This window comes from Pseudomonas sp. CFII64, from assembly GCF_000416235.1.
Lineage (GTDB): Bacteria > Pseudomonadota > Gammaproteobacteria > Pseudomonadales > Pseudomonadaceae > Aquipseudomonas.
The window spans coordinates 1-54748 of sequence record NZ_ATLO01000031.1 but is presented as its reverse complement, the minus strand read 5'-3'; the positions used below and the strand labels follow the sequence as shown (position 1 = coordinate 54748).

Below are 54748 nucleotides of genomic sequence, written 5' to 3'. Positions count from 1 at the left end.
AGGGGCGGCAGTCTAAGGCCGGCTTGGGCAGTCGGCAACATAATTGACGCGAATTGGTGTAACAAGTCCCGCAACAACTTGTTAAACGCGGGCTGTAACGCCTGTCCGCTGGTCGCCGGGATCGACTTGACCAGCCCATGACAGAAAATAATCGCGGACAAAGCCACTTATGTAGCCAGGTTCAAGGACCTGGAAAAGTGGTGGTGTCCGCGACCGGGTGATTCATATTCCGCGACTCTCGCCAGCGACCCCATTCTGACTGCCTGCAAGCACATCGGTTCCGAATCGCTCATTACAACAGGAGCCTTGGCCCGGCAGTTCTTTTTACGTCCATTAAAGTGGCATCTGGCCTTCAGGCCGAATATACGCAGCATCAGCAGCAAAGGTAAAGCCACTCACCGTCCCGACGTTACAAAATCACCACTCGCCGCTCTTCAGCGCTCCGGCGCGCAGCATCCAGTACCCGCGCCCCGGCTACCGCGTCATGCGGGTCAACCGGGTTGGGCCCGTTGCCTGCAATGGCGTCCTGCAATTGTCGATAGAATTCCAGCCAGCAACCACGCTCGGACGCCACGTGCTGACGGGTTTCGCCCTGCTCCAGCCAACCCCAACGCCGGGTTGCTTCCACTCCCCAACGCTCGCCTTCGGAGGCAGGCGTCAACCCCGCGAGCGAGGCAGCCTCCTGACCGTCAAGGCCGTCGACGCTGTAGCAGCCTGATGCACCGCTGACCCGAAAGCGTGGGCCAGGATGATTCTGCAGGCAACTGCCCCATAAATGTGAAATCACCCCGTTGCGATGGGTCAGCGAAACGAAAAACTGATGGTCGACATCCGCGCTCGGCGTGGCGAAACCCAGCTCTGCGTACACCCTGGCCACAGGTCCGAACAACAGCAATGCCTGATCCACCAGATGGCTGCCGAGATCGCGCAACATGCCGCCGCCACTGGCTTTGCCGACAGATTTAGGGGAATAACGCTCGACGCGGGATTCAAAACGGCTGATTTCACCCAGAACGCCGTCATCAATCAATTTACGCAAGGTGAGAAAGTCAGAGTCCCAGCGACGATTCTGGTAAACACTGAGCAGCACGCCCTTGCGCCCGGCCGCATCCACCAACGCCTGCGCCTGCTCGGCATTGGCGGCGAACGGCTTGTCGCTGACCACCGCGACTCCGAGGTCGATGGCCTCCAGAATCAGCGCCTGGCGAGTCGCCAGCGGCGTGGAAATCGCTACGGCATCGATCCCGGCGTCGACCAGATCAGCCAGGCTGTCAAACGCCTGGGCCTGAGGATAATCCTGCGCCAGCTCTTGTCGACGCTGCGCTGAACGGGTCACAACGCCGACGAACGTGGCGCCCGGCAAGCTGGTAATCAATGGCGCATGAAAATAACGACCGCCTTTGCCGTAACCCACCAATCCGATTCGCATGGTCCTTTCCTTCTCTACCTGTCCGGTTGGTCGAGAGCTTACCCGCTTCAACTCCACTGCATGGCCTGCGTCTGACGTGTTTCACGGCGGGAAGACACTCAAATGGGTTATTTTCTTGTACAGGAATATATATTTGTACAATTAATTGCGCATTTTTGTACAAGAATACTATGATGGCCTTATGCACCGGATTGCATCAGGGTCACTTCAAGACCCAGCCTGCCAGGGACCTGGGCGTCACGCTGTGCACCCAGTCGAGCTATCCATCATGCTATTTAACTCCTACAAGAAAGAAGTACACGACCTCCAGGAAATCATCGCCCGCCAAGCGAGCTTGTTGCAGGCTATCGACCGATCCATGGCCTCGGTCGAATTCGATCTGGATGGCATGCTTATCAGTGCCAACGACAACTTCCTCAAGACCATGCGCTACCGCCGCGAGGACGTGATCGGTAAACCACACAAGCTGTTTTGCAGCTTCGAATATGCCCGTAGCGCCGAATATCAGCAGTTATGGTCGCGTCTGCGCGCTGGCGAGTTCGTGTCGGCCACCTTTTGCAGACTGGCTGGCGATGGGCAGAATGTCTGGTTGGAAGCCAGCTACAACCCGATCAAGGACAGTTCCGGCAATGTGGTCAAGATCGTCAAGCACGCGCTGGACGTGACTGAACGGATCCAGACCGAAAGCGAGGCCAACAGCAAGCTCGCCGGTCTGGACCGCGCCATGGCGGTGATCGAGTTTGATATGGAGGGGCGCATTCTGTGCGCCAACGATAATCTGATGCGACTGCTGGGCTACAAAGAAGCTGAGCTGGTTGGCCAGAATCACCGCATGCTGTGCCCGCCCGAGCTTATTAACAGCAATGAATACCGGGACTTCTGGCAGCGCCTGAACAAGGGTGAATTTTTCAGCGGCCAGTTCAAACGCTTGAGCCGCCGCGGCGACACATTGTGGCTGGAAGCCAGCTATAACCCGGTGTACGACGCCAATGGCGATCTGCTCAAAGTAGTCAAGTTTGCCACCGACATCACGGCACGCATCGAACAACATAGCCGTGATACCGAAAGCGCCGCTCAGGCTTATCACATATCAGTCCAGACACAGAAGGTTGCCGAGCAAGGCACGCAGGTGATTCAACAGGCCGCCAGCGAGATGCGCCAGATTTCGGCGAACATCGATTCGTCGTCACGAATGATTGCCCAACTCGGCGAGCGTTCGGAGCAGATCACCACCATCGTCAATACCATTCGCAGCATTGCCGACCAGACCAACCTGCTGGCCCTCAACGCTGCCATTGAAGCGGCTCGCGCTGGCGATCAAGGCCGGGGGTTTGCGGTGGTCGCTGACGAAGTGCGCCAACTGGCTGGACGCACCAGTCGCTCGACAGCAGAAATTTCGGAAATGATCGGGGTGATCCAATCGGAAACCCACCAAGCGATTTCCAGCATGGACAACACCCGCACCAATGCCAGCAAAGGCGTAGAGCTGGCTGACCAGGCGGGGGCGGTGATCGTGCAAATCACCGAGGGCACCAATAATGCAGTGGATGCGGTGCGGATGTTTGCCCAGACTTCGAAGCGGTAAGGCCACACGCGGTGCGGCGTCGCAGGTGACGCCTTCCCGGACAAGTCCGGTCCTACCGATCTGTGCACGCCCGGTAGGAGGGGACTTGTCCCCGAAGTGGCCAGCCCGGCCGACCGCAGCCTGCCGCCAACGAGCTAGCGCCCGTCCTGATTCCTCTCCCCCATCTTTTTGCTGCGTTTTTCCAGGATCAGATACACGACCAAGGCGATCAGCAGCGGCATGAGGAAGTAGATGGCCCGATAGCCGATCAGCGCCGCGAGCAAGGTGCCCTTGGAAAACTCATGCTGCATCAAAGTGATGAACACGGTTTCCAGGACGCCGAGCCCCGCCGGGATGTGGGTAATCACGCCCGCGATGCTGCTGATCAGCAACACCCCAAGAATCGCCGGGTAAAACGCCTTTTCCGGCAGCAGGGTATAAATCACCAAGGCCATCAGCGACCAGTTCAACGCGCCGAGACTGGCCTGGGTCAACGCCTGTTTCAGGGAAGGCAGCGTGACTTCCTGCTCACGGATCGTCCAGGAACGACGCCTGGAAAAACGGCACGCCAATAGATAGCCACTCGCGACCAGCAACAAGGCAACGCCGATCAGGCGCAGTGACGTCGTGCCTACCGCCCAGTCCTTGGGCAATTCAAGAAAGCCCATGGAGAACACCACGCCCGCCACGAACATGTAACCCAGCCAGTTGGTAATCAGGCTGAGGCTCAGGATGCGCGTAATCGTCGGCACGTCCAGCCCGAGTCGCGAATAAAGCCGATAACGCAAGGCAATGCCGCCCACCCACGAACTGAGGTTAAGGTTGAACGCGTAACAGACGAATGCGACGGGCACGACCTGTTGGATCGACAGCTTGTGCCCGGTATAAAACCGCGCCAGCACATCGAAACAGCAATAAGTGAGGTAACTGCACAGCGCAATGCCGAAAGCCAGCGCCAAGGTGCTGATCTTGTAAGACAGCAAGGCCTGTTTGACTTCCTGCCAGTCAAGATTCTTCACCAACAAAAACAGCAACACCGGCACTGCGACGAAGAAAAACACGTTGAACGCGCGCTTGGCCCATTTCCATTTGCTGCTCTGCTGCTTGCCGCCCTGTTTTGCGCTGGTGCGCTCAGAAGGTGCATCGGATGCCTGAATCATGCGGATTTCTCCTGATCGGACTGCAGATTGACCCGCATGTCATGGGTGACGCCGTCTTTTTGCTCCTGCTCGATGACACTTGCCTCGGGGATGACATCCGCCGCGCGCAGCGGTTTGAGCCGCAGGCCATGGGCGGGAAACAGGCCGGCAATGGCTGGAAAATGCCGCAGGAAGTGAAAGCTGAGGACAATCATCGGCGCGCGCCACCATTGCCCGCGGGCGGCGCCTTTCAAGCTGATCTGCTGACTGTGTGCAGCGGCCAGGTCGCGCAGATGTTCGTGCAAGTGCTGATTGAGCCCAGGATCGCGAATGAACAGATTCACTTCCAGGTTCAGCGCCAGGCTCAACGGGTCGAGGTTGCTGGAACCCACGGTGGACCATTCGCGATCGATCAGCGCCACTTTGCCATGCAGCGCTCGCTGCTTATATTCGTGGATGACCACACCTTCACGCAGCAGGAAGGTGTAAGTCAGCCGCGAGCAGACCCGTACAAAGGGCATATCAGGCTGGCCCTGAAGGATCAGGGTCACCTTGACGCCACGCCGTGCCGCATTGCGTAACTCGCGCAGAAAACGATAACTGGGGAAGAAATACGCATTGGCAATGGTGATGCGATGGCTCGCGTTGCGCATCGCCAGCAAGTATTGCTCTTCGATATCGGTGGTGTGTTCCTTGTTATCGCGCTCGCACAGCAACATCCGCGCGCTGCCGGCGTGATGCGGCTCGATGCGCAGCGGCTTGAATTTGGACCGCACGGCTTCGCCCAGCATGCCCATGGCCGAGGCGTGAATATCCGCCACGATGGGACCACGCACCATTACCGCGTAATCCTGCTTGGCCGTCACGCCGGTGTCGCTCATGTGGTCGACGCTGTAATTGATGCCGCCGATGAACCCGATCTCGCCGTCCACCACCACGACCTTGCGATGCAGGCGCCGGAACAGGTTGGTGCGCATACCCATAAACCGCGGCCGGGGATCGAACAACTGGATATGGACTCCGGCGGCAATCATCCGCCCGACAAAGGAGTTACTCAGGTCCGAAGTGCCATAGTCATCGACGGTGACCACCACCCGCGCGCCATTGGCCGCGGCCTGCAGCAAGGCCTGTTGCAGCGCTTCGCCGACCCGGTCTTCGAAAATGATGAAGGTTTCCAGCAACACTTCCTTGCGCGCCGCGCGGATGCAGTCGAAAACCCGGGTGAAATAATCTTCGCCGTTGATCAGCAGCTCTACCGAGTTGCCATCGCGCCACTGTCCGTGGTGTTTCATGTGATCGTTCATAAGGTCACCTCCACTGCGAGTGGCGCATGATCGGAGAGATGCGACCATGGCCGATTGGACAATACTTTGGGCTTGTGCGTGGTTGCATTGCGTACATAAATCCGGTCCAGCGCGAGCAACGGCCAACGCGCCGGGAAGCTCTTGGCCGGCGCGCCGAATTTATCGACAAACGCCTCATGCAGACCGGTTCCGGCCAGTTGTCCATCGGCCCGTTGTCGCCAGTCGTTGAAATCCCCGGCGACGATGACCGGCGCTGACTCCGGCAAGCGCGCCAACAGCTCGGCGAGCAGCTTCAATTGCTGGCGGCGATGCCCTTCACGCAGGCCCAGATGCACGCAAATGGCATGCACCTGACCAAAATGCGGGACTTCCAGAACGCAATGGAGCAGACCGCGTTCCTCGGTGCCATGAATGGACACGTCCAGATTCTCATGGTGGCTGATGGGGTATTTGGACAGCAGCGCATTACCATGATCGCCATCGGGATACACCGCATTGCGACCATAGGCGAAGTCGCTCCACATGCTGTCCGCCAGAAACTCATACTGCGAGGTGGTCGGCCAACCCTTCACGCGTTGGGCGTGGCTTTGATGTTCGCCATGCACCTCCTGCAGAAACACCACATCGGCGGAAACGCTGCGCACGGCATCCCGCAGCTCCGGCAAAATAAAGCGCCGATTGAAGATCCCGAAACCCATGTGCATGTTCATCGTCAGCACGTTCAGCGACACACCGGTCGCGGTGGGGGTACGTACGCCAGTCGGCGTAATGGCACTGCTCAAAACTTCACTCCTTGCAGGTCGCCCGGCGCCACTTCCAGTCCTTGAGTCAAGTCGAAGCGTTCCAGCAGTTGGCGAGCGTCATAAGGCGCCCTGACTTTGATGTCGTTGTCGAAGTAGCAATATATGTCCCGGGACTTACGCTTTGGACCGGCCTTGGCGACGATCAGGTGCGCGTCAGCGGGTTGCGACCCCTCGCGCCAGGCCTGAATCCGGTCGCCCCAGCGCTTGAGTGCCTTGTCGGTATAACCACTGGCGTAGAGCTTTTCATCGCCATGCAGTCGCAGGTAAACGAAGTCGCTGGTCAGGTCTTCGATATACGGCCACTTGCCGGCGGTATCCGCCACCACCAACGCGACCTCGTACTTGCGCAACAGCGCGACGAATTCCGGAACCAGGAAGCTCTTGTTGCGGATCTCCACGGCATGCCGCACACGACCGGTTTTCGGCATGTCCAGGTAGCCGGGCTGTTCCATGCGCTCATCGCAGCCTTTGGCGCAGGCCCTGGCTTGCTTCATGTCTTTTGGCAGCAGTTGCAGAAAGTGCTCGAATTGCTGCGCATCGAATTTGAAGCTCGGCGGAAATTGCCAGAGAATCGGCCCCAACTTGTGCTTGAGCTGAAAAAGGCCCGAGGCAAAGAAATTCGCGACGGGCTTTTCAATGTCGTTGAGACGTTTTACATGGGTGATGAAACGCGGCGCCTTGACGCTGAACACGAAGTCGTCAGGCACTTCGGCAAACCAGCCAGCGTACAGCTTTGGTGTTTTCAGGGAGTAAAACGAGCCATTGATCTCGATGCTGTTCACAGCACGCGAGGCAAATTTCAGCTCGTTTTTCTGGGTCAATTCCTCCGGATAGAAATCGCCCCGCCATGGAACATAGCGCCACCCGGAAATGCCAATGCGGATATCACTCATGGAAGTGGTCTCGGTTTCGTGTGCGATGTGAGGCGACAGTCACGTCATATGAAGCCTGTCGCTCGCACAGGTTCCCTAACCCGCATGGCTAACCCTTACAGCGTCGCGCCTAGAGCGGGCGATCCAGCACCGCATCGTCGTCTTCATCAATGACACCCAGGCTGCCCGGCAGGGTTTCCGGATCCGGCGGATCCACATCATTGCCAATGCCTGGCTCGGCTTCCGAAAAACCTGGATCAATCACATCGCCGTCGTCCAGATCGGCATCTTCATCGTCAAGTAAATCAGGATCCGGCGGGATTGATTGCTGGGTTGTTAAAGTATCCATAACCACCTCTTTGGCATGACCTCCGACGGAGGTCTTAACGATTCGAATACGCCCGTGTTGCGCCGTTCAATGCATTTACTGACCTTCTATCGGGTCTATTTCCTTATTGTTCAACTCTCGACTTAGCCGACCGCTCATCTGCAATCCTGAACTAATCAGCACCCTTCACTACCGAAACTCAACTGCCTGTTTGAGGAGAGTCATCAATGAAATTCAGGGTTTTATTGATCGTCGCCGGCTGCTTGTCCAGTAACGTCACCTGGGGCGAAGCCTGCCAGGTATTAACGCGAGCCGCAGGCCAGGGAATTGCGGTAGTGCAGCCGCAGACCTGTTACGAATACAAAGGTGTTGCGCCAGGTACTATCGACTGGTCGTGCAGTAACGAAGACAAAGATGCTTCGCCCGCTGATAAACGCAAGATAGACGCCTGCCCCAGTGGCGCGCAGGCCTCCTGTACGGCAACCCTGACCCAGGAAGCCTTGGCCAACGAGCGTTCAACCAGCAAGGAAGCCGACAAGGACTCGACCAACCTTCCTCCCGATGCGCAAGTTGTAACCCTGTATTACGAACTTACACCGCAGGCACGGATTGATTGCGAAAGAGGTGGCGGCCAATGGAAAACGTTGTCGCCCTGAATACTTTGCGCGCCGAGAGAGCGGAATGACCGCTCGTCGGGCCACTACAAATGTTCAATAAACTATTTCGGGAAAACCTGTTTCTCAAGAACACGAGGCAACTGTCTCGCCAGTGCCAACTCCAACAATACTCACAGGTGAAATGATCATGCCCAATACATCGAAACAGAAAGACGATGACAAATCGAAAACCACCGGAAAAGGCTCGGGCAACTTTGCCGACAATCCTGCAAAGGCTTCTGAAGCGGGCAAAAAAGGCGGCAAGGCCAGTTCCGGAAGTTCAAGTAAAAGTGCAAGCAAATAAAACAATACCTTCCAACGGGACGGGAACTACGGTTCCCGTCCTTCGGCATCAACGTTCTGGAGATCTGCCAATGAAGCAACTCACCGCATTCCTGCGTCCTACCGTGATCACCCTTGCCCTTGGGCTGACAACGATGAGCGCCTTTGCTGCCACTCCGGCCGGATTCGTCGATGACGCGTCGGCCAAAGGCCTGGCCGAGGTTCAGACCAGTGAGCTGGCATTACAAAAAAGCCAATCAGCCGATGTCAAAAAATTCGCCGAGATGATGATCGACGACCACACCGCTGCCAATGAAGAGCTGGCACAGGTGGCGTCGGGTCTGAAACTTAAAGTGGCAGACGAAGCGGAACTGATGGCCCGTGCGAAAAAAATGGTCCTTCAGGTTCGTGAAGAGTCGTTCGACAAGGCCTACGCCAACAACCAGGTCGTAGCCCACGAGCAAACCATCGAACTGTTTGAAGAAGAGATCAAATCGTCCAAGACGCCTGAGTTGACAGCCTTCGCCCAGAAAACGCTGCCAAAACTGCAGCATCACCTGGAACAGGCAAAAGCGCTTCAGGCCAAGTACAACAAGTAGTTCAAAGTGCACAGCCGTTTGCGTCTTCGGCGTCAGTCGCCGGGACGCAAATTCGGCATCCTAGATCGGCCACCCCGCGCTACTGCGTTTGCGCGCTTTTTCACGACTGCCACAGATATTCATCTGGCACCAGCGTCGACCGCCATTTTTTGAATTGTCGATAAACAGCCAGTCGCAATCAGGTGTCGCGCAGACTTTCAGGCGCAGCTGATCCGGACCGGTCAGCAGGCTTGCCGCCTGGGTTGCCAGTCGAGCCATGACATTGTCTGTGATGTCATCCAGGCTATTGCCGAGTTCCCACTGCCAGATCACGTGCGACTCTTGCATGACGAGCCGGCGCTTCGCGGCTGTGTTCGCCAGCACCTGATTCAGGTAATTCAAAGCACAGTCATCCAGTGGTCGTCCTTCGGCCACTGGCAGCAGCAGTTGGTAAAGCTGTTCACGGAACGCAATCAGGCGCTGGAAGGAGAATGCAGCTGCCGGTTGCTCGACCAGCCTCAGGCAATGCTCAAACTCCTGGTCGTTGATCAGGCGTGCGCGCTGGCACCAGCGCACCACATCTTCCAGGTTCGCCAGCTTGTCTACGACCTCCGTCAGCGAACTGCCCGGCCGACGTCCATTGCAGGTATTCAGGTAATCGAGTACTGCCAAGCCGCCCACCAGCCGCAGTGAGCTGATTTTGAGTTGACTGATAAACATGATCAGCCCCTTGTCTTGATCCGACCCGTGAAGCATGGCAGATATCAGCAAAGAACCAAGTTCTATCAGACGGCCTGTGACTATTCAAAATACGTCATAAAGGCTGCAGCCGCTTCGATCCAGCCAGGCACATATATCCTCTACCGACTCACCAATGCTCAGTACATCGCTGCGCAAATGCACTTCCGGAAACACCGGCGTTTCGTAAGGCGCATCAATGCCGGTGAAGTTGTGTAGCGCGCCACTTCTGGCCTTGCGATATAAGCCTTTGGGATCGCGTTGTTCGGCAACAGCGAGCGGCACGTCGACGAAAATTTCAGCAAAGCGTTCGCTGCCAACAATCGAACGCGCGTGATGCCGCGCCGTGCGAGTGGGTGAAATAAGCGCAACCATTACCGTCAGCCCCGCATCGGCCATCAATGCCGCGACTTCGGCCACCCGCCGAACATTTTCTTCCCGGTCGACGGCGCTGAAACCGAGATCCCGACACAGTCCGTTGCGCAACACGTCCCCATCAAGCATGCAGGTCTTCAGGCCTTGAGCGCGCAATGCAAAATCCAGCGCATTGGCGATGGTCGATTTGCCGGACGCGGACAGCCCGGTAAACCACAACACCGTACCCTGGTCATGCACAGCCGTAGCCGATCGATGGGACGCACAGGCACTGTGGTCATTGGGTTGTTGATAGTCATCAATGACGCCTTCCATAGCGAACTTTCTCCTGTTGAGGCTGTGTTGGTAAGTATTCAGTCGTCGGGGGGCTTGTCGGGCAACAGGGCGACCACTATCAGCTGCACCAGCAATAACCCGGCGATGCACAGATACAGCGGCGCAAAGGAACCCAGCAGTTCCTTGCAGGTGCCGCCGAGAAAATTACCCAGCACGCCGCCCACACCGATCAAGACATTGGCGATACCGAATGCGCGCGTCAGACAATCAAGCGGCACGATCTGTCCCAGATAAGTCGGGACCAGACCAAATACCGGGTAAAACGCCAGCGCAAATAAAAAGCCGGCCAGATAAAACCCGCTTTCACTGCCCAGGTAATAGACGCAAAGACTTGCCAGACCAGCGCTGACGAAACACAGCATCAAGGCTCGGCGCGAGCCCAGCCGATCAGCCACCCAGCCCACCAGAAAGCCCGCAGCCATTCCAACCGCGCCGATTGTCGACCACACCATCCCCGTGGTCGTCACGGACATGGCCAGCTCTTCACGCATGAATGGGGCCAGGTACGTCTGAAACGGCAGCAGCGTCAGGCCGTTGAGAAAAGCCACCAACCAGGTGAGATACAGCGGCACGGACAACCAGCTTTGCGTACCGCTCTGGGGGGACGCGACCGCATGAGATTGCAATGCGCCCGGCGATTGACGCAGCAAATACCACGCCGCGAGACACACCGTAATCGACAACAATCCGGCGATCAGCCAGATGGCACGCCATCCACCGTGAAGGGTCAACAGGCTGACCAGCACGCCATTGATGAAGACGCCGTAACTGGTGCCGCTGGAGATCAGCCCCATCACCCGCGCCCGGGTTGTCGCCGAAAAGTGGGTGGCGACGATTTCAGCCAGCGGGATGTAGGCCGATGCCGAGCAGCCGCCGAGCACAATCAGCAACCCGCCGGATATCCAGATTGAATCGCTGACACTCAGCCCCAGCAGCGCCAGTGAGGTAGCCACAGTCGAATACAGGCTGATTTTCCAGCCTGCAACGAAACCACTGAGGTAGCCGGCGAGCACCGAAAACCCCAGAAACCCGATCTGGGCGCCACCGGTAATCAGCCCGACGGTGGTGTAGTCAAAGCCGATGTCGCGACGCATGTCCACCAGCAAATTGGCGAACAGATAAACACCGAAACCATAGGTACAGGCAACGAAACCGGTCAGGACGATCGCCAGCACCACGCCGTTTCCGGCACGCGTGGCGCCCTCGACGGCGGCCATCGGCACAGGCTGGATTTGACTGCCGGCGGGCGACCTGTTCATTTGGCGATTGCCGTATGAATGATGAAGTCACAGTCCAGCGGGTCATAAATGTGCCGGAAATCACCAAACGACTGTGGCCTGAAAAAGCCGGCGTCACTGATCTCGTCCTTGAGTTCTTCCGGCAAAATCGGATAGACCTGCAACCGGTAGCAAGCGCCGTCGCTAAACGTATAGATGAACTCGCACAGTTGATCGCTGACCTGCCCCAGACTGACTTCGGCGTTGCGTCCGCAATAGTAGTAACGGCCCGATGACTTGAAGCGACCGGCCCGTATGGCGTGGAAGTTGCGCTGATCCACCACCAGCAGTCCGCACGGTTTGAGCAGCTGCCTGAACCGGCGCAAGACCCAATACCGATCATGCTTGTCGAACACATGACACAAGGAACTTCCCAGGCACAGTACGGCATCGAACGTGCCCAATCGGCGGGGCTCGAGTTCCAGCCAGTCGCGCTGCAAAATCGGGATATCCAGCCCTCTTGATTTAGCGTTGATGCGCGCCCGCTCCACCATCGTCGGACTGCCGTCGCACGCCAGAACGTTGAACCCCGCCTTCTGCAGTTGCACCGCATGAAAGCCGCTGCCGGTGGAAACATCGATAACCGTTTTGACGCCCAGCTTGCTCAGCAAATCGGCAAAAAAACTGCCTTCGCCGGCCGCACGCTTGTCCCAGTCGATCAGTTCGTCCCAGCGACTGACAAAGTCGCGGGTGTATTGGGTCGCGTAATCAGCAGCGCCAAAGCGGTTGCCGACCGGAACATGCCCCTTGCGCCCCTCACGCCGGATGTAGCTCATGTCTGGCACTCCCTGCCTGTTCGACCCGGTGGGCGTAGCCCTGATATTTGCGTCCCAGTTCCGCGGCCCATTGATGCACGTCTTGCAGGGGCATACGCGACACGGAATAGTCCAGCAGCGTTTCCATGACCGCCATCTGCTCAGGCTCGAATGAAACGCTGCCATCGGCGTTGATCGCGCGAATGCCATCCTGTTGCTGGCCGCGCTGGTTGATCGCAATGGCCTCGGTGCGTGCCACGCCGTAGGGCAAACTCAGCATTACCCGGCCCAGACCGACGCTGACCGGATAACCGCCCGGCAAACCACCCGGTGCCGGTGCATGGGCCTGCACCTCGTAGTCGGCAAACAGGTTTCCGATAACTTTGGTTGCTGAGGTTGCCGTCAGGAACTGCCCATCGACGCCGCCCAGACGGCGAAACTGGGTACGCACACTTTCGAAGATCAGGGCATCGTCAAATGCCCCCGTACAATCCTTGCCGTTGACGCGATAGTGCAGCGAATAGTTGGCGTTCGCCGGAAGTCCGGCGCGAGGCACGTAGTGGCTGAAGAAATGCGAAGCGATCAGCCTGACCTGCACCGCTTCGGGAGAACACATGGCCAGTCGTGCGATGGCCATGCGGGTGGCAGGAACCAGATTGGCGACATTGCCAATGCCGGTATCCGGCGCCATGCCCGCCTTGTCCAGCACCACATTCACAGCGTCAGGAAAAGCGCAGTTGACCACAATGGCCCGGCTCGCCGAATGTTTGACAGCGCGCATCAATTCGTAGGCCGGCGCCAGGTGCATCGGCAACCATGGACCGAGCTGCGCCTGATCCAGAGCCTGAAAAGCAGCAGCTGGCAATTGGGTAATCACTCGCCAGGATTGCAGTGAGGCGCAGTTGAGGATGATGTCTGGATGAATGCGGCTGATGATCGCGGAGTTCTCTTCGACGTTGCCTTCGCCAAGATTCATTTCCAAGGGGTGAATCGTACACAGCGTATTCATCTGCAGGCAGCTCAGTCGTACGAGATTGCAACTGCGGGTAGCTTTTTCCAGGTCGCGACTGGCAACGTAGAACATAAAATCGTTGCGTGGCGCCATGATCTGGAGAATCTGCAGGCAAAGGTTCCCGCCACCCACAATCAGTATTTTTTTCTTTTCCATGAATATCTCCCTATCGACAGACTGAAGCTCACGAAGGCTCAAGGCATCCTGGCCGCTAACGCGGATAAGCGCCGTTATCTACAGCGATAACTTGACCGGTCAGATGCCGGCTTTTTTCTCCCAGCAGGAAGACGATCACATCCGCAACGCCGGATGGCTGGATCGGTTCCCTGAGGATCTCCTGACGTTCGTACTCCCGGCGTCGATGCTCAGGAATACGGTCGAAAATCGAGGTATCGCGCACCAGCGCGGGCGACACCGCGTTGACGCGAATCGAGGGTGCGAAATTCCAGGCGTTGGCTTTGGTCAGGCCGATGACGCCCGCCTTGCTTGCCCCATACACTGCGTCGAAACTGCCCACCTCCCCGGCCACTGAAGTGACATTGACAATGCAGCGAGGGCCACCGATGGACATTTCTCGCCGGGCGAAATCCCGAGACAGGTAGATCAGCGACTTCAGATTCAGCGTATACATCTCATCAACCTGGGCATCGCTGTAATCAAAGACACTTAGCCCCTGATAAAGACCGGCGTTATTGACCAGCCCATAGAGCGACTCGTGGCGGGAATAAAGTTGCGGAACAAACGCCTTTATTGTCGAAAAATCCGCGAAGTCGGCACAGACGACTTCGAGCCGATCACGGCCGGCTTCGGCAAGCAAAGATGCCAACCCTGCCATGTCCTTGTCAGCGGCAATCACATAAAAATCTTCCGCCAGGCAGGCCATTGCCGCAGCCCTGCCAATACCATTGGCCGCGCCAGTGATAACCACTTTCTTTTTCATATTGCCCCTGACGTGCTCGCGAACTGATTCATGCGCTCGAAATAAGGTCGGTGAAAACGGTAGTAGCCACTCAGTCGTAAGTTTTCAGTAAGTTGACTGCCATCGAAATCCGAAGAAACCCCGGAATTAATCTGCGTACTGTTCTCTGCGGCCTTATGCCAATTACGCCAGGGCAGCCATTGCCGTGGGCACTCCTTGTTCCAATCGAGTGCGCCTGGCAAAAACGGCAGCTGCAAATAATCACACAACGTTTGAATGGTTATTAACGGATTCCGTGCAAGTTCATCGGCATTGATCACATAGGGAATACGCCCCGTCAGCCGAGTTACTTCGCAGAAAATTTCGTACTGCGCCTTGTATCCAATGGATTGGAGCGGCATCTGCGGATAAATCGCAAAATGGGAAAGAATAGAACTCGCGGGCTCGCGGATGATAAAGATATTCTCCTGCTCCAGGAGGAACTGCGCATCCGCTTTCAATTCAGGCAGGCAGTGGTAACACATATCCTTATGAAACACGGCGCGCTGTTGCCGCGCCTCACGCAACAGCGCCTTGACCCCCTCATAAGACGTCGGCAAACCGCAGTCCAGATTCTCCGACGGGATCGGCGAATCCTGACCAAAGGCCACATGGGAAAAGGGTTCGTGGAAGACCTCGAAATCCTGACGCTCGATGAACACCCGCTCCAACACGGTTGATCGCGAGCGAGGGTGAGCCCATAACGCTATCATCCGGTTCATGTCCGCCCACCGGCACAAGCTCGCAGGGCGTTGACCGGCCTCTGCGGCAGATCCATTCCCAGCGACTCGATGAAGCCGTCCAGTTCCGCCCGTGCACCACAGGCATACTGCAGAGCAGTGACAAACGCCGGGTGTTGCGCAAACCTTTCAGGTTCGAGGCCACCCAATTGATAGGCCTGCTTGAAGTAGTCGATGCGCAGCAGCTTGTCCAGAACCTGAACCGGGATCGCCAGACGCGCGGCAGGCAGTACCGGGCGGCCTGCGCGCTCGCGGCGCAACAAAAACTCAATGATTGGCGCCGGCAAGGTATAGAGCGTGGTGCGTTCCCCGGTGCGTTCCAGGTGCCAGCAATGCTCACCGTCCTGCCCCTCGCCATCAATCTTGATGCTGGCGATCAGCAGGCGAACCGGACTTGGCGTGGCAGTCAGCAATGTCTGGATCGCATCGTAAACCGCCAGTTCAGCCCATCGTTTATCTTCAGTGGACAAGCCGATCCCAAGCGCCCGGGCCTGACGATCAAACGCTTCGTCGGCACCGAAACGGCCAATCATGAAGGAGATGACATACCGCGCCTGGGCAATATCCACGCCGAGACGACGCGCTTTCGCCCGCCCGCGCTCCACAGCCGCAAGCCCTGCGGCAAATTGCGATACGGTAAAGCAGAACGTGTTATTGATCGAGCACCCCTGGGCGACAAGTTGTTCTATCGCCAGATACCCGGCTTGACTACCGGGAATCTTGATCATGATGTTGGGTGCCAGCCTGGACAGTTCCAGGCCGTGTTTGACAATTGCCGAAGTGTCTTCGCCAAGAAACGGATCAACTTGAGCGGACAACCAGCCGAAACGCTTACTGGAAGCGTGCCACATGGCCACTAGTTGCCGGGCTGCATCCCGAACAAGCTGGCTGTAGATAGTACGGCGATGTTGCGCAGCATCCGGCCAATTAGTCCGACTATAAATAGTGCGTCGAACCGAGTACTGGTGAGTGTGTAAGAAAGCCGTGTTGATTAACCGGGGATTAGTCGTAACGCCCGTTATCCCGGAAAAATTTGCCGCTAACGGCTCCGGCATTAGAGAATCGATAACAGTTCTCAATTCATGATAGCGTTCCAACATTGTCGACTTGAAAACTCCATAGCAGGAAGGTGAACCATCCCACCAAACTTCAGACTCCGGATTAGCATCTTTCAGCATGCGAACATATCTCAAACCAGCCATTAGCGGCTCCAATGAGCAGTCAACTTAGAGTTCTCGGTGCCGGTGCGCAGAGCACCGAGAAAATGCATTATTAGTATCGGACGCGAAGCTGCCTTAGTATTGCCCTAAAGATGGATCCCATATTTAAACCTGTCAAACGGCCAGCGGCGGTTTACTGAGCACGATTTGAAATAAGAACCTCAGGTTTAATTGCGAGCACGGGGTAATTGGCGCTGTCGCCGCCACAAGCATCCCAATCCGGTATGCCAGGCTCGCTATGTTCAACCCAGGGATATAAGCGTCCGCGCAAGCCAGGTGCGTCTGCCGGTAAAGACTCGCTACGTTGCCCCCGTCCCGGGAAGTCTCCTATGCTAGAGCGGTTAAGACCCGCGACGTGAGCTAGCCGCATGCTTGCGTTAGCCAATCGCCATTGTGCGAGGCTCAATGAATAACAACGGCCGCAGAGCTGAAGCCCCGCCAGGAACCCGAGAAAAACACCGTGAATACAGCCTCCGACCGCTACACCTACAAAGCCCGCTGGTTTCACTGGGCTATGGCCCTCCTGATCGTACTGGCCTATGCGCTGATCTTGAGTCGCACGCAGTTCGAACGCGGCTCGCCGTTGCGAATCTTCGTGGTGCAAAGCCACTTCTGGGTCGGCATTGTGGTGCTGATCATGGCGTTCTTTCGTATCGCCGAGCGTCACCGACATACACCGCCAGGCATCACGCCGCCCCTCGAAGGCATTCTGCGCACTGCCGCCACACTTTCTCACTACCTGTTGTATGCGTTCCTGTTCGTCCAGCCGGTGCTTGGGCTGCTCACCGTATTGATCGAAAAGGGATCCCTGCCGATTCCCCTGACTCAGTTGCTGATTCCGTCACCCTTCCCGGTATCCGAGGAATTGGCCGAATCCCTGGAAGACATCCACAAGCTGCTCGGAACCATCTTCTATTACGTGATTGGCCTGCATGTGGTCGCTGCGATCTGGCATCACGTTGTGCGCAAAGACAACACGGTCAAACGCATGGTCTGACGTGAAGCCCGATTAATCGTCGCTCCAACAGAAACAAATATTTTGTTACGCCTCCCGCGTCCTGTCGGAGGCGGCGAGGTATGATCCCGGCGCTCGCCTATGGGTCTCTGGATTAAGGATTTTCCATGCATAACCGCTTGCTGACGTCCCTGGCACTTGTCGTGGGTTCCACCGTTTGTGTCCAGGCTCAGGCCAGCAGCGACGATTCCTGCTACCCGAACTGGTCAATTCTCAATAACGATCTGGATGTCTGCAGTAACCTGCCCTTTCTCAGCCCCGGCAACGACAGCTCGGTCAACCTGCGACTGTTGCTGGCCAATGCCGGGCGCCTGGAGCTGACGCCAGCGGCGCTTAACAAAGAGGATCTGGCTGAAGGCTATGGCGAGGTGCCATTCGCCTTTTACCGTCTGGCGCCAGTCGCAGGCGGCACCGAGGAAGAGCTGCCGGAGGGCGCTGCGGAGAATGCAGACAATGGCGTGGTCGGCTTGCAGGCGATGCTCGACACGCTGGGCGTCAAGCGCGAAACCACGGACGTGGCCGGCGATTCGCTGGTCGATGGTGAAGGCAGCCGTTGCCGCAGCAACAACGAAGCCAGCGCCGGCGACTTCATTCGCCAGGTGGTCAACACCCCTGAACTCAACCCGGCCGAACGCGCATCCCTGGCCAGCAGCCGCGTTCAAATGCTTTCCGCCTGTGCCTGGGAACCGGATCAACTGAACAACCTGCTGCCGGGTGACATCAAGTCGCCCATGGGCAAGGCTTTTCTCGGCTACCTCACTGCAGCGGGTGATTTTTACAGCGGGCGCTTCATTGACGCGACCAAGGCTTTCACCCTGCTCGCTGATAACCCGCAGCAATGGCTCAAAGACACGGCGCTGTACATGATCGGCCGTAGCGAGTTGAGCCTGGCTCAGGACAAGGCGTTCGAGTACGGCGAGTTGAAGGTCGAACGTGTCGATCAGGCCGCTGCACTGCGTGCCGAGAGCGCCTTCCTCAACTACGTCGATGCCAATCCGTTCGGCCGCTACTCGACGAGCGCAACAGGCTTGTTGCGCCGGGTTCACTGGCTGATGAACGACAACGCCAGGCTCGCGGCCGACTACAACACGCTGTTTTTCTCAGACAGCGAGGATTTCAAACTCGACGCCGCCGGCTATGAGCCGCTGATTCGCGAGTCCGACCTGAAAATGATCACAGTGAATACCAAGGCTCTCAAGACGCCCTTGTTCGCGGCGGTCAACGATTTGATGTGGATGCGCGGCCAGTCGAAAAACAAACTGACCAAAGCCGCCCTGCTTGCACAAAAAGACACCTTCGCCCAGCAGCCCGAACTGTTTACCTATTTGCAGGCCGCCTTCGCGTTGTATGTGGAGAACGACGCGGTTAGTGCGCTGCAATTGCTGCCCAGCTCCATACCGGACGAACTGAATTACCTCGCGTTCAGCCAGCAGATGCTGCGCGGCCTGGCTTTGCAAGCCGATCAGGAATGGAAAGAAGCACAAACCCTGTGGCTGCAATTGATCCCGCTGGCGAAGCTGCCACTGCAACGCGAGCAGCTCGAACTGGCACTGGCGATGAGCTACGAACGAGACCAGCAGCTGGCCAAAGTCTTTGCTGCGGACTCGCCGATCACGTCGGAAAAGGTCCGTTATATCCTGCTCAGCCACACCGCCGACGCCGATCTGCTGCGCCAGCAAATTACCCAGGGCCGGAACGACACCGAACGTAATACCGCGCTGTTCGTGTTGCTCTACAAAGAACTGCTGCGCAGCCAGTTTGCGGCGTTTGCCGAGGACATCAAGCAGCTGCCGCAAGCGCCTTCGCCAGACAAACTGAGTTACAGCCTCAGCTACACCTACAATCAGGGTCAGCCGCTGACCCTGTTCCGCTGGACAGGCGACAAGGCCGAGTCCGGTTACCTGTGCCCAAGCATCGTCGAAACGGCGGCCGCCCTGCAAAGCGATGGCAAAAACCCGCAAGCTCTGAACTGCCTGGGTGAGTTCATCCTGCGCAACAATCTGGACAGCATGCCGCTGGATCAGGCACGGCATGCCGACCTGCTCGGCGGCACAGCGCCAGGCTTTGCTGGCGAAGTTTTCTCCCGCCAGACCGGCTATCAAACCGTTATCGCCAATCCGAAAGCGGGCCATGAAGACAAGGCTTATGCGCTGTTTCGCGCCATCAACTGCTATGCGCCTTCCGGCAATAACGGTTGCGGTGGCAAGGAGGTGACTCCGGCCGCCCGCAAAGCCTGGTTCAAGCAACTCAAAAGCGGTTTCGCCGACACGCGCTGGGGTAAATCCCTGCAGTATTACTGGTAAGTCGCAATGCGATTCTGGCTGGCAATATTCTGCTTGCTGCAGATTACTGCGGCCAATGCTGCGGTGAACGCCGACGACTATGAAGCGTTCTGGTTGTGGGGCGGCGTGTCTTCCCAGCCGGTGCTGAACAAAGCCAGGACGTTGTATGTGCTGCAAGGGCAGATCAGCAGCGCCCGAAGCGAGCAGCATCGGCGAGTCAACTTCGTCGCCCAGGGCATGCCGGTTGCGAAGCTGCCTCAGGCTGAGGTCTGGGTGGTGTATCGCGCCCACACCCTGCGCTGGCCCGAGCCGGTCTATCGACAGTTGTTGGGACAGGTAGACCGCTGGCGGCGGGCCGGCAACAACGTGATCGGTATCCAGATCGACTTCGACGCGCGCACCCGCTATCTCAACGAATACGTCGATTTCCTGCGCGACCTGCGCCAACGCCTGCCGCAGAACTATCGCCTGAGCATCACCGGCCTGCTGGACTGGAGCAGCAACGCCGACGTCGAGGTCATCGGCCAGCTCAAAGGGGTCATCGATGAAGTGGTGGTGCAAACCTATCAGGGCCGTCAAAGCATCGCCGATTACGCCGCTTATCTGCCGCGCATGAATCGTCTCGGGCTGCCGTTCAGGATCGGCCTGATCCAGGGCGGCGAATGGCAGGCAGCGGAATATTTGCAGGACAGCCCTTGGTTCAGAGGTTATGTGGTGTTTCTGCAGAACCCGTGAGGATTTCGTCTGTGGCCAGCACCGTGGCGTATTCGCCATGCAGATTACCCAAGGACATGGCGTGGACCTCTTCGGCGCTGTGAGGCGTGCCGAAAAAATCCGCCTGATCGAAGGTAAAGCAGGCGTCATGGACCACGACTACGTCGAAACCGAGGTTGCCGCCGCTGCGAGCAGTGGACTCCACCGAGTTATTGGTGGCGACCCCAACGATCACCAGTTGATTGATTGAGCCGGTTCGCAGCCACTCTTCCAGCGACGTCCCGCAAAAGGCGTCGGGCACCTGTTTCTGGATTTCCGCTTCACCGTTGAGCGGCAGAAACTCCGGCTGATATTCCACGCCCGACTGTTCGGGCCAGAACACTGAAGTGGGCGTGCGGGAAAAATGCCGCACATGAATCACCGGCCGCTGACTGCTGCGCCAGCCTTGCAACAACCGGAGCATGTTGGCATCGGCCTCGGGGTTGTTGCGACGGCCGAGTTTCGGGTGCTGAATGCCTTGTTGCATGTCGATGATGAGCAATGCGGCATTGGCGAGAATATCCATAAAAGCCCTGGCTCCGTTTGAAAAGGGTTAGATCGCGCTGAACAACTGAGCCAGATTCTGCCGGGCAAACTGTTCGATGACAAAATCGACAAAGGCCCGGGTCTTGCCTGGTAACAACTTGTGCTCGCTGTAATACAACGAAATGTTGCCGTCATCCACATACCAGTCCGGCAACACGCGCTGCAATGCGCCGCTGCGCAGGTAAGGCACAGCGAACGGCATGCTGACGAGCGCGATCCCCAGGCCTTGCTCAGCCGCCGCACAGGCGGCTTCCGAGTCACTCATGGTCATGCGGGCCTTGAGGCTTAGCGGGCTGTGTTCCTGATTGCGATGGGTCAGCGGCCAACTGCGGATCCGGCCGGTCTGCGGCGAGCGAATCAAAATCCCCGGATGGTCGTGCAGGTCTTCGGGATGCCGGATATCCCGGTGCTCGGCGAGATAATCCGGCGACGCCACCAGCACGCGATGTGCCGGGGCCAGCTTGCGCGCGACAACCCCTTGGGGCAGATCGAAACCGCCACCAATCGCTGCATCGAAGCCCTGCCCGATCAGATCCACCTGACGATTATCAAAATGCCAGTCTGGCGTTATGGCCGGATAGCGCTGCAGAAATTCGCCCAACAACGGCAGGATATACAGGCGACCGAACACCGTGCCCATGCTGACCTTGAGCGTGCCGGTCGGTTGCCCTTCGGCGCTGGCCAGGTTGGCGACGGCATTCTGGATGGTGTTGAGGCTGGCGCTGACCTCGCCGAGAAATCGCCGGCCGGCTTCCGTCAATGTCAGGCTGCGCGTACTACGCTGGAACAACCGCACGCCCAGGCGCGCTTCGAGCTTGGCGACGCTCTTGCCTACGGCTGCGGGCGTCAGGCTCAGACGCCGCGCAGCCTCGGCAAAGCTGCCGACTTCGGCGCTGCGCACAAAGCATTCGATACTGCTGAAATTTTCCATGACCGGCGATTCTAAACTTTTGGTTTACACAGACTATCGCAATTACCCGCTACTCACGATGCAATCGACACCGGATACTGGCCCCATCAAATCAACTCCCCAACGATCTGGAGAACCTCATGACTCAGCAAACCATCCTCAGCGGTAAAGTTGCACTCGTTCAAGGCGGCTCACGCGGTATCGGCGCGGCCATCGTCAAACGCCTGGCCGAACAAGGCGCAGCCGTTGCCTTCACCTTTGTCAGCTCCGAAGCCAAGGCCCGCGAACTGCAAGACAGCATCACCGCCAACGGCGGCAAGGCCTTGGCCATACACGCGGACAGCGCCGACGCCGAAGCCATCCGTGCGGCTGTGGACAACACCGTAAAAACCTTCGGCCGCCTGGACATCCTGGTCAACAACGCCGGCGTGCTGGCGATCGGCCCTCTGGAAGAGTTCAGCCTGGAAGACTTCGACCGGACCCTGAGCATCAACGTGCGCAGCGTGTTCATCGCGACTCAGGAAGCCGCGCGGCACATGGGCGACGGTGGCCGGATCATCAACATCGGCAGCACCAACGCCGACCGCATGCCCTTCGCTGGCGGCGGCGTGTACGCCATGAGCAAATCGGCACTGGTCGGCCTGACCAAAGGCCTGGCTCGCGACCTCGGTCCACGGGGCATCACCATCAACAACGTGCAGCCCGGCCCGGTTGATACTGACATGAACCCCGCCAGCGGCGACTTCGCCGAATCGCTGATCCCGCTGATGGCCGTTGGACGCTACGGACACGTAGAAGAAATCGCCAGCTTCGTCGCTTACCTGGCAGGCCCGGAAGCCGGCTACATCACCGGCGCCAGCCTGACCATCGACGGCGGCTTCGGCGCCTGATCCGAGCGGTCTGCTACTTCAGGAGTCGGCCGCACACCACCCGCACCCGCGGCCAACTCCCGGTATTTGCTTAAGCACATGAAAATTCTGAAAAAACCTTTGCGTTCGGCTAAGCCTTCGACTACATTAGCGCGCCTCGACAGACCAACGGTGTGACGAGATTCGGTGAGGTGTCCGAGAGGCTTAAGGAGCACGCCTGGAAAGTGTGTATACAAGAAATTGTATCGAGGGTTCGAATCCCTCCCTCACCGCCATATTTGAAATAACGCAAACCCTTGATATTCCTAGCGAATGTCAGGGGTTTTGTGGTTTCTGGGGTTTGAAAAAAGGCCCATGGGACGCTCCATGGGACAGATATGGGACAGTGAGCTGTTGTCTCGCCGGTTCTGGCGCTCCATTAGCGTGCGAACCGTGCTTGCTGATTCGCCAGTCGCGATGCTTCACGCTCGATTCCTAGCAACTCAGAAGGCGCCATCACTCGACTGAGTGGAGATGCCGATGTGATCATTTCGATTGAACGCGTGTTACTTGCCGCTAGTCAGAAAACGATATAGAGGTCAGGAATATTCGGACTAAGCCTCTAATCTTAATAAATCAGATAATGGTTAGAGCGCGACATGCACAAAGTAAGGACGCCTCAAGAGGCTAGGGAATGGTTGGTGGCACAGGGAATTAGCGTGGCAGACTTTGCTCGGGATCACGATCTCGATCCTGCCACGACGTATCAGATTCTGTCGGGAAATAAAAAGGGACTTAGAGGGATGGCCCATAAGGCGGCAGTCGCACTAGGTGTCAAAGCCGCCTTTGATGCATCAACCGAGCCCTAGCGAAACCTTCAGGCACGAACTAGCGGTGCATGTCGAGCTGAGATTCAGTCAACCACCTGATAGTCAGGCTAGCCTTAGAGCGTGCTCCAGGATACTGATGACATCAGGACCGCCCTCATTGATCCAGGTCCCGTAATGTTTACGAATCATGTTTCCGTTAGTGTGCCCCATCTGTTCTGCGATCCAGTCAATCGAAGCGACTCCACTGCTAAGCAGTTGGCTCGCGTACGTATGCCGGCATTGGCCAGGGCCACGGTAACGCACACCCGCATGCGCCAAATGGGTTTTAAAGAACCGGTCACGGATGGTGAAATCGCTGACATGAGGTGCGCCGCTCGACGTATTAAGGAACACACTCACCGCCATATTAGAAACACGCTAAGGCCCCGACTTTTCTTGTGAAAGTCGGGGCTTTTTCGTTTCTGAAGGTTCCGTCGGGGCCGGTGTGAGTTCATGCCGCGCTCTGGCCCCACGCATAAAAAAAACCGCTCAAGGCGGCCCGGATATTCTGGCTGGGTAGTTCGACTACGTTTTGCCCTGAACCTGCCAGGGCATACGAGTTATTGGGTGATCATGATCCGGGTCGTTTTGTCGTTGTCGACTTTAATACGGTGGGCAATGACGCCACCCTGTTTTTCCAGACCGCCACCGTATCCTGTTGGGGCAAACCAGGTCACCTCGGCATCAATGAAATAGGGGCCAGGCGGTATATCGGTGAACTTGAATGTACCGGTGCCGTCAGCCTGAGTAGTCCGGATATACTTGTCGTGCTTCGGGTCGGGAGCGGCGATAGGTTTCATTTCAATCTGAGTTAAACGCCACCATTGTTCGCTGTAGCTGGTTACCGGGAACAAGTAAACCGTAGAGCCTGCGCCGTATTTAACCTCCCCTCCCAGTGTTTTCAGAAATGCCTGGCCCTCAATCACGCCCGTACCCACCTGAGGAAGACGCTGATATTCCGAATCATTGAGTGGCACTCGGGGCACTGGGGGCGAAGTCATGCAGCCACCCAGCATCGATACCACAACCACAGCAAATGCAAACTTCCCTAACTTCATGACACGACTCCAAAAATGAGCGGTAACTTTACCACTGTAAATAATGTGCCACCACACGACTTCCAACGTATCCAATCAAACATTCACCTTATTACGCGAGTTTTAATGGGCGATAGGCTGCTGGCAATGTAGAATCACCGTATCACTCACGAAATGGAATTTGCAGATGCGCTTGATTCGAACACTTTTAACCTTGGCTGCAATTGCCAGCCTGACCGGCTGCGCGCTGACGTCGGAAACAATCGATCTGCACTACACACAGCAACAGGGGGTTGCCCAAGTACCTGGCGCGGGAAGCTCGGTAGTCTCGGTTGTGGTAACCGACGCTAGGATCGACAAAACCAAAGTAAGCAGTAAGAAGAATGGCTACGGGATGGAAATGGCACCGATAACCTCCAACGAGGATGTGACAGTTACCGTGAGCCGTGCCATCGAGCAAGAGGTACGAGCCAGAGGCTTCAAGGCAGGTACGGGTGCCGCTGACATCAAGCTGGCCGCCGAGATAAATCGATTCTACAACGACCATAAGACCGGTTTTTTCTCAGGCGATGCGGTCGCCGATCTGAGCTTGTCTGTGCGTGTTTCGAATGCTGCGAACAAGCTCTTGTATTCCCGCACGATCATGTCTCAAGGCAAGGAAGAGAACACTCAGTTGGCAACCGGTAACAACGCGGGCCTTGCGCTTGATAAGGCTTTGGCTGCTGGCATGAAGGATCTGTTCAATGATCCGTCGTTTATTTCGGCACTGAAGAAAGGCGCCGAATAAGAAGATTGAAGCATCAAGACCCAATAAGGGCTTCTCTATCCGGTTACGGCCGCTGAGCGCAAAGCGGTCGCTGCCGGGCACCAGGCCCGGGCTAAAAGTTAGAAGCCCTCGCCTCTTCTTAGAAACGCGTGAAAGCGCTGATACTTCTTTCAAAAAAAGTCGGAACTTTTACGCTTGTTAAAGTTCAATCAGCGTCAAGCTCGATATACCAACCCGCCGTCGACTAAGCCAGACGAGATTCGGCCAGGCGTGGCTCTGTAAATTTGACGGTCGGCTTTCTGTTGATGTAGCGATGCCACTTCTCGAACGCATGTTCCTGACGTGACCGAGCGATTTGCCACTCACTGCTTCCGACATCACCGATAGTGAAAGACATCATCTCGGCGGTGGCGGTGTTCAAGTCATTCAGGAGATCACCGCTTCCTTCTGAAACGATTTTGAGACAGGACATGTTCAGGGTCTTCTTGAATTGATACATCTCAGACCACGATTTTGCGGTTTTAGCACCTTCTATTTTTTCCGGTCCTGACGACTGGTCAGTCACAAAATGTCCCATTGGATCGATAACACTGGCGCACAAAGCCTTGCTGATCCAGCATTAAAAATATCCCCAGCCACTTTGGCTCAAGCCACTGCAAGTGGTGTCGACACCAATGACGATTGGTTCAATGTCCAACGTCCAGTGCCAGTTAACTATCCGTATCTTCGTGACAAGAGTTGTTTTATCCTCCAATGAAACTGTCAATTCAATGAGACTGGCTGACAATAATAATCGGACAGGAAACAGTAATGGGGACGTCTGCTGTGCAGGAAAACTTCGCTTATTGGTGGGGAACGCAGGGACCATGGGTGGAAGAACCCAACATACGACGCAGCGGCACCAGCGGGGTTCAGCGAGTCGTTCATAACGGGACCGTCGTCTACGTAAAACGTCAGACCGGCCACCTTTATCGCAGCCCCCGCTATCCGTTCGGCAGGCCGACGGTCCTGCGCGAAGGACGTGCGCTGACCAAACTTGACCAGCTCGATGTGGCAGCGCCCAAGCCGATTTTTTATGGTGCCCGCAAAGTTGATGGCGTTTGGCAGGGCGTGCTGGTTACGCAGGACCTCAACGGGTTTCAGGACCTGGATTCCTGGTATGCGGATGGCGCTCGCGAACGGTATACGCCCGACGAACATCTGCGCTTGTTCGAGCGACTGGCGTTTCTGTTGTCGCGTCTGCACCTCGGTTACTGGCAACACAGCTGCATGCGATCCAAACATATTTTCGTCAAAGTCGTTACCTCCATCGACGGCCCGCAATTTGAGCTGGCGCTGCTCGATCTGGAAAAATCCCACCGCCGGATTACATCCCTGGGAGCTGCACGCCACGACCTGCGTCAATTGCGCCGTCATTCGTCCTGGACGGATACCGAGTGGGCGTATTTCCTCAAGGTGTATCACGCCGAGTTTGGCAGGGCTGTGTAGCGGGAGCAGGTTGACCCACTTCGAACGGCATTTAAACGCCGACTCTGTTGGAGGGAGGCGGCGTTGCGGTCCGAAGCTTTGTAGCCGCCAGCCACGCGGCGCAATCTCCTACAAACCTTTCCGTAATTTCGGATTTATCCGTAAAGCCAATTGCGTTGCACTGGAAGCCAGCCGGGGTATCGCGCACAATCGCGCCTTGCCGTCGACTCTGCAACTGCGCAGTTCGACCTTCTTCGACTCGATCCAAACCTGCAGGAGTACCGCATGAACCTACTTGAATGGAACGACGTCGCCCTGGCGAAATACCTTACGACCAACCCGGACCTCAAGACCGAGATCCAGGATCTGAGCGCCGAAGAACAGAAGCAGCAGACCCAATGGGCATTCGAAGATGAAGCCGAAGCCCTCGACATCGAACCCTGGGAACTGGCGTTGCAACTGGTTGCGGAATCCCCTGAGCATCTCCAGTCCATGCGCCTGGAAGCCCATCAGCAGGTAGCCGAGACGCTGGGCATGGATTGGGATGAATATCGCAAGCTCAATGACATCGAGGAATGAACCCCATGACCCAGTCGTCTCAAGCCGGTGCTGCTGTCTATTCGCCCCTGACCTTGAAGCTCTATGACGGCTGGGTATTGGGAGTTTCCAATCGATTTGCCTGGCAGTGTCCAACCAGGAAAGTGCTCCAGCCTTTTTTCAATCGGCACGTTGGCGCGCGCCATCTGGATGTTGGCGTTGGCACAGGTTATTACCTGGCCAACGCCAACCTGCCTGCCACTACCCAAGTGACCTTGCTCGACCTGAACCCCAGCAGCCTTGAAGCCGCACGTCAACGTCTCGGCCGTCCAGACACCCGAGTCGTGCAGCACGACGTATTCCAGCCGTTGAATGAAGAACAAGTCGCGGTCTGTGATTCGATATCGCTGTTCTACCTGCTGCATTGCCTGCCTGGCACCATGGCCGACAAGGCGGTGGTTTTTGGCAATCTCAAATCCCGGCTGGCTGACAACGGCGTCCTGTTCGGTGCAACGATTCTGGGCGACGAAGCCAACCATAATGGCTTTGGCAGCAAACTGATGGCGGTCTACAACAAGAAGGGTATTTTTGGTAATCGCCACGACACGCTTGCCGGACTGCGTAGCGCGCTGGCTCAGCACTTCGCGGATGTCAGCGTTGAATTGGTCGGCAAAGTGGCGTTGTTCAGCGCACGTTCGGCGCTTCGATAATCCGCAATCACAGCGCCGCGCAGTTTCTTCGAGCGATTGCGAACTGACCCGGTAGTCAGCGCTTTACCTCACCGTTGCGGGTGAGTAACTTCTGCTGACTTCAATAAAAAGGAATCGCGACATGAGTGATTTGATCTCGTACCACCTGGAAGACGGCGTCGCCACGCTGACCTTGAGCAACGGCAAGGTCAACGCCATTTCTCCTGACGTGGTCGCGGCATTCAACGCTGCGCTGGATCAAGCCGAGAAAGATCGCGCCGTGGTGATCATCACCGGCCAGCCGGGGATTCTGTCCGGCGGCTATGACCTTAAGGTCATGACGTCCAGCGCCGAAGCGGCCATCAACCTGGTCAAGCACGGCTCGACCCTGGCGCGGCGCATGCTTGCACACCCCTTCCCTATCGTCATTGCCTGCCCGGGGCACGCGGTCGCCAAAGGTGCGTTCCTGCTGCTGTCGGCCGATTACCGGATTGGCGTCGAAGGGCCATTCAGCATCGGCCTGAACGAAGTCCAGATCGGCATGACCATGCACCATGCCGGCATTGCGCTCGCGCGGGATCGTCTGCGTAAATCAGCCTTTCATCGCTCGGTTATCAACGGTGAGATGTTCGATCCCAAAGGCGCGCTGGAAGCCGGTTTTCTCGACAAGCTGGTCAGCGTCGAAGAGTTGCAGGACGCCGCCCGCACTGCCGCGCTGCAATTGAAAAAAATCAACATGAACGCGCACAAGAATACCAAGCTCAAAGTGCGCAAGGCGCTGCTGGATACCCTGGACGCGGCCATCGTTGCCGATCAGCAGCATTCGCTGTAAGCCAGACCCAGGACGTGAAGCCCGCCGCAGCGGGCTTTTCCCGGTCGGCGAACTCGTGCCGGGTTGCCTGATCTGATGCAGTAGAGCGCCCAATCGCGCCAATAACAGCACACTATAAAGAAGCGAAACCAACATGGGCCGAGTCGTCGCTGCCGCGGTTTACAGTGCAGGCAAAAAAGTCACCAATATCACCCTCGATGAAGGTGCTGCCTGGGCGGCCAAGCCGGGCCACTTCGTCTGGATCGGCCTGGAGCAGCCTGACGCCAGCGAACTGGCCAGCCTGAAAAAGCAGTTCAACCTGCATGAACTGGCCATCGAAGACGCCATGGAGGTACACAGCCGTCCCAAGCTGGAAACCTTTGGTGACGCGCTGTTTATCGTGACTTACGCGCCGGTGCGCGAGAACGGCAAGCTCGAATTCATCGAAACCCATATCTTCGCCGGCAAGGGCTACATCATCACCTCACGCAACGGCCATTCGAAGTCTTACGGGCTGGTGCGGCAACGCTGTGAGGCAAGGCCGCTGCTGCTCGAACATGGCGAGGACTTCGTGCTGTATGCACTGCTGGATTTCGTCACCGAGAACTACCAGCCGGTGACCGAAGCGATCCACTGCGAACTCGAAGATCTGGAACACAATGTGCTGAATGGCTCCCTGAACGAATCCGACATTCAGCGCATCCACAGCCTGCGCCGCGATCTGCTGCGTTTGCGGCGCTATGTATCGCCAATGGTGGAAGTGGGCGAAGAGTTGCAGCGGCTGGATTTCCCGTTCATCGACAAGAACATGCGGCCGTACTTTCGCGACGTGGAAATTCACGTCAAACGCCAGATGGAAGACCTGGGCAATCTGCGCGATATCGCCAGTCAGACCATTGAAATCGGCTTGCTGCTGGAGTCATCCCGGCAAAGCATCGTGCAGCGCAAGTTCGCCGCATGGGCTGCGATCCTGGCTTTCCCCACGGCGATTGCCGGGATCTACGGCATGAACTTCGAGAACATGCCTGAGCTGACCTGGCATTACGGTTATTTCACCGTGCTGGGCGTCATTGTCGGCGGCTGCACAGCGCTGTTCGCCAGCTTCAAGCGGTCGGGGTGGCTTTGAGGCAGCGTCAAGCTGCGAGCCTCAAGCTGCAAGCAGAGTTGATCCACTTGTAGCTTGCAGCTTGCAACTAGACCGCTGCTTTGTGTGCCACAAACCGCATCATCCACTCGGCCACCGTTGCGCCGTTGTGCTCGTAGTCCAGGCTGGCAATGCCCTGCTGATAGATGTGTTCACCCAAACATTGCTGACGGATGTCCAGCAAGGTACGGGAGTAATCGTGGATGAATTCCGGATGGCCCTGGAAGCACAGCACCTGATCGTTGATGTGATACGCGGCGAACGGACAGAACTCACTTGAGGCAATGACCGTGGCGTTGGCCGGCAGCGCGGTGACCTGATCCTGGTGACTGATCAACAAGGTCAGCTTGTCCATCGCCGGGCTCATCCATGGCGTTGCAGGCGCCAGGGTGTAGTTGTGAATACCCACGCCCCAACCTTGCGTCGCCCGTTCGCTCTTGCCGCCCAGCAGCAAGGCCAGCAATTGATGGCCGAAACAGATGCCCAACAACTTGTCGCCGCGATTGTAGAGCTCGAGCAGGTAAGTTCTGAGGGTTTCGATCCACGGGTCGGTACCGAACGAGTCAGCCTTGCTGCCCGTCACCAGATAGGCATCGAAACGCTGGTCTTCAGGCGGATAAGTGCCCTGCATCACGTTGTAGACGCTGAACTCGGCGGCAATCGGTTGCTGCGCAAAAAGCAGTTCGAACATCCGCCCGTAACCGTGAAATTGCTCGACCAGTTCTGGGCGAAGGACGTCGGTTTCCAGAATGCAGATGCGTAACGGCATAAGAAAAAGTACCTGAAGCGTTAAAGGCGATAATGCACCGACAAAGCCTGCCTTGAACCAGCCCTGCAAGGCAAGGGGCGATTCGTCCATCGGTGCTTTATTACCTGAACCTTTGCTGTACTGATTCGCAGTCGCGCCGCCGCTCGCAGCCTTTAGAACAACTCGCCCTTGAGTGCCTTGTCGAGCAACAGTGCAGGTGGTTCGAAGCGCTCACCGTAGCGTTCGGCCAGATAGCGCGCCCGGTCAATAAACGCCTGGATGCCGTACTGGTTGATGAACTGCAACGCGCCGCCGGTCCAGCCCGCAAAACCGATACCGAAGATCGAGCCGATGTCGGCGTCGGCCACCGACAGCAGAACGCCCTCCTCCAGGCAGCGTACGGTTTCGATGGCCTGAATGAACAACAGGCGATCACGCACGTCTTGCCCGCAGATCTGCACCTGCGCTTGCTCGAAGCGACTTTTCAGTTCCGGCCACAACCGCTTGGGCTCGCCCTCGGGATAATCGTAGAACCCGGCACCCGCCGCTTTGCCGACGCGTTTGTATTCGTTGACCAGCAGATCAACGACAGCAAAGGCCGGATGCTGCGGAACAGATTTGCCTTCAGCGGACAAATCCTTGATCGCTTGCTGGCGGATATGGCTCATCAGACTCAACGACACCTCATCAGAGATCGCCAGCGGCCCGACCGGCATTCCGGCCTTGCGCGCTTCGGTCTCGATCATCGCCGCCGAAATACCCTCGCCCAGCATGGCGATGCCTTCGTGGGTGAAGGTCGCGAACACCCGGGAAGTGAAAAAGCCCCGGCTGTCTGCCACGACAATGGGGATTTTCTTGATTTGCAGCACGAAATCAAAAGCCCGAGCCAGCGTCGCAGCACTGGTACGCTGCCCCTTGATGATTTCCACCAGTTGCATCTTTTCAACCGGGCTGAAGAAATGCAGCCCGATAAAACGCTCAGGCCGGGACACCGCCTGTGCCAGCCCGGTAATCGGCAGCGTCGAAGTGTTCGACGCAATCACTGCATTGTGCAGCGCGAACTGCTCCGCGGCGGCGCTGACCTTGGCCTTGAGTTCCCGGTCTTCGTACACCGCTTCAATGATCAGGTCACAGCCTTCCAGATCAGAATCGCGCCCGGTGGGATGAATACGCGCAAGGGTCGCGTCACGCTTCTGGGCATCCATGCGTCCAGCTGCAAACTGCTTGTCCAGCAGCTTGCCAGAGTGCTCCTTGCCCTTTTGCGCGGCGGCGAAATTCACGTCTTTAAGGACTACCGCAATACCCGCGCAGGCACAGACATAAGCAATGCCCGCGCCCATCATGCCGGCGCCCAGAATCCCGACTTTACGGGCGGTGAAAGGCGGTGGGCCTTGAGGGCGCGATCGACCGGCGTTGATTTCGTTAAGCTGAAACCAGAAGGTGCCAATCATGTTCTTGGCGATCTGGCCGGTGACCAGCTCGGTGAAGTATCGCGTCTCGATCACCAGCGCGGTGTCGAAATTCACCTGCGCGCCTTCCACCGCCGCGCAGAGAATTTTCTCCGGTGCCGGGTAGCAACCCTGGGTTTTGTTGCGCAGGATCGAGGGTGCGATAGCCAGCATTTGCGCAGCGTTCGGCTGCCCCGGCGTACCGCCGGGAAGCTGATAGCCCGGCGTATCCCAAGGCTGGCGGGCGCCGGGATTGGCCATGATCCATTGCCTGGCCAATGCCAGCATTTCATCGCTGTTGGCGGCAAGCTGATCGATCAGTCCGGCCTGCAGGGCTTGCTGCGCCCCAAGTTTCTTGCCTTCGAGCAGATACGGCAGCGCCTTTTCCAGCCCTAACATGCGCACCATGCGCACCACGCCGCCGCCACCCGGCAACAAGCCCAGGGTGACTTCCGGCAGGCCAATAGCAATACGGCCGGTATTCAATGCAATGCGATGATGGCAAGCCAGGCAGATTTCCCAGCCGCCACCCAACGCTGCGCCATTGATTGCCGCGACCACCGGTTTGCCCAGCGTTTCCAGGCTGCGCAATTGCGCCTTGAGCTCAGTGACCATCGCCTGGAACCACTGCGCGCGGTCCTTGCCGACCTGGATCAATTCATTCAAGTCACCGCCGGCAAAGAACGTCGGCTTTGCCGAGGTGATGATCACCCCGGCAATCGACCCGTGTTCGTCCTGCAGACGGGCAACGGTGACGGCCATGGCATCGCGATAGACCGCGTTCATGGTATTGGCACTTTGTCCCGGCATGTCGATGGTCAGAACAACAATCTGGTCCTGGCCTTTTTCATAGCGAATGGCATCGGTCATAACAGGTGATCTCAACGAACCCACAAGAAGGAAAGCATCAGCAGCTCAGTAACACTCGATGATGGTCGCAATGCCCATGCCGCCGCCGACACACAACGTGGCCAGGCCATAGCGCAACTGTCGCGCCTCAAGCTCGTCGAGCAAGGTGCCGAGTATCATGCAGCCGGTCGCCCCAAGAGGATGTCCCATGGCGATGGAACCGCCGTTGACATTGACCTTGTCGGGATCAACCGCCATGTCCTTGATGAACTTGAGCACCACCGAAGCGAAGGCCTCGTTGACTTCGAACAGGTCGATGTCATCAACCGTCAAACCTGCCTTGGCCAGTGCCTTGCGGGTTGCCGGGGCCGGCCCGGTGAGCATGATCGTCGGGTCGGTGCTGGTGACCGCCGTCGCCACGATCCGCCCTCGTGCCTGCAACCCCAGGGCCTTGCCCTTGGCAGCCGAGCCGATGAGCATGACCGCCGCGCCGTCGACGATGCCGGAACTGTTGCCCGGCGTGTGCACGTGGTTGATACGCTCTACGTGGCTGTAGACCCGCAGAGCGGTGGCGTCAAAGCCCATCCGGCCGATCATTTCAAAGCTCGGCTTGAGATTGCCCAGCCCCTCGAGCGTCGACTCGGCGCGAATGAATTCATCGTGGTCCAGCAACAAGGTGCCGTTCTGGTCCCGCACCGGCACCAGCGATCTGGCAAACGCCCCCGCCTGTCGCGCCCGAGCGGCTTTTTGCTGCGAATGCAGCGCATAGGCGTCCACATCCTGGCGGGTGAAACCTTCCAGCGTGGCGATCAGGTCTGCGCCAATGCCCTGGGGCGTGAAGTGACACTGCAGGTTGGTCTGCGGATCCAGCACCCAGGCACCGCCATCGCTGCCCATGGGCACCCGCGACATGGACTCCACACCACCGACCACTACGAGGTCTTCAAAGCCGGAGCGAATCTTCATCGCCCCGAGGTTCACCGCTTCAAGACCCGACGCGCAAAACCGATTGATCTGTACCCCCGCCACGCTCACATCCCAACCCGCTACCAGCGCAGCTGTCTTGGCAATGTCCGCGCCCTGCTCTCCCACCGGAGTGACACAGCCGAGGACGATGTCGTCGACCTGAGCGGTATCCAGATGGTTGCGCAACTGCAAGGCCCCCAACAACCCGGCGATCAGGTTCACGGGCTTGACACTGTAAAGCGCTCCATCGGATTTGCCCTTGCCGCGCGGGGTGCGTACCGCATCGAAAATCAGCGCTTCAGTCATGTGTCTTCCGGGCCTTAATTATTGTTGGAATAAATACTGTGCTGACACCTTAGCTTCACTCCAGCGGTATTCAATGAGCAAATCAATGAACTGTTTTGCGCAAATGTAGGAATTATCCGAGCCAGACGAACGGTAACGCATAAAACGAATCGTCTCAGGTAGTCCGAAAGCGTCTAGCTGGCTAGCGTCCGCTGGATATACGAAGTTCATAGACGTTTTTAAGATGAAAGTCCTAGCCGGTTATACGTAATAGTTCTAAATGGCATAGCACCTGGACTCTAAGGTTAAGTCTGTAGCAATGGGCGCCACAACAATCAAGACCAGCGCCTCGGTTGACGGCAAGCTTGCCGCACCAGTTGCTCAACGCAATCACCTTTGCCAGCTGCCCGAACATTCAATAACGAATTCGGTGAGCTTTTGTAGCTCTGGAATAACAAAAAAGGCAGACAGCCATGTTCAAGCATTCAAAATTCCGTCAGGCCGGACTTATCGTCTTCGCCACTACACTGCTTCTCATCCTGCCGAATATGACCCGTCTATTCGGCTGATGGTCGCGTATTGCATCGCAAGCCGCGCCTTTTGAGCGGGTTTTCGAACCGAGCACACCCGTGCCAGCCTTTCTATTCGAATGAATGGAGGCTAGCGTGTGTGCAAAGGGTTGAGGTTGACGCTGAGTGCGGCTGCGGGAAGTGTCCCGTTGTGGGAGAGTCTGGATTGTTCTGCCACATGGCACAGCGGATGATTTCAAGCCTCCAACGGTGATTCAGTGACCAGCCGTTGGAGTAAGTGGCTCTACTGATGCTGCGCCTGCATCATGATTTTCGGCGCGTCGACCATTGGTGACACCAGGACTTTGGCGTGCATCTGCTCGCTGCCGCCACCACGGCGCATGCCGCGCACCGGGCAGGCATCCAGGTAATCCAGCCCCACTGCCAGTTTCAGGTGGCGTTCCGGGATGGCCAATTCGTTGGTTACGTCGAAACTGTACCAGGCGTCATCGATCCACGCCTCGGCCCAGGCATGGCTGGCCAGGTGTTCGCTGTCTTCGCTATACAAGTAACCCGACGCATAACGCGCCGGAATCCCCAGGCTGCGCGCACAGGCCAGAAACGCGTGCGTGTGGTCCTGACAGACACCGGTGCGACCGGCGAACGCCTGAACCGCGCAGGTATCGACTTCGGTAGAACCCGGCGTGTAAGTGATGTGCTGATTCAGCGCGTGCATCAGGTCGATCAGCGCACTGCGATCTTTACGCTTGCGGCATTGTCTGGCAGCAAAGGTGCGGATCGCTTCGTCGGGTTCAGTCAGACGCGTGAAACGCAGGAACGGCAGCGGCGACTGGCTTTCGTGCTCAGCCTCGCGCTTCTCGTCGATCTCGACCTGGCCGCGGGCACCGATGATGATCGCTTCATGGGGCTCGTCCATGGTCAGCACGTGCAGGATATTGCCGAACGGATCCACTTGCGCACGCACCGGGCGCGGCAGGGTCAGTTGCCAGCTGAGCACTTGCTGGCGCTCGCTGTCGTGTGGCGTCAGACGTAAATACTGGATACTGGCGCGGACCTGATCCTCGTAGTGATAGGTGGTCTCGTGGCTAACTGAAAGTCTCATGCAGCCTCCAGATAAGAAGTGTGTATGGCGTTACCCAATTGGGCTACCAATGGAATGAATTCGTTCAACCACTCGTGCAGGCCTTCCTCCAGTATTTCGTCGATCCCGGTATAGCGCAGGCGTGCATCAAGTTCCGCCGCCAGACGCTGGGCGGGACGCCCGTTGGCCCCCGGCAGGCTGGCAAGGATCAGGTCGAGCTCTTCCAGACAGGCGCTCAGCGAACGCGGAATGTCCGGGCGCAGCAACAGCAATTCGGCGACTTGCCGCGCGCCGGGTGCATCGCGGTACAGCTCGGTGTACGCCTCGAACGACGACAGCGCACGCAGCAACGCGCTCCACTGGTAATACCCATGGGCAGAGCTGTCGGAAACCTGATGGGTATCGCGACCACGCAGCTCAAGCATTTCGTAGCGCGCATCCAGCAGGCGAAGCGTGTTGTCGGCGCGTTCGATGAAAGTGCCCAGACGAATGAAACGGAAGGCATCGTGGCGCATGATGGTGCCGTAAGTGGCGCCGCGAAACAGGTGCGAGCGTTCCTTGACCCACTCGCAGAAGCGGCTCATGCCATAACGGCTCAAGCCTTGCTCAGCGATACCGCGAATTTCCAGCCAGGTTGCGTTGATGTTTTCCCACATATCGGCGGTGATTCGCCCACGAACCGCATGGGCGCTGGCCCGCGCGGCACCCAGACAGCTGTAGATGCTGGCCGGGTTGCTCGCATCCAGAGCGAAAAAATGCAGCAAGCGCTCGGCGTGCAGCTCGCCGTGGCGCTCAAGATAATGGTCCAGCGTGCCGGTAATCAGCAACGGCATGGCCAGTTCATCCAGCCCGTCGCCCCGCCCGTCCTGAGGCATCAGTGACAGCGAGTAGCTGACGTCGAGCATGCGCGCGAGATTCTCCGCTCGCTCCAGATAACGCGACATCCAGTATAAATCCGAGGCAGTTCTACTTAGCATTGGCAGGCATCCTTAATCCTCAACCACCCAGGTGTCTTTGGTTCCGCCACCTTGCGACGAGTTCACCACGAGCGAGCCTTCACGCAGCGCAACCCGGGTCAGCCCGCCGGGTACGACGCGGGTTTCACGGCCGGACAGGACAAATGGACGCAAGTCGATGTGGCGCGGGGCAATACCGTTCTCGACAAAGGTCGGGCAGGTCGACAGGCACAGCGTGGGCTGGGCGATATAAGCGTGGGGCTTGGCTTTGATTCTGGCCCGGAACGACTCGATTTCCGCAGCGGTCGATGCAGGTCCCACCAACATGCCGTAGCCACCGGAACCCTGGGTTTCCTTGACGACCAGATCGCCAAGATTAGCCAGCACATGAGACAGCTCTTCCGGCTTGCGGCACTGGAAAGTCGGCACGTTCTTGAGGATCGGCTCTTCATCCAGATAGAAACGAATCATGTCGGTCACATACGGATAGACCGACTTGTCATCCGCCACGCCGGTACCGATGGCGTTGGCCAGCACGACATTGCCCGAACGATAGGCCGACAGCAGGCCAGGCACGCCGAGCATCGAATCGGGATTGAACGCCAGCGGATCCAGAAACGCGTCGTCCAGGCGGCGATAGATCACATCGACAGCCTTGGGACCATCGGTAGTGCGCATGAATACCCGATCATCACGCACGAACAGGTCAGCACCTTCGACCAACTCCACGCCCATCTCACGCGCCAGAAAGGCGTGTTCGAAAAAGGCGCTGTTGAAGCGGCCTGGCGTCAGCACCACGACACTTGGATTGTCGATCGGGCTTGAGCTTTTCAGGGTATCGAGCAGCAGGTTGGGATAATGATCGATCGGCGCAATGCGCTGCGCGGCGAACAGCTCCGGGAACAGTCGCATCATCATCTTGCGGTCTTCGAGCATGTAGCTCACCCCGCTCGGGGTCCGCAAGTTGTCTTCCAGTACGTAATACGTGCCGTCACCGTCACGCACCAGATCGACACCGGAGATATGCGAATACAGATCCCGGTGCAGATTCAGGCCTTGCATCGCTATCTGGTATTGCTCGTTGGCCAACACCTGCTCGGCGGGAATAATCCCGGCCTTGATGATGCGTTGCTCGTGATAAAGATCGGCGAGAAACATATTCAACGCTTTCACGCGCTGAATGCAGCCTCGCTCAACCACCCGCCACTCACTGGCAGGGATGCTGCGCGGAATCGTATCAAAAGGGATCAGGCGCTCTGTCCCCTGCTCGTCACCGTACAGCGTGAACGTGATCCCGGCGCGATGAAACAATAGGTCGGCTTCACGTCGACGCTGAGCCAGCAGCTCAGGCGGCGTTTCACCCAGCCAGCGGGCAAATTCCCGATAATGCGGGCGGACCAGGCCACCGGCATCGTACATCTCATCATAAAAGGTGCGGATCATGCCGTACTCCTTGTCACCACGGACACCAAGGGCCTTCGCAAGGCCCGTGCCATCGGCATAAACGCTTAAATATCAACTGGTTACATAAATACGCGAGGATGACCGCACCATTCCTGTGCAATATCCTTCCTAACCAATTCTCCTACGCCTCATTCGGAAGCGTCCTTCAACTACGAAAGCTATCACCAGCATAGCCAGAGTTGATTTCACGAGTCGATATTGTTTCCCGATAATCCCTTGCATCCGGGCGATCACTCATTTGGATGCCCTGTTTCAAGTCGTTGTCGAAAAACACCGCAGCGTTTGCAACAACCGAATTTTCGAACTTCCCTTTGAGCCACTCTCTTGAGTGGCTTTTTTTTGGCCTGCCCTTTGGTCAGCGGCACGGCGCATATTCGTTCAGCGTTCCAGAGTCCACAAACCAAAACCGGCCGAGCCCGAGGAGTGTTCCTCTGAGTCGACCGGTCGTTCAACGCACTAATGACATCTCATGCGTTGGGAGCCTCTGATTTCCTGTGTAACGCCCCAACCCTCGACTTCACCATCAAGCGCTTCGATTGCGGTCTGGAAGTCTTGCTCGAAATCACCGATTCCGTCGTAAGTGGCATACATGACCTTGCTCAACTGCAAATGCCACGCGCCGTCATCTCTGATGTTGATCTGGGTATTAAAGGATTCGCCACGAAATCGTCCCGCAGCCTGCCGTGCCCGCTCCTCATCCGGGAAAATGGCATAAAACTCGATAGGGTGAATACGCGCAAAATCAAAACCGCCCTCTTTCATGCGGCGCAGTACGTTACTGCTGATGTCCTCTTGATAGGCTGTGCTCATGAAACGTCCTCCTATGCAACGATAGATAGAGTTTCAACGCTCCCCGAATGACGCTCCGACCGGAGTTCGTCACACGGCAGACACTCTGCCGCGCGGGAATCAAGCATGTAGCTGACAAGGCCACGCCTGCTGGGCAGGCGAGGCATCGACATGACGAGGCTGGAGAAACGCTTCACCAGCCTCAATTGCAGAGTAACCCCATCATCGGCGTTATGCCAATTCGGGGCGGGGGATTTTTTTCAGGCGCTCAGGATGCTTCGGTGATGGAGATGATCTGCACCGCATTCTGGTCTTTCAAGGATTTCACGGCAGGCTCGGCCGTGCGACCTTCGAGGTCATTCAGGTCAAGTTCATCGGCCACAGGGAACAAGATCGGTCGCAGCCGACGAGCCACCTCCTCTTCGCTGGGACGCTGTTCGGCATCCAGATCCAGGCTTTGCTGCACACCATCTTTATCCAGATACGAAATGGTCCACTGTTTCATCGATGTCTCCTCAGCAGCCGAAAACGCGGCTTACCTGATCTTGACCTTTTGGGGTGGTCATTCGTTCAAACGAGTTAGCCGGATAAACCCGCCAAAACCTAGCGCTGGTTACGGATCCAGACGGGAGCCGAAAATGCAAAAAGCCCCTGGAACAGGGGCTTTTCGTGTCGCAACCGAGCGATCAGTTCTTGTTCTTGCTTGCCTCTACGCCAGCAGTGTTATCCAAAAGGCTCTTGGTTGCGGTTTGCAGGAAGCTATCAAGCTTGTTACGCAGTTCCTGGGTGTCGGGCGCATCCGGGATGACCTCGGCATGAGGTGTCCGACCCAATGTGTACGACAGTACTTTCGGGTCCATGTCCTTGGGTTCGATCAGGATCCGGTCGCCGGTCACCAGCGCGACGGTCTGCTCGCTGCCCGACGGCTTGATCACGCCAAAACCCTTGTCGCCTTGCGGCAGGTTCAGCAAGTCGCGACCCCAGCACTGGTTGCGGTTTTCCCCGCCCAGGCGACCCATGATGGTCGGTACGATATCGATCTGGGTGCCGACGATGCTGCTGCGCTGGCCAAATTTCTGCTGCACGCCCGGACCAATCATCAGCATTGGCACGTTGAAACGGCCCAGGTCCATCTCGGTGATTTGCTGGTTGTTGCCAAAACCGTGGTCGCCGACAACGATGAACAGCGTTTCCTTGTAGTACGGCTCTTTCTTGGCCTTCTCGAAGAACTGCCCGAGTGCCCAGTCGGAGTAGCGCATGGCAGTCATGTGTTCGTTCAGTGAGCCCTGATCCGTCACGCGCTCAACCGGCAGATCGGCTGGCAGTGCGTACGGCGTGTGGTTCGACAAGGTTTGCAACAAGGCATAGAACGGCTTGCCGTTTTCGCCCCGAGTCTTCAGTTCCTGAGCGCCACGATCAAACATGTCCTGGTCGGAAACACCCCAGGTTGGATCGGAGAACACCGGATTGACGAAGTCATTGCGACCAATGAAGTTGGTCATGCCCTGATTGCTGAAGAAACCCGACTGGTTGTCCCAGGCAAAGTCGCCGTTATAGACGTAAACGTCGTCGTAACCACGGGCGCTGAGCAATTGCGGCAAACCCGACAGCTTATGACTGCCTTCCGGCGTCTGCATCAGGTATTCGAAACCCGGCAGGTTCGGGAAGCACGCCATGGTGGCGAACATGCCTTGGTGAGTGTGCGTCCCGTTGGAGAAGAACCGGTCGAACAGCAGGCCTTCCTTGGACAGCTTGTCGAAGTACGGTGTGATATTCGCCTCGTCGCCCAGCGCGCCGGTCGAGTGGCCAGCGAAACTCTCCATCAGGATGATCACGACGTTCTTGATCGGCAGGGTATTTTCTGCGGGCGGCATGGAATCGCGACGCACTGCCGCGATCTCTGGATCGACCAGTTTGTCGTGGGACGTGAGCAACATGTCACGTACGGTCTGCTGCGCCTGAGGCTGCGGCAGAGTCGCCTTCCAGATGTTGTCGCGATCTTCCGACATGCGGCTTTTCGCAGCAGCGATCAGGGTCAGAGTACCGTTCAGGCCCAGCGTGTTGGCGAAGTTCGATTCGGTGGTGTAAGCATCGCCCCAACGCAGCGGCGGGCCTTGACGCAACGTGCCACGAGCCGCGACAACCGCAATCAGCAGGCAAACCACGAAGACACCGATCCGGGCATACCATGGGGCAATCGAGCGTTGGCTCGAAGTGCCGCCAGCCACGGAGCGACGCGGCCGGGTGGCGCGATCCACACCTTTGAACACCAGGCTCAACAACCAGGTGACGAAAGCCCAGGCCAACAGATAGCGAACCACCGGGAAGCCGTACCACAACATGCTCAGGACGGTCTTCGGATCTTCCTTGACGTACTGGAACACCAGGCCGTTCAGGCGCTGGTGAAACTCGCGATAGAAGTCCATCTCCATCAGGCCAAAGAACAGCGTCAGGCTGGCGACCAGTGTCAGCCAGAAACGAAAGAACCCGCGCATCGCCATGATTCGTGCACTGAACAGCGCCAGAATCAGGGGAATAAGCAGGTAAACCGTCAGCCGCAGGTCAAAGCGCATGCCGTTGAGCATCGCTTCGACAAATGCCGATGCCGGCGTGTCGCCGATCATTTCCCGGTTGTAGACCAGCAGTGCAATACGCAGCAGCGTATAGAGCACCATCAGGACCAAGCCGCTTAACAGCGTGTACGCCAGATGCGATTTGACGGTAGGTTGCATCGAGCGCGACGAGGCGGGCTGATGACTCAGGGCGTCCGTTATGGCCATGTCGTTCTAGGATCCGTTGGATTCAAAAAGGGGTTCAAAAGTCTGTGCGCCAAGCGACGTTTTCACATCAAGCAAACCGCGGGGGGCAAATCTTACGTGATCATTCACTGATAAACACCGATGGCTGTACGATGTTTCATCTTGAACCGTACGAAATCGGCGGCATCATCGCTCTGCAATCAGGGTTCACAGCCAATAACGCATTATTAAGCGCGGCAGATTTTCAGCGACATAACGTGAAAATTTCGTCGTTCATGGCGTCAGGATTCAGCTGAAAGACTGGCTGTAAAGGCTCAGGCTGTACTCGATTGCCTCGAAAACGCCTGGCGCGTCACTGGCAAATTCGGCGTTGTCGCGTAACGACGCCTGCACCGCCGCGATCAGCTTTTGCAAGCGTTGCCGGGGCTTGACGACATCACAGACCTGCGCCAGGGCAATGATCCCCAATCGGGAGGCGAACAGGCTTTTCGACCCGTCGAGGCTCAGCGCCAGCGAATCCTCTTTTATGTAAGCAGTTGTGTTGACGATGTCGTAGGCCGGCGCCAAGGCGGCATCACGGCCCAAAGGGTCGCAACGCGTGGGCGCTGTAGACTGTGTCACGCACGGGCATGGTCAGGCTGATTTGCGTTCGCGGATCGGCAGCAATGCCCTAACGAAACAGGTAGTCCGCAGTATCTTGCGAAGACAGTTCGCCACTTTCGCCCTCTCGCGTAACGATGCGCACACGATCCAGGGCTTTCATCGAAAGACCTCCTGCAACTCTTCAAACACAGGACGCCGTGCAGGAACAACTTGCAGCTCGGCACCCAGGGCGGCGAGGACTTTGGCATAAAAGTTGATAGAAACCGTGGGGCTGCCCTTTTCGATTTCAGCGAGCTTTTGCCGGGTAACGCCGGAGCGTGCGGCCAGCTCGACCAGCGTCAGGCCGCGTGCCTTGCGCATGTTTGCGATCTGCTGGGCCAGCCGATCGACAACAAGAACAGTGTCCATGGTTATGCCTGCGTAACATTTCAGTAAAAATGTAATGTATACGTAACATGGACACTCGACAACTGAATGTTACGTGTACATAACTTTTCCGATGAAATGTTATGTGCACGCAACTTGTTAAACGATCAGTCGTTGCTAGGCTTGTTGACTGCCTGCAGCACGTATTGCGGCAGGGCGAACGCGCCGATGTGGACTTCCGGGTTGTAATAACGGGTCAAGATGCCGCTGCCTGCGAAACGCTGACGCAAGGTTTCCAGCGGCAGTTTGCGATAGGCCGTGTTGGTCGCGCCCCAGGCGAAGGTCATGGCGCCGCCGATGTAAGTAGGGATTGCGGCCTGATAGAAATGCCAGTCAGCAAACAATCCGCGCATCCGTCCGGCGGTGGTCTGGACGCCGCTCAGCTGCATGAAAGGCGTGCCGTTCTGGGTGACCAGAATGCCGCCTTCGTTCAGGCAGCGATGGCAGGCCTGATAGAAATTCTCCGAGAACAGCACTTCGCCCGGACCAATCGGGTCCGTGGAGTCGGAAATGATCACGTCGAATTTTTCTTCGGTGGTGGCGACAAAGCGCATGCCGTCATCAATCACCAGATTCAGGCGTGGATCTTCGAACGCACCCTTGGAGTGGTTCGGCAGAAACTCTTTGCACATCTCGACCACGGTGCCGTCGATTTCAACCATGGTGATGTGCTCGACACTGCGGTGCTTGGCCACTTCCCGCAACATGCCGCCATCGCCACCGCCGATGATCAACACCCGGCGGGCAGCGCCGTGGGCCAGGATCGGCACGTGAGTCAGCATCTCGTGGTAGATGAACTCATCGGCTTCAGTGGTCTGAATCACGCCATCCAGAGCCATGACACGGCCCATGCGCGGGTTCTGGAAGATCACCAGGTGCTGATGCTCGGTGCGCACTTCGTGCAGCAGTTTTTCCATGCGAAAACGCTGGCCATAACCTTCGTACAACGTTTCTTGATAATCGCTCATGGGTAAGTCCCTGATAAATGCGGATGGCAGGACGGCAGGCCGCCCATAAGAATGGCGCGCATTCTACGTCGAGGAACATGACAGGTCGAACCTCGATTGCCCCATGCCGCTATCATCAGGCCAACCAAGCTGAAATCCACGCAAAAAAAAACGCCTGAATGCCGGGGAGCAATCAAGCGTATTGATGCAGAGCCAGATCAGCGTTACCGATCAGATCCGCACATTGCCGCGCGGACCGGCGATAGCCCAGATGATCAGCCCCAGCACCGGCAGCAGCGCAATCAGCAATACCCAGAGGATCTTCATCCCGGTTTCGGCACCACTTTTCAGAACGTTGATGATGGCCCAGATATCGAGGGCAAGAATGATCAGCCCTACCAAACCATTGAAAGTGGAACCCATGGTGTCGCTCCTGATTGTTCCGAATGAATACATGCCTGCTTAGGATAGTCGCAGTCTTCAAGGGTTCCGTTGAACCATCGGCATATTTTCAGGCTCCGACTTGATATGTAAGGCATATCGGCGCAAATTTTTTACTAACTCCGCAAAGGTCAGGCACTCATGCAAACTCCCGCACAACCGCGAACGTTGTGGGCGACATGGTTCGCTCAGGCACAATCAACGCCCTTGCTCAGTCTCAGTTTCCTGGTGGTGTTGCTGGTGGTGCTCGGGCTGCTGATCGCCAGTGGCTACAACGCTATCTACGGCACTAATCAGCAGAACCTGCATTACGCCTTGCTAGGCGGCACTGCTGGATTCGGCGCGACGGCATTGGGTGCGGTGATGGCCGTGGCAATGCGCGACATCAAGCAGCGCAGCCAGGACATCATGCTTGGTTTCGCGGCGGGCATGATGCTCGCGGCGAGTTCTTTTTCCCTGATCCTTCCCGGCCTGGCCGCTGCAAGAGAAGTCACCGGAAGCGGACCCTTTGCAGCCGCAACCGTAGTGTTGGGACTCGGACTGGGCGTGCTGTTGATGCTCGGCCTGGACAAATTCACCCCCCACGAACATGCAAGCGTCGGTCGTCAGGGGCCGCACTCCGAACGTATCAATCGGGTCTGGTTATTCGTCCTGGCAATCACCCTGCACAACCTCCCGGAAGGCATGGCCATCGGCGTCGGCTTCGCCAATGGCGACATGAATGTCGGCCTGCCGCTGGCGACCGCGATTTCGATTCAGGATATTCCGGAAGGCCTGGCGATTGCCCTGGCTTTGCGCGTCACCGGGCTTTCAGCTTTCAAAGCGATGCTGGTGGCGATCGGTTCGGGGCTGATGGAACCGATCGGTTCGCTGATCGGTTTGGGAATTTCCAGCGGCTTCGCCATCGCCTACCCGGTCAGCCTGGGGCTGGCAGCGGGCGCCATGTTGTTCGTGGTATCCCATGAGGTCATTCCGGAAACCCACCGCAACGGCCATCAAACCCCGGCAACCCTGGGCTTGATGGGCGGTTTCGCGGTCATGATGTTTCTCGATACCGCGCTGGGTTGATCAGCTTGATGCCTTCAGCGCCTGCAGTGCAGGCGCTGCTTGGATGCCGACCGCAGCGCACAGCTCAAGCACGCGCGCCTGATCATTGCCATAGACCAGCACGGCCTGCAGCTCGTCATCCAGAGGCTGGCTGAAGTTCATCAGCACATAGCCGCCCATTTCCTTGTTCATGGCACCCAGCTGAATCTGGATCCGGTTGAGCGCGGTCAGCGGCTCGACTTTCGCCAATTGCCTGGGCTTGATGTTGAACGTGACGTCCGGCCCGAACGACTCGACGATTTGCGCGAACAGGTCCTCGTAGGTATCGGCCTGAAACAGCACGGTCTCTGGCAAGCTGCCCACCACCACCCACTCGCCCAATGCAATGGGGAAAGTCTCGTCGTAGTTGATGTCCGGATTAGCGGCCAGGAACGCCTGAGGATCGGCGTACGCCTGGGCCGCTTCGTCGGCGATGCGCTCGATATCCTGCTCGCCCATGCAACCCGAACTGATTTTGCCGATTAATTCGATAAGTTGATTCTTCATGGGGCGATCCTGATCACAAGCAAAAATAAAGGCGCGAAGGATAACGGCAAATCCTGCGCGCCTCTATATCAGTTGGGCAGATCAGTTCAGCTCATTGGCATTCAGTCGGCGAGTTTGCTCAATTGTGCGGCGGTATCTGCCGCGCCCATGGTTTGCGCAGCGGCCAACGGAGTTACGCCTTTGGCGTCCCGCACGTGAGGATTAGCACCCTTGCTGATCAGGTAATCGACGATTTCCGTGCGATTGAACATGGCCGCCATCATCAATGCAGTGCGGCCGTCTGCTGAAGCGCCCTCCACGTCGGCGCCACCTTCAATGAGCAATTTAACGACCGCCATGTCGCCCTTGAACGCAGCACCCGCTACCGGACTCTGGCCGTTGTCGTTACGAATTTCAGGATCGGCCTGGTGTTTGAGCAACACCTGAACGGCGTCCTGATGGCCGTGATAGCTGGCCAGCATCAACAACGTGTCGCCTTTGTGGTTACGCAGGTTCGGTGTCAGGCCTTTTTCAAGAAGCTTGTCGAGCATGACCGCATCGCCACGGCGGGCCACGTCAAACACCTGCTCGGCGAATTCGAGGGCTTCGTCATCAGTCATCCGTACAGGTTCGGAAGGTGTCATCGTTGGATCTGACATCAAGTATCTCCTCGCAGGCGGTTCGCACGCGGCATCAATAAGTTTCAGGGCAGCTGTCTGGTAATGACCGCAACTGTGCGCAGCCGTTCGAATCGGGTCAAGGCAAAGCCGCCTATCAAGGTCATTGATAAATAGACGGAATAGTTTTCTGGCGGGCTCGAATAATTCCCGAAAAACGTGGTCAGAGCGTGCAGGTGTATTCGCACCTTCAGCCGGTTCTGCCAGAACCCGGATTTTCGCTTAAGTTCCACACGTGCCCCGCCCGACCGTGAAAAAACCCGCAAAATGCAGGATGCACGATGGGCCTTCATGCAAATTGCACGAGCCGCGAAAAGTCATAAATTTGTAAGTCATTGATTTTAAAAGACTAAAATTATATCCAAATACTGGCACAGTCACTGCACTAGTAATTCCAAGCTTGTTATCCCATGAGCAATGGAGCCGCTAGACATGACTTTTATTCAAGAAAAATTCGCTTCCGTCTTTTCCGAATTCGACGTAACCACTCAGGCCCGCCCTGACGGTGGTGTACTTCTTTCTTTGCGTAACAGTGAAGGCAAACAGATCCGTCGCTCCGTGTCCTATGCGCAGCTCCACACTCCGGTTCAGCTGGAATGGGTAATCAGCGCCATTCGCCGCGACCTCGCAGCACAAGCCAGCGAACTGCCGGCTATCTCGATGCTGCAAAGCCAACACCGTTTTGATTTGCCGACTTACCACACTCGCTGAGTATTGGTCAGGCCGACTGCACGATTCACGCTGTACTGATTCACCCGCTCTCTCATCCTTTGTTTTTTTGCCGCGACTGCCGAAAGGCTTTCGCGGCTTTTTTTTGGCGTAGGACCGGCTTTAGCCGGTCCTACGGGCCTACTTGATAATCCCTTGGGACAAAGCCTCCCCTACCGCCTGCGCGCGATTGGAAACGCCCAGTTTGTTGTAAATGCTCTTCAGGTGATACTTCACGGTTGGCGCGGCTATTTGCCGGATCGATGCAATCTCGGAAGTGGTCTTGCCTTCCCTGACCCATTCCAATACTTCAATCTCCTTCTCGCTAAGCCCTCTGGATCGTAATTTTGCGCCTCTGCCCACCATGTGCAGGACCGGCACCAGACTGGACAGCAAGTATTTATCCGCACCGGTGAGGCTTCTGGTCAAACCGTTTAGCGAGCAGATAGAGGTCACGCCCTGAAAGCCCTGACCCTGGTGGCTATAGCCATAAGAACAACCTGGATTCAGCTGATGACTGGCAACGGCCTCGCTGTAGGTGCTCGACGGCGGATCTAACTGGAATGCCTGGCGCCAGTCGAGAAATCCCAGTTGCTCCCGGTAATACCTGACCACCGGATCTTCCAGCAGCATTCGGTTGCGGCGGTACATATGCCGCCAGTTGCTGTCGACATTGGACGTCACAATGGTCAGCAGCATCGAACCCCGGAACTGATAAAACAGTGCCCGTTCGCAATTACATTGGCGTCGCAACCAGATCAATGCACTTTCAATCGCAAACTCGCTGTCCAGCTCGGTAATGCTGCTGACCATTTGCTGGATGAGCGGATCGAGATTCGCGTTTCGTGACTTGGCAGTTTCCATCGTGGCTAGCTCCTTATCCAGCCGGCCACTGTTTTATGGTGTTCAAGCAATATTGATCGGCGATGGCTGGATGGGCAAAAACTACACGAATAAACGCGCTGAAAAGCCAAAGCGGAAACAAACAGTCATCGCCGACTTATATCAAGGCTGCGTCCCACAGCGCATTCAGAAAAGACTGACTAAAGTTCTGCGGATAACTAACGAGGCAGGCGATTTTACTGACGGCAGTCGCGGTTGCGGCCCGCGACTTCCGGGGGAAAAGCAATCAGAAGCGGGTCAGATCAATCACGGCGAAACTGGCAACGTTGCTGTGCCCGACCAGTTCCCCACCATTACGAAGCAGGCCACAGGTCTGCATACCGGCAGCCTGTGCGGCGTCCAGCTCCTCGACGATGTCGGACAGAAACACGATTTGCTCGGGAGGCAAGCCGATGGCGGCGGTAATATTCTTGTAGGACTGCGGATCGCGCTTGGCGCCGGAAGTGGTATCGAAATAGCCACTGAACAGCCCGGACAAATCGCCCGCCTCAGAACAGCCGAAAATCAGTTGCTGCGCCTGAATCGACCCGGACGAATAAACGTACAGCGCGTAGCCTTCCTGATACCAGCGCCTGAGTGCTTCCACGGCGTCGGGATAGACGTGACCCTTGAGCTGACCGGCCTTGTAGCCCTGCTCCCAGACCATACCTTGCAACGCTTTGAGCGGCGTGGCTTTGCGGTCCTCGGCGATCCATTGCAGCAGGATTTCGACAACCTGCTCCACCGAAGCATCCGGCTCGTTGCTGTCGGCGCGCACCGCTTGCAACTGCGCGGCAACGGCAGGCTCGGTGGCGTGCTGGAGCACGAAGTCCGGCAGATGTTTCGCGGCGAAAGGGAACAGCACTTCCAGGACAAAACTTACGGCGCTGGTAGTGCCTTCGATATCGGTCAGGACAGCTTTAATCGTCATCGGTATCCGGTCCTATAAATCGTCGAGCTGGGGAAAGCTGCGGGCGATGCTTTCGCCGGTGAAGTTGGCGACCCAGCCTTCCGGATTGTTGAACAGGCGAATGGCCACGAAATGCGGGTTCTCGCCCATGTCGAACCAATGCCGGGTGCCCGCCGGAACGGAGATCAGGTCGTTCTTTTCGCACAGTACGGCATAGACATAGTCGTCGATGTGCAACGTAAACAGCCCACGACCAGCAACGAAAAATCTTACTTCGTCTTCCCCATGACGATGTTCGTCGAGGAATTTGGCGCGCAGTTCGGCTTTTTGCGGATGGTCACTGTTGAGGCTGATCACGTCGACAGTGACATAGCCCCGTTCGGTCATCAGCTTGTCGATCTGCACCCGATAGGCACTGATGACTTCTTCCTGGGTGGCACCGGGCGTAATGGGCGTGGCCGCCTGCCAACGATCAAAACCGACGCCGTGTTCGGCCAGGGTCGAGGCGATGTCTTCGACGTGGGTCAGGACTTTGTTGGGCTGGTCAGGGCTGGACTCGTGATAAACGAACAGGCTGCTCATGGGGCAATTCCTCGGTTTTTGGTGAACCCTGCGGCGGATTTTAATAATGAGAACGCCAGGCCGCTGCGGGTAAATCTGTTATCGATTCAATATCGCCAGGGTTTTCAGCTCGCATTCAAACAGAAACTCGAACGCTTCGATCTGACGCAACGCATCGCTCATTCGCGCACCCCAGGTATACAGACCGTGGCCGCGAATCAGATAACCGGCGCAGTCTGGATGGGCATCGAGCCAGGGCTGGACCCTGGCGGCCAGTCGGGCGATGTCCTGATCGTTGTCGAAGATCGGCACCACAACCCGGGATTCATGAGTGACGACGCCGCTGAAGGCCTTTTGCAGCTCGTAGTCCTCGAACACCAGATGATCGGCAGCGGTGAGACGAGACAATACCGTAGCGTTCACCGAATGGGTGTGCAGCACCGCGCCGACGTCCGGCCTGCAGCTGTAAAGCTGAGTATGCAGCAGGGTTTCCGCTGAAGGCTTCTTGCCCGGTTCCAGGCTGATGCCGGCCAGGTCGGTCGCCAACACGTCGTCCGGCCCCAGCTCGCCCTTGTGCTTGCCGGAAACGGTCAGCAGCACTTCGGTGGCGCTCAGTCGCGCGGAATAATTGCTGCTGGTGGCGGGCGACCAGCCCCGCGCATATAAAAAGCGCCCGGCGTTAATAATTGCCTGGCTTAGCTGTTCGCGGCTCATGCGCGCTCCTCTTTCATTCTTGATCCTGTGATGACGGCGGCGGCCAATGCCGCAATGCCGGCGATGCTGAACGTCCAGCCCGGGCCCAGCAGATTCCAGCTGTAGCCTGCATACAAAGCCCCCAACGCGCCGCCGGTGCCGGACAACGCCGCATAAAGCGCCTGACCCTGACCTTGTTGTTGCGGCCCGAAACTACGTTGCACGAAATGAATGGCAGCGGCGTGAAAACTGCCGAACGTCGCTGCATGCATGAGTTGAGCAACCAGCAGCACGCCTAAATATTCGGCAAAACTTCCCAGCAACACCCAGCGCAATGCTGCCAGCAGGAAACTCGCCAGCAACACCTGACGCACAGTAAAACGCTTCAGCATCCGGCTCATGGCCATGAACATCAGCACTTCAGCCACCACGCCCACGGACCAGAGCAGACCGATGATGCCGCGACTGTAACCCAGGCTTTCGAGGTGCAGGGTCAGGAAGGTGTAATACGGGCCGTGGCTCAACTGCATCAGCCCGACGCTGACATAAAACGCCAGCACCCCGGGCCGGGTCAGTTGCCGGAAAAAACCTCCGGCGCCCAGGCGCGCGGCCGAAAGCACCGGCTGGGCATTGGGCACCCACCAACTGCTGGCGACAATACCGAGCAGGATCACCAGCAAAGCCTGGGGATAAAGGTCGAGGCTGAACCCTTCAAAAAGCCTGCCCAAGGCGACCACGGCGAGAATGAAGCCCACTGAACCCCAGAGGCGAATCTGGCTGTAGCGTGAAGTTTGCCCTTGCAGGTGCGCCAGGGTAATGACTTCGAACTGCGGTAATACTGCGTGCCAGAAGAAGGCGTGCAACGCCATGACCATCGCCAGCCAGGCATAGCTTTTGTCGAACAGAATCAGCGAAAACGTCAGCAGCGTGCAGACTGCGCCGAAGCGCACGATGGTCAGGCGGCGTCCGGTGTAATCGCCGAGCCAGCCCCAGATATTGGGCGCGATACAGCGCATCAGCATGGGGATTGCCACCAGCTCGCCAATCCGCGCGCTGGAGAAACCCAGGTGATGAAAATACAGCGCCAGATACGGCGCCGTGGAGCCGAGCAAGGCGAAGTAGAACAGGTAGAAACTGGATAGCCGCCAATACGGCAGCGGCCCGGCCGAAACTGGCGCCACGCTAGCAGGCTGCGCTGGCAGCGGCGCCATTGATCATCAGAGCTGACCCAGCACAGGCGTGCTGACCTGCACACCGGCGTTTTGCCCGCGATGGCGCAGCAAGTGGTCCAGCAACACGATGGCCATCATCGCCTCGGCAATCGGCGTGGCGCGAATGCCGACGCACGGGTCATGACGACCCTTGGTGATCACATCCACCGGATTGCCGTTGACGTCGATGGAACGTCCCGGCGTGGTGATGCTGGAAGTCGGCTTCAGCGCCAGATGCGCAACAATGGGTTGCCCGGAAGAAATGCCGCCCAGAATGCCGCCGGCATTGTTGGAGAGGAAACCTTCAGGTGTCAGTTCGTCGCGATGCTCGGTGCCGCGTTGGGCGACACAGGCAAAACCGGCGCCGATCTCGACGCCCTTGACGGCATTGATGCTCATCAGCGCGTGGGCCAGCTCGGCATCCAGACGATCAAAGATCGGCTCGCCCAGCCCCGGCATCACGCCTTCGGCGACCACGGTAATCTTCGCGCCGACTGAATCCTGATCGCGACGCAGCTGGTCCATATAGGCTTCCAGCTCCGGGACTTTGTCCGGGTCGGGGCAGAAAAAGGCGTTGTCCTCAACCGAGTCCCAGGTTTTGAACGGAATGTCGATCGGGCCCAGCTGGCTCATGTAACCGCGCACCACGATGCCCAGGCTCGCCAGGTATTTCTTGGCGATGGCGCCGGCCGCGACGCGCATGGCGGTTTCCCGCGCCGAGCTGCGACCGCCGCCACGGTAGTCGCGAATGCCATATTTATGGTGATAGGTGTAATCGGCATGGGCCGGGCGGAACAGGTCCTGAATCGCCGAATAGTCCTTGGACTTCTGATCGGTGTTGCGAATCAGCAAGCCAATGGACGCCCCTGTGGTCTTGCCTTCGAAGACACCTGAGAGGATTTCCACCTCGTCGGCTTCCTGACGCTGGGTGGTGTGACGGCTGGTGCCGGGCTTGCGCCGGTCGAGGTCACGTTGCAGGTCTTGCAGCGACAGCTCAAGGCCCGGCGGGCAGCCGTCAACGATAGCAACCAGCGCCGGGCCATGGCTTTCGCCAGCGGTGGTGACAGTGAACAGCTTGCCGAAAGTGTTGCCGGACATGCGGGCGCTCCGAGAAGTCAGCGAAAAAAGCGAGATCGAGAAAAACCAGATCAATAAAAACCAGGCGCGCCAGTATACGCAGGCTGGTCGTGTAGTTCATCCTCGAACCTTATTCGTCTGGCCGCGTCCAATCGGCACCCAAACAGATAGTGGCCCAACGATGTTAAGAGTTATTGCCTTGATACTTCCCTTGCTCACCGGGCTTGCCTACGCTGGCGAACCAGTTGTCCTGCAACGTCCGATCAGTCTCGACACCGGTTCCGGTGAACTGTTTGGCACCTTGCTGCTGCCCAAATCCGCAGCGCCAGTGCCGGTGGTACTGATCATTGCAGGCTCCGGCCCGACGGACAGAGACGGCAACAACCCCGATGGTGGGCGCAACGACAGCATGAAACGTCTGGCGCGCATCCTCGCCAAACACAATATTGCCAGCGTGCGTTACGACAAGCGCGGGATCGCCGCCAGCAAACCGGCCACACCGGACGAACGCAACCTGAGCATCGAAGGCTATGTGGCGGATGCCGAGGCCTGGGGTCGCAAGCTCAAGGCTGATCCACGCCTGGGCCAGTTGATTTTGCTGGGCCACAGCGAAGGCGCGCTGGTTGCCTCGCTGGCTGCCGAGAAAGCCGGCGCCGCTGCCGTGATTTCCGTGGCCGGCACCGGTCGCCCGGTTGACCAGGTGCTGCGCGAACAGCTTCAGTACCGTCTGCCGCCTGCGCTGCTGGCGCGCAGCAATCAGCTGATCGATGAAATCAAGGCCGGCAAGACCGACGACGATGTGCCCGCCGAGCTGGAGGTGGTATTTCGGCCCAGCGTGCAGCCGTACCTGACCTCGCTGTTCCGCCAGGATCCGGCCGCTGCCTTCGGCAAGTTGCAGGTTCCGGCGCTGATCATTCAGGGGCGTCACGACATCCAGGTCGGCGTGGGCGACGCGCAGCTTTTGCAGCAAGCCAAGCCTGATGCTGAACTGGCTTTGATCGATGGCATGAACCACGTGCTGCGCATCGTGCCCAACGACATCAAACGCCAGCTGGCCTCGTACAAAGATCCGCAGTTGCCGCTGGCCAGCGAATTGACCACGCGCATTCTGCGTTTCATCGCCGCCCTGCCCGCCGCTTGAGCACTTTTGACGCCATTACACGCGAAACACCCTTCAGGACTGGCAAAAACGGCCGATAGGGTGCTACTGGCAGCGTGTTTGCATAACTGTGCTGGCGACATAGTGATCTTGGACAGGATCGGCGGAAATGACTGAAACGAATGCTCTGAACACTGTTGCGGAAAAAACCGACACTGCTGAGGTACCGGCGGTGGCGCAGCCGTGGGAAGAGGTTCAGCCGGAAACCTTCCTGATGTTGCGGTTGGCACCGCTGCCGACTGACCGGGCGACCGGCGCCCGCCCACTGCGCTTCGTCCAGTTCGGTCGCGCCGAACGCCACAGCAAGGAGCTGAGCCTGCTGCGCCTGGCCATCCAGCTGCCAGGACAACGGGTCCGGCGCGAACAAAATCATCTGGACGTGTGGGTCGATCACGAAAAGCGCCTGGTCCGTATGGGCCCTGATTCCGGCCTGCAGATCGAACCGTGGAATCGCGGCATCGGTCGCTTCCTGGCCGCCCAAGGCATTCTTTGGGCGCAGAAAAAATGGTCCACCTACAAGATTGAAAGCGTAGCCCTGGCCAGCAAAGACGGCCTGAACGAAGACACCCGACTGCGCCGCGACCACTTTTTGCGTACCCAGGGCTTTGAAGTCGCCTACGCCGATGCCCAGCATATGAAAGGCAGCGTCAAGGATGTCCAGGTCGGCAATCTGCACAGCACCTGGAATATCGAAAAAATTCAGATCATCGAAATCCTCGAAGCCTCGCAAATGCTGGAGAACGCCGAGAAAAAAATGATCGAGCAGGAAGTGCTGATACGCCAGCACGAAGACCGGGTGAGCAAATACAAGCGTGAGGACAGCGGCTTGCGCTTCACGATTGCCTGCCTGGTGACCTTCGCGGTATTCCAGGCAGGGTTGCTGATCTGGATTGCGACGCATCGGTGACCGGCATTCATTAATGCCGCAGCTGTGCTGGCTCGGTAGGACCGGACTTGTCCGGGAAG

58 protein-coding genes, 1 tRNA gene and 2 pseudogenes are annotated in these 54748 nt (G+C 57.5%); 21 read left to right on the top strand and 40 right to left on the bottom strand.

All coding sequences use genetic code 11. The features are described from left to right. Window positions 1-409 precede the first annotated feature (409 nt). Window positions 410-1429: a Gfo/Idh/MocA family oxidoreductase gene (locus CFII64_RS14475; protein ID WP_020291540.1), complete on the bottom strand. Its 1020-nt coding sequence runs from the start codon at window positions 1427-1429 to the stop codon at window positions 410-412. A gap of 181 nt (window positions 1430-1610) precedes the next feature. Between CFII64_RS14475 and CFII64_RS30555 the strand changes: the two are divergent. Both CFII64_RS30555 and CFII64_RS30550 read left to right on the top strand, forming a co-directional pair. After that, window positions 1611-2465: pseudogene (locus CFII64_RS30555) on the top strand (PAS domain-containing protein); the annotation flags it as partial. 93 nt (window positions 2466-2558) lie between these two features. Next, window positions 2559-3014: a methyl-accepting chemotaxis protein gene (locus CFII64_RS30550; RefSeq protein WP_371106447.1), complete on the top strand. Its 456-nt coding sequence runs from the start codon at window positions 2559-2561 to the stop codon at window positions 3012-3014. A 134-nt stretch (window positions 3015-3148) separates the two neighbouring features. On the opposite strand, the gene CFII64_RS14465 is transcribed toward CFII64_RS30550, so the two are convergent. The 5 genes from CFII64_RS14465 to CFII64_RS14445 all read right to left on the bottom strand — a co-directional run bounded on the left by CFII64_RS14465 (window position 3149) and on the right by CFII64_RS14445 (window position 7460). After that, complete coding sequence (locus tag CFII64_RS14465; protein ID WP_020291538.1) at window positions 3149-4153, bottom strand: lysylphosphatidylglycerol synthase domain-containing protein; 1005 nt, start codon at window positions 4151-4153, stop codon at window positions 3149-3151. Then, complete coding sequence (gene clsB, locus CFII64_RS14460) at window positions 4150-5436, bottom strand: cardiolipin synthase ClsB (protein WP_020291537.1); 1287 nt, start codon at window positions 5434-5436, stop codon at window positions 4150-4152. The genes CFII64_RS14465 and clsB overlap by 4 nt, the downstream gene beginning before the upstream one ends. Beyond that, the gene (locus CFII64_RS14455; RefSeq protein ID WP_020291536.1) at window positions 5433-6218 is read right to left on the bottom strand and encodes an endonuclease/exonuclease/phosphatase family protein; all 786 of its coding nucleotides are present in this window, start codon (window positions 6216-6218) and stop codon (window positions 5433-5435) included. Before CFII64_RS14455 ends, clsB begins: the two co-directional genes overlap by 4 nt. Continuing rightward, window positions 6215-7132 carry a DUF72 domain-containing protein gene (locus CFII64_RS14450; protein WP_020291535.1) on the bottom strand — a complete coding sequence of 306 codons (918 nt, stop codon included), beginning with the start codon at window positions 7130-7132 and terminating at the stop codon, window positions 6215-6217. The genes CFII64_RS14455 and CFII64_RS14450 overlap by 4 nt, the downstream gene beginning before the upstream one ends. 109 nt (window positions 7133-7241) lie before the next feature. Further along, window positions 7242-7460, bottom strand: coding sequence for a hypothetical protein (locus tag CFII64_RS14445; protein WP_020291534.1), 219 nt, complete (start codon window positions 7458-7460; stop codon window positions 7242-7244). Window positions 7461-7666: 206 nt separating this feature from the next. Here CFII64_RS14445 and CFII64_RS14440 point away from each other — a divergent pair, with 206 nt between their 5' ends. The 3 genes from CFII64_RS14440 (at window position 7667) to CFII64_RS14435 (ending at window position 8976) form a co-directional block, all read left to right on the top strand. Beyond that, the gene (locus tag CFII64_RS14440) at window positions 7667-8095 is read left to right on the top strand and encodes a hypothetical protein (RefSeq protein WP_020291533.1); all 429 of its coding nucleotides are present in this window, start codon (window positions 7667-7669) and stop codon (window positions 8093-8095) included. Window positions 8096-8243: 148 nt separating this feature from the next. Beyond that, the gene (locus tag CFII64_RS29370; RefSeq protein ID WP_020291532.1) at window positions 8244-8399 is read left to right on the top strand and encodes a KGG domain-containing protein; all 156 of its coding nucleotides are present in this window, start codon (window positions 8244-8246) and stop codon (window positions 8397-8399) included. A 70-nt stretch (window positions 8400-8469) separates the two neighbouring features. Beyond that, the gene (locus tag CFII64_RS14435) at window positions 8470-8976 is read left to right on the top strand and encodes a DUF4142 domain-containing protein (protein ID WP_020291531.1); all 507 of its coding nucleotides are present in this window, start codon (window positions 8470-8472) and stop codon (window positions 8974-8976) included. Between the two features lie 60 nt (window positions 8977-9036). Here the strand turns inward: CFII64_RS14435 and CFII64_RS14430 are convergent, their stop codons facing one another. The 8 genes from CFII64_RS14430 to CFII64_RS14395 form a co-directional block, all read right to left on the bottom strand. Beyond that, window positions 9037-9675 carry an ABATE domain-containing protein gene (locus CFII64_RS14430; RefSeq protein ID WP_177325421.1) on the bottom strand — a complete coding sequence of 213 codons (639 nt, stop codon included), beginning with the start codon at window positions 9673-9675 and terminating at the stop codon, window positions 9037-9039. An 84-nt stretch (window positions 9676-9759) separates the two neighbouring features. Further along, the gene (gene cysC / locus CFII64_RS14425; protein WP_020291529.1) at window positions 9760-10383 is read right to left on the bottom strand and encodes an adenylyl-sulfate kinase; all 624 of its coding nucleotides are present in this window, start codon (window positions 10381-10383) and stop codon (window positions 9760-9762) included. A 38-nt stretch (window positions 10384-10421) separates the two neighbouring features. Beyond that, window positions 10422-11621 carry a nitrate/nitrite transporter gene (locus CFII64_RS14420; RefSeq protein ID WP_044901403.1) on the bottom strand — a complete coding sequence of 400 codons (1200 nt, stop codon included), beginning with the start codon at window positions 11619-11621 and terminating at the stop codon, window positions 10422-10424. 38 nt (window positions 11622-11659) lie between these two features. Then, the gene (locus tag CFII64_RS14415) at window positions 11660-12457 is read right to left on the bottom strand and encodes a bifunctional 2-polyprenyl-6-hydroxyphenol methylase/3-demethylubiquinol 3-O-methyltransferase UbiG (RefSeq protein ID WP_020291527.1); all 798 of its coding nucleotides are present in this window, start codon (window positions 12455-12457) and stop codon (window positions 11660-11662) included. Next, a complete protein-coding gene (locus CFII64_RS14410) occupies window positions 12438-13604 on the bottom strand; it encodes a hypothetical protein (protein ID WP_020291526.1) in 1167 nt (388 codons plus the stop codon). The genes CFII64_RS14415 and CFII64_RS14410 overlap by 20 nt, the downstream gene beginning before the upstream one ends. Window positions 13605-13659: 55 nt before the next feature. Then, window positions 13660-14388 carry an SDR family oxidoreductase gene (locus CFII64_RS14405; protein WP_020291525.1) on the bottom strand — a complete coding sequence of 243 codons (729 nt, stop codon included), beginning with the start codon at window positions 14386-14388 and terminating at the stop codon, window positions 13660-13662. After that, on the bottom strand, window positions 14385-15128 hold the full coding sequence (locus CFII64_RS14400; protein WP_020291524.1) for a hypothetical protein: 744 nt from the start codon (window positions 15126-15128) through the stop codon (window positions 14385-14387). The genes CFII64_RS14405 and CFII64_RS14400 overlap by 4 nt, the downstream gene beginning before the upstream one ends. Then, window positions 15125-16348: a transaldolase family protein gene (locus tag CFII64_RS14395; RefSeq protein ID WP_044901394.1), complete on the bottom strand. Its 1224-nt coding sequence runs from the start codon at window positions 16346-16348 to the stop codon at window positions 15125-15127. The genes CFII64_RS14400 and CFII64_RS14395 overlap by 4 nt, the downstream gene beginning before the upstream one ends. A gap of 478 nt (window positions 16349-16826) precedes the next feature. On the opposite strand from CFII64_RS14395, the gene CFII64_RS14390 reads away from it, so the two are divergent. The 3 genes from CFII64_RS14390 to CFII64_RS14380 all read left to right on the top strand — a co-directional run bounded on the left by CFII64_RS14390 (window position 16827) and on the right by CFII64_RS14380 (window position 20398). After that, complete coding sequence (locus CFII64_RS14390; protein WP_020291522.1) at window positions 16827-17363, top strand: cytochrome b; 537 nt, start codon at window positions 16827-16829, stop codon at window positions 17361-17363. Between the two features lie 125 nt (window positions 17364-17488). Next, window positions 17489-19684 carry a hypothetical protein gene (locus CFII64_RS14385; RefSeq protein WP_020291521.1) on the top strand — a complete coding sequence of 732 codons (2196 nt, stop codon included), beginning with the start codon at window positions 17489-17491 and terminating at the stop codon, window positions 19682-19684. A gap of 6 nt (window positions 19685-19690) precedes the next feature. Beyond that, entirely contained in the window at window positions 19691-20398 is a 708-nt protein-coding gene (locus tag CFII64_RS14380; RefSeq protein WP_020291520.1) for a DUF3142 domain-containing protein, read from the top strand. Here CFII64_RS14380 and CFII64_RS14375 read toward each other — a convergent pair. Together CFII64_RS14375 and CFII64_RS14370 are read right to left on the bottom strand one after the other, a co-directional pair. Beyond that, complete coding sequence (locus CFII64_RS14375) at window positions 20364-20942, bottom strand: cysteine hydrolase family protein (protein ID WP_020291519.1); 579 nt, start codon at window positions 20940-20942, stop codon at window positions 20364-20366. The genes CFII64_RS14380 and CFII64_RS14375 overlap by 35 nt on opposite strands. A gap of 27 nt (window positions 20943-20969) precedes the next feature. Further along, complete coding sequence (locus tag CFII64_RS14370) at window positions 20970-21893, bottom strand: LysR family transcriptional regulator (RefSeq protein ID WP_020291518.1); 924 nt, start codon at window positions 21891-21893, stop codon at window positions 20970-20972. A 119-nt stretch (window positions 21894-22012) separates the two neighbouring features. Between CFII64_RS14370 and CFII64_RS14365 the strand changes: the two genes are divergently transcribed. The 3 genes from CFII64_RS14365 (at window position 22013) to CFII64_RS14355 (ending at window position 23589) form a co-directional block, all read left to right on the top strand. Continuing rightward, the gene (locus CFII64_RS14365; protein ID WP_020291517.1) at window positions 22013-22762 is read left to right on the top strand and encodes a 3-oxoacyl-ACP reductase family protein; all 750 of its coding nucleotides are present in this window, start codon (window positions 22013-22015) and stop codon (window positions 22760-22762) included. A gap of 164 nt (window positions 22763-22926) precedes the next feature. Next, window positions 22927-23016: transfer RNA gene (locus tag CFII64_RS14360), tRNA-Ser, on the top strand. Between the two features lie 363 nt (window positions 23017-23379). After that, window positions 23380-23589, top strand: a complete 210-nt coding sequence (locus CFII64_RS14355) for a DNA-binding protein (RefSeq protein ID WP_020291516.1) — start codon at window positions 23380-23382, stop codon at window positions 23587-23589. Window positions 23590-23652: 63 nt separating this feature from the next. On the opposite strand, the pseudogene CFII64_RS14350 reads toward CFII64_RS14355, so the two are convergent. Together CFII64_RS14350 and CFII64_RS14345 are read right to left on the bottom strand one after the other, a co-directional pair. After that, a pseudogene (locus tag CFII64_RS14350) lies at window positions 23653-23943 on the bottom strand (site-specific integrase); the annotation flags it as partial. A 206-nt stretch (window positions 23944-24149) separates the two neighbouring features. Then, window positions 24150-24722: a hypothetical protein gene (locus tag CFII64_RS14345; protein ID WP_156883191.1), complete on the bottom strand. Its 573-nt coding sequence runs from the start codon at window positions 24720-24722 to the stop codon at window positions 24150-24152. A 91-nt stretch (window positions 24723-24813) separates the two neighbouring features. Between CFII64_RS14345 and CFII64_RS14340 the strand changes: the two genes are divergently transcribed. Beyond that, on the top strand, window positions 24814-25413 hold the full coding sequence (locus CFII64_RS14340; protein WP_020291513.1) for a YajG family lipoprotein: 600 nt from the start codon (window positions 24814-24816) through the stop codon (window positions 25411-25413). Window positions 25414-25636: 223 nt separating this feature from the next. Here the strand turns inward: CFII64_RS14340 and CFII64_RS14335 are convergent, their stop codons facing one another. Further along, window positions 25637-25957, bottom strand: a complete 321-nt coding sequence (locus CFII64_RS14335; protein WP_156883190.1) for a hypothetical protein — start codon at window positions 25955-25957, stop codon at window positions 25637-25639. A 245-nt stretch (window positions 25958-26202) separates the two neighbouring features. Between CFII64_RS14335 and CFII64_RS14330 the strand changes: the two genes are divergently transcribed. From CFII64_RS14330 to CFII64_RS14310, 5 genes are all read left to right on the top strand, one after another. Next, window positions 26203-26880 carry a lipopolysaccharide kinase InaA family protein gene (locus tag CFII64_RS14330; protein WP_020291511.1) on the top strand — a complete coding sequence of 226 codons (678 nt, stop codon included), beginning with the start codon at window positions 26203-26205 and terminating at the stop codon, window positions 26878-26880. A gap of 264 nt (window positions 26881-27144) precedes the next feature. After that, entirely contained in the window at window positions 27145-27438 is a 294-nt protein-coding gene (locus CFII64_RS14325; protein ID WP_020291510.1) for a DUF6388 family protein, read from the top strand. A 5-nt stretch (window positions 27439-27443) separates the two neighbouring features. Beyond that, window positions 27444-28106: a bifunctional 2-polyprenyl-6-hydroxyphenol methylase/3-demethylubiquinol 3-O-methyltransferase UbiG gene (locus CFII64_RS14320; RefSeq protein ID WP_020291509.1), complete on the top strand. Its 663-nt coding sequence runs from the start codon at window positions 27444-27446 to the stop codon at window positions 28104-28106. 121 nt (window positions 28107-28227) lie between these two features. Beyond that, a complete protein-coding gene (locus tag CFII64_RS14315) occupies window positions 28228-28917 on the top strand; it encodes a crotonase/enoyl-CoA hydratase family protein (RefSeq protein ID WP_020291508.1) in 690 nt (229 codons plus the stop codon). A 133-nt stretch (window positions 28918-29050) separates the two neighbouring features. Continuing rightward, window positions 29051-30022 carry a magnesium and cobalt transport protein CorA gene (locus tag CFII64_RS14310; RefSeq protein ID WP_020291507.1) on the top strand — a complete coding sequence of 324 codons (972 nt, stop codon included), beginning with the start codon at window positions 29051-29053 and terminating at the stop codon, window positions 30020-30022. Between the two features lie 67 nt (window positions 30023-30089). Here CFII64_RS14310 and CFII64_RS14305 read toward each other — a convergent pair whose 3' ends face one another. The 13 genes from CFII64_RS14305 to CFII64_RS14245 form a co-directional block, all read right to left on the bottom strand. Further along, complete coding sequence (locus tag CFII64_RS14305; RefSeq protein WP_020291506.1) at window positions 30090-30809, bottom strand: amidotransferase; 720 nt, start codon at window positions 30807-30809, stop codon at window positions 30090-30092. Window positions 30810-30961: 152 nt separating this feature from the next. Further along, window positions 30962-33106, bottom strand: a complete 2145-nt coding sequence (locus tag CFII64_RS14300) for a 3-hydroxyacyl-CoA dehydrogenase NAD-binding domain-containing protein (RefSeq protein ID WP_020291505.1) — start codon at window positions 33104-33106, stop codon at window positions 30962-30964. 45 nt (window positions 33107-33151) lie between these two features. Next, complete coding sequence (locus CFII64_RS14295; RefSeq protein ID WP_020291504.1) at window positions 33152-34357, bottom strand: acetyl-CoA C-acetyltransferase; 1206 nt, start codon at window positions 34355-34357, stop codon at window positions 33152-33154. Between the two features lie 792 nt (window positions 34358-35149). Further along, window positions 35150-35968, bottom strand: coding sequence for a transglutaminase family protein (locus CFII64_RS14290; RefSeq protein WP_020291502.1), 819 nt, complete (start codon window positions 35966-35968; stop codon window positions 35150-35152). After that, entirely contained in the window at window positions 35965-36924 is a 960-nt protein-coding gene (locus tag CFII64_RS14285) for an alpha-E domain-containing protein (RefSeq protein WP_020291501.1), read from the bottom strand. The genes CFII64_RS14290 and CFII64_RS14285 overlap by 4 nt, the downstream gene beginning before the upstream one ends. Before the next feature lie 12 nt (window positions 36925-36936). Further along, window positions 36937-38346: a circularly permuted type 2 ATP-grasp protein gene (locus CFII64_RS14280; protein WP_020291500.1), complete on the bottom strand. Its 1410-nt coding sequence runs from the start codon at window positions 38344-38346 to the stop codon at window positions 36937-36939. 477 nt (window positions 38347-38823) lie between these two features. After that, window positions 38824-39177, bottom strand: a complete 354-nt coding sequence (locus CFII64_RS14275) for a ribonuclease E inhibitor RraB (protein WP_020291499.1) — start codon at window positions 39175-39177, stop codon at window positions 38824-38826. A 247-nt stretch (window positions 39178-39424) separates the two neighbouring features. After that, the gene (locus tag CFII64_RS14270; RefSeq protein WP_020291498.1) at window positions 39425-39661 is read right to left on the bottom strand and encodes a hypothetical protein; all 237 of its coding nucleotides are present in this window, start codon (window positions 39659-39661) and stop codon (window positions 39425-39427) included. A 181-nt stretch (window positions 39662-39842) separates the two neighbouring features. Then, entirely contained in the window at window positions 39843-41936 is a 2094-nt protein-coding gene (locus CFII64_RS14265) for an LTA synthase family protein (RefSeq protein WP_020291497.1), read from the bottom strand. A 267-nt stretch (window positions 41937-42203) separates the two neighbouring features. Continuing rightward, on the bottom strand, window positions 42204-42536 hold the full coding sequence (locus CFII64_RS14260) for a hypothetical protein (protein WP_156883189.1): 333 nt from the start codon (window positions 42534-42536) through the stop codon (window positions 42204-42206). A gap of 138 nt (window positions 42537-42674) precedes the next feature. Then, the gene (locus CFII64_RS14255) at window positions 42675-42926 is read right to left on the bottom strand and encodes a helix-turn-helix domain-containing protein (RefSeq protein ID WP_020291493.1); all 252 of its coding nucleotides are present in this window, start codon (window positions 42924-42926) and stop codon (window positions 42675-42677) included. A 125-nt stretch (window positions 42927-43051) separates the two neighbouring features. Beyond that, window positions 43052-43912, bottom strand: coding sequence for a polyamine aminopropyltransferase (gene speE / locus CFII64_RS14250; RefSeq protein ID WP_020291492.1), 861 nt, complete (start codon window positions 43910-43912; stop codon window positions 43052-43054). A 210-nt stretch (window positions 43913-44122) separates the two neighbouring features. Next, a complete protein-coding gene (locus CFII64_RS14245; RefSeq protein ID WP_020291491.1) occupies window positions 44123-44314 on the bottom strand; it encodes a PLDc N-terminal domain-containing protein in 192 nt (63 codons plus the stop codon). Window positions 44315-44473: 159 nt separating this feature from the next. Here CFII64_RS14245 and CFII64_RS14240 point away from each other — a divergent pair, with 159 nt between their 5' ends. Then, a complete protein-coding gene (locus CFII64_RS14240; protein WP_044901393.1) occupies window positions 44474-45400 on the top strand; it encodes a ZIP family metal transporter in 927 nt (308 codons plus the stop codon). Here the strand turns inward: CFII64_RS14240 and CFII64_RS14235 are convergent, their stop codons facing one another. Together CFII64_RS14235 and CFII64_RS14230 are read right to left on the bottom strand one after the other, a co-directional pair. Next, window positions 45401-45925: a hypothetical protein gene (locus tag CFII64_RS14235; RefSeq protein WP_020291489.1), complete on the bottom strand. Its 525-nt coding sequence runs from the start codon at window positions 45923-45925 to the stop codon at window positions 45401-45403. 101 nt (window positions 45926-46026) lie between these two features. Further along, window positions 46027-46563 carry an ankyrin repeat domain-containing protein gene (locus tag CFII64_RS14230; protein ID WP_020291488.1) on the bottom strand — a complete coding sequence of 179 codons (537 nt, stop codon included), beginning with the start codon at window positions 46561-46563 and terminating at the stop codon, window positions 46027-46029. Between the two features lie 450 nt (window positions 46564-47013). Here CFII64_RS14230 and CFII64_RS14225 point away from each other — a divergent pair, with 450 nt between their 5' ends. Then, window positions 47014-47292: a DUF3509 domain-containing protein gene (locus CFII64_RS14225; RefSeq protein ID WP_020291487.1), complete on the top strand. Its 279-nt coding sequence runs from the start codon at window positions 47014-47016 to the stop codon at window positions 47290-47292. 138 nt (window positions 47293-47430) lie between these two features. Here the strand turns inward: CFII64_RS14225 and CFII64_RS14220 are convergent, their stop codons facing one another. The 6 genes from CFII64_RS14220 to aroC form a co-directional block, all read right to left on the bottom strand. Then, entirely contained in the window at window positions 47431-48153 is a 723-nt protein-coding gene (locus tag CFII64_RS14220; protein WP_020291486.1) for a LuxR family transcriptional regulator, read from the bottom strand. 265 nt (window positions 48154-48418) lie between these two features. Then, entirely contained in the window at window positions 48419-49102 is a 684-nt protein-coding gene (gene mtnC / locus CFII64_RS14215) for an acireductone synthase (protein ID WP_020291485.1), read from the bottom strand. A gap of 12 nt (window positions 49103-49114) precedes the next feature. Next, window positions 49115-49663 (bottom strand): acireductone dioxygenase, encoded by a 549-nt coding sequence (locus tag CFII64_RS14210; RefSeq protein ID WP_020291484.1) that lies wholly within the window; start codon window positions 49661-49663, stop codon window positions 49115-49117. Between the two features lie 78 nt (window positions 49664-49741). Next, window positions 49742-50356: a methylthioribulose 1-phosphate dehydratase gene (locus tag CFII64_RS14205; RefSeq protein WP_020291483.1), complete on the bottom strand. Its 615-nt coding sequence runs from the start codon at window positions 50354-50356 to the stop codon at window positions 49742-49744. Continuing rightward, window positions 50353-51546 (bottom strand): MFS transporter, encoded by a 1194-nt coding sequence (locus CFII64_RS14200; RefSeq protein ID WP_020291482.1) that lies wholly within the window; start codon window positions 51544-51546, stop codon window positions 50353-50355. The genes CFII64_RS14205 and CFII64_RS14200 overlap by 4 nt, the downstream gene beginning before the upstream one ends. Before the next feature lie 6 nt (window positions 51547-51552). After that, a complete protein-coding gene (aroC, locus tag CFII64_RS14195; protein WP_020291481.1) occupies window positions 51553-52644 on the bottom strand; it encodes a chorismate synthase in 1092 nt (363 codons plus the stop codon). A 160-nt stretch (window positions 52645-52804) separates the two neighbouring features. Between aroC and CFII64_RS14190 the strand changes: the two genes are divergently transcribed. Continuing rightward, a complete protein-coding gene (locus tag CFII64_RS14190; RefSeq protein ID WP_052026631.1) occupies window positions 52805-53764 on the top strand; it encodes an alpha/beta hydrolase in 960 nt (319 codons plus the stop codon). 127 nt (window positions 53765-53891) lie between these two features. Further along, window positions 53892-54689 carry a hypothetical protein gene (locus CFII64_RS14185; RefSeq protein WP_020291479.1) on the top strand — a complete coding sequence of 266 codons (798 nt, stop codon included), beginning with the start codon at window positions 53892-53894 and terminating at the stop codon, window positions 54687-54689. Window positions 54690-54748: the final 59 nt, after the last annotated feature.

What these genes read in the sequence shown, in the direction of transcription:
- CFII64_RS14475 (WP_020291540.1), bottom strand. Translation starts at nt 1,429, where the DNA reads ATGCGAATCGGATTGGTGGGTTACGGCAAAGGCGGTCGTTATTTTCAT.
- CFII64_RS14465 (WP_020291538.1), bottom strand. Translation starts at nt 4,153, where the DNA reads ATGATTCAGGCATCCGATGCACCTTCTGAGCGCACCAGCGCAAAACAG.
- clsB (WP_020291537.1), bottom strand. Translation starts at nt 5,436, where the DNA reads ATGAACGATCACATGAAACACCACGGACAGTGGCGCGATGGCAACTCG.
- CFII64_RS14450 (WP_020291535.1), bottom strand. Translation starts at nt 7,132, where the DNA reads ATGAGTGATATCCGCATTGGCATTTCCGGGTGGCGCTATGTTCCATGG.
- CFII64_RS14445 (WP_020291534.1), bottom strand. Translation starts at nt 7,460, where the DNA reads ATGGATACTTTAACAACCCAGCAATCAATCCCGCCGGATCCTGATTTA.
- CFII64_RS14440 (WP_020291533.1), top strand. Translation starts at nt 7,667, where the DNA reads ATGAAATTCAGGGTTTTATTGATCGTCGCCGGCTGCTTGTCCAGTAAC.
- CFII64_RS29370 (WP_020291532.1), top strand. Translation starts at nt 8,244, where the DNA reads ATGCCCAATACATCGAAACAGAAAGACGATGACAAATCGAAAACCACC.
- CFII64_RS14435 (WP_020291531.1), top strand. Translation starts at nt 8,470, where the DNA reads ATGAAGCAACTCACCGCATTCCTGCGTCCTACCGTGATCACCCTTGCC.
- CFII64_RS14430 (WP_177325421.1), bottom strand. Translation starts at nt 9,675, where the DNA reads ATGTTTATCAGTCAACTCAAAATCAGCTCACTGCGGCTGGTGGGCGGC.
- cysC (WP_020291529.1), bottom strand. Translation starts at nt 10,383, where the DNA reads ATGGAAGGCGTCATTGATGACTATCAACAACCCAATGACCACAGTGCC.
- CFII64_RS14420 (WP_044901403.1), bottom strand. Translation starts at nt 11,621, where the DNA reads ATGGCCGCCGTCGAGGGCGCCACGCGTGCCGGAAACGGCGTGGTGCTG.
- CFII64_RS14415 (WP_020291527.1), bottom strand. Translation starts at nt 12,457, where the DNA reads ATGAGCTACATCCGGCGTGAGGGGCGCAAGGGGCATGTTCCGGTCGGC.
- CFII64_RS14410 (WP_020291526.1), bottom strand. Translation starts at nt 13,604, where the DNA reads ATGGAAAAGAAAAAAATACTGATTGTGGGTGGCGGGAACCTTTGCCTG.
- CFII64_RS14405 (WP_020291525.1), bottom strand. Translation starts at nt 14,388, where the DNA reads ATGAAAAAGAAAGTGGTTATCACTGGCGCGGCCAATGGTATTGGCAGG.
- CFII64_RS14400 (WP_020291524.1), bottom strand. Translation starts at nt 15,128, where the DNA reads ATGAACCGGATGATAGCGTTATGGGCTCACCCTCGCTCGCGATCAACC.
- CFII64_RS14395 (WP_044901394.1), bottom strand. Translation starts at nt 16,348, where the DNA reads ATGGCTGGTTTGAGATATGTTCGCATGCTGAAAGATGCTAATCCGGAG.
- CFII64_RS14385 (WP_020291521.1), top strand. Translation starts at nt 17,489, where the DNA reads ATGCATAACCGCTTGCTGACGTCCCTGGCACTTGTCGTGGGTTCCACC.
- CFII64_RS14380 (WP_020291520.1), top strand. Translation starts at nt 19,691, where the DNA reads ATGCGATTCTGGCTGGCAATATTCTGCTTGCTGCAGATTACTGCGGCC.
- CFII64_RS14375 (WP_020291519.1), bottom strand. Translation starts at nt 20,942, where the DNA reads ATGGATATTCTCGCCAATGCCGCATTGCTCATCATCGACATGCAACAA.
- CFII64_RS14370 (WP_020291518.1), bottom strand. Translation starts at nt 21,893, where the DNA reads ATGGAAAATTTCAGCAGTATCGAATGCTTTGTGCGCAGCGCCGAAGTC.
- CFII64_RS14365 (WP_020291517.1), top strand. Translation starts at nt 22,013, where the DNA reads ATGACTCAGCAAACCATCCTCAGCGGTAAAGTTGCACTCGTTCAAGGC.
- CFII64_RS14355 (WP_020291516.1), top strand. Translation starts at nt 23,380, where the DNA reads ATGCACAAAGTAAGGACGCCTCAAGAGGCTAGGGAATGGTTGGTGGCA.
- CFII64_RS14340 (WP_020291513.1), top strand. Translation starts at nt 24,814, where the DNA reads ATGCGCTTGATTCGAACACTTTTAACCTTGGCTGCAATTGCCAGCCTG.
- CFII64_RS14330 (WP_020291511.1), top strand. Translation starts at nt 26,203, where the DNA reads ATGGGGACGTCTGCTGTGCAGGAAAACTTCGCTTATTGGTGGGGAACG.
- CFII64_RS14325 (WP_020291510.1), top strand. Translation starts at nt 27,145, where the DNA reads ATGAACCTACTTGAATGGAACGACGTCGCCCTGGCGAAATACCTTACG.
- CFII64_RS14320 (WP_020291509.1), top strand. Translation starts at nt 27,444, where the DNA reads ATGACCCAGTCGTCTCAAGCCGGTGCTGCTGTCTATTCGCCCCTGACC.
- CFII64_RS14315 (WP_020291508.1), top strand. Translation starts at nt 28,228, where the DNA reads ATGAGTGATTTGATCTCGTACCACCTGGAAGACGGCGTCGCCACGCTG.
- CFII64_RS14310 (WP_020291507.1), top strand. Translation starts at nt 29,051, where the DNA reads ATGGGCCGAGTCGTCGCTGCCGCGGTTTACAGTGCAGGCAAAAAAGTC.
- CFII64_RS14305 (WP_020291506.1), bottom strand. Translation starts at nt 30,809, where the DNA reads ATGCCGTTACGCATCTGCATTCTGGAAACCGACGTCCTTCGCCCAGAA.
- CFII64_RS14300 (WP_020291505.1), bottom strand. Translation starts at nt 33,106, where the DNA reads ATGACCGATGCCATTCGCTATGAAAAAGGCCAGGACCAGATTGTTGTT.
- CFII64_RS14295 (WP_020291504.1), bottom strand. Translation starts at nt 34,357, where the DNA reads ATGACTGAAGCGCTGATTTTCGATGCGGTACGCACCCCGCGCGGCAAG.
- CFII64_RS14290 (WP_020291502.1), bottom strand. Translation starts at nt 35,968, where the DNA reads ATGAGACTTTCAGTTAGCCACGAGACCACCTATCACTACGAGGATCAG.
- CFII64_RS14285 (WP_020291501.1), bottom strand. Translation starts at nt 36,924, where the DNA reads ATGCTAAGTAGAACTGCCTCGGATTTATACTGGATGTCGCGTTATCTG.
- CFII64_RS14280 (WP_020291500.1), bottom strand. Translation starts at nt 38,346, where the DNA reads ATGATCCGCACCTTTTATGATGAGATGTACGATGCCGGTGGCCTGGTC.
- CFII64_RS14275 (WP_020291499.1), bottom strand. Translation starts at nt 39,177, where the DNA reads ATGAGCACAGCCTATCAAGAGGACATCAGCAGTAACGTACTGCGCCGC.
- CFII64_RS14270 (WP_020291498.1), bottom strand. Translation starts at nt 39,661, where the DNA reads ATGAAACAGTGGACCATTTCGTATCTGGATAAAGATGGTGTGCAGCAA.
- CFII64_RS14265 (WP_020291497.1), bottom strand. Translation starts at nt 41,936, where the DNA reads ATGGCCATAACGGACGCCCTGAGTCATCAGCCCGCCTCGTCGCGCTCG.
- CFII64_RS14255 (WP_020291493.1), bottom strand. Translation starts at nt 42,926, where the DNA reads ATGGACACTGTTCTTGTTGTCGATCGGCTGGCCCAGCAGATCGCAAAC.
- speE (WP_020291492.1), bottom strand. Translation starts at nt 43,912, where the DNA reads ATGAGCGATTATCAAGAAACGTTGTACGAAGGTTATGGCCAGCGTTTT.
- CFII64_RS14245 (WP_020291491.1), bottom strand. Translation starts at nt 44,314, where the DNA reads ATGGGTTCCACTTTCAATGGTTTGGTAGGGCTGATCATTCTTGCCCTC.
- CFII64_RS14240 (WP_044901393.1), top strand. Translation starts at nt 44,474, where the DNA reads ATGCAAACTCCCGCACAACCGCGAACGTTGTGGGCGACATGGTTCGCT.
- CFII64_RS14235 (WP_020291489.1), bottom strand. Translation starts at nt 45,925, where the DNA reads ATGAAGAATCAACTTATCGAATTAATCGGCAAAATCAGTTCGGGTTGC.
- CFII64_RS14230 (WP_020291488.1), bottom strand. Translation starts at nt 46,563, where the DNA reads ATGTCAGATCCAACGATGACACCTTCCGAACCTGTACGGATGACTGAT.
- CFII64_RS14225 (WP_020291487.1), top strand. Translation starts at nt 47,014, where the DNA reads ATGACTTTTATTCAAGAAAAATTCGCTTCCGTCTTTTCCGAATTCGAC.
- CFII64_RS14220 (WP_020291486.1), bottom strand. Translation starts at nt 48,153, where the DNA reads ATGGAAACTGCCAAGTCACGAAACGCGAATCTCGATCCGCTCATCCAG.
- mtnC (WP_020291485.1), bottom strand. Translation starts at nt 49,102, where the DNA reads ATGACGATTAAAGCTGTCCTGACCGATATCGAAGGCACTACCAGCGCC.
- CFII64_RS14210 (WP_020291484.1), bottom strand. Translation starts at nt 49,663, where the DNA reads ATGAGCAGCCTGTTCGTTTATCACGAGTCCAGCCCTGACCAGCCCAAC.
- CFII64_RS14205 (WP_020291483.1), bottom strand. Translation starts at nt 50,356, where the DNA reads ATGAGCCGCGAACAGCTAAGCCAGGCAATTATTAACGCCGGGCGCTTT.
- CFII64_RS14200 (WP_020291482.1), bottom strand. Translation starts at nt 51,546, where the DNA reads ATGGCGCCGCTGCCAGCGCAGCCTGCTAGCGTGGCGCCAGTTTCGGCC.
- aroC (WP_020291481.1), bottom strand. Translation starts at nt 52,644, where the DNA reads ATGTCCGGCAACACTTTCGGCAAGCTGTTCACTGTCACCACCGCTGGC.
- CFII64_RS14190 (WP_052026631.1), top strand. Translation starts at nt 52,805, where the DNA reads ATGTTAAGAGTTATTGCCTTGATACTTCCCTTGCTCACCGGGCTTGCC.
- CFII64_RS14185 (WP_020291479.1), top strand. Translation starts at nt 53,892, where the DNA reads ATGACTGAAACGAATGCTCTGAACACTGTTGCGGAAAAAACCGACACT.